Here is a 55693-nt window from a genome sequence, read left to right as displayed (position 1 = left end):
TGGCGGTCGTCGCCACCACCGCCAAGCCGATCTCATCCGCGGCTTCGATCGCCGCCCGGTAGGCGCTGACGCCGGTCTGGCGCATGTGGCGCACGATGTTCTCAATCTCGACGATGGCGTCGTCGACGAGGATGCCGACGACCAGCGACAGCGCCAGCAGGGTGATGTTGTTGAGCGAGATGTCGAAGGCCGCCATCACCGCGAAGGTCGGGATCAGCGACAGCGGCATCGCCACCGCCGACACCAGCGTTGCCCTAATGTCGCGCAGGAACAGCCAGACCACGCCGACGGCGAGCAGCGCGCCCAGCCATAGAGCTTCGAGGGCGGCGTCATAGCTTTCCTGGACGAAGCCGGACGAAGAGGTGACTTCGGTGAATTTCGCCCTCGTGGTCTTGGCGCCCATATCGGCGATCGCGGCGCGGGCGGCCTTGACCACGTCGATCTCGCTCGAGCCTACCGATCTGTAGACATTGAAGGCGACGACCTGCCTGCCGTCGAGATAGGCGGCCTGGCGGGGCTTTTCCCAGCTGTCGACGACGGTGCCGAGGTCGGAGAGCTTGACGTCGCCGGCACCGCCCAGCGCGATGCGGGTATCGGCCAGCGCCTCGACGGTCGGGGCGCTGGCGAGCGTGCGCACCGACTGCTCCTGGCCGCCGATATTGGCGCGGCCGCCGGGCTGGTTGACGTTGTTGGAGGCGAGCGTCTGGCTGACATCGCCGGCGCTGATGCCAAGCGCGGCGAGCCGGTTGGGGTCGAGCTCGACACGGATAACACGGTCGACGCCGCCGGAACGGGTGATCTTGGAGACGCCGTCGACACCGAGCAGGACCTTGGCGACGTCATTGTCGATGTACCAGCTCAGCGCGTCGGGCGACATGGTCGGCGCCTCGACGACGAAGGTCAGCACCGAATTGCCGGTTGCGTTGACCTTCGCCACGACCGGCGTCTGGGCCGCGGCCGGTAGGCTGGACTGCACGCCGGACACCGCGTTGCGGACATCGTTGGTGGCGGTCTCCGGATCGGTGCCGAGGGTGAACTCGACAGTGGTGACGGACGAGCCTTCGCTGATCGAGGTCGAGACGTCGTCGACGCCTTCAAGGGTCGCGACGGCGTTCTCGATGACGCGCGCCACCTGGACTTCCATTTCGCTCGGCGCCGCGCCCGGCTGCGCCACCGTGACGGTGACGGTCGGCAGGTCGATGTCGGGCATGTTGTTGGTGCGCAGCTGCATGAAGCCGTAAACGCCGGCAACGCTGAGCGACAGAAACAGCACGATGGTCGGAACTGGATTGCGGATCGACCAGGAGGAGATGGCGTTCATTGCGCCGGCTCCGCCGTGCTTGCGGCATCGGCAGCCTTCGTCTCGTCGGCGGCGACACGCACGAGGTTGCCGTCGTTGAGGAAGCCGGCGCCGGCGACGACGACGTGGTCGCCTTCCGACAAGCCGCTTTCGATGGCCACCCGGCCGTTCTGGCGCGCGCCGGTCGCAACAGGATGCGCGCTGACCTTGCCTTGACCGTCGACCACGAACACGGCCGGCTTGCCGTCATGCCAGACCAGGGCCATCTCGGCGACGGTGAGCTGCCGGGACGCCGCCGTGTCGATCGTGACGCGAGCGAACATGCCAGGCTTCAGGCCCGAGCCCTCGCCAACGGCGACATAGACGGTGGCGAGCCGGGTGGTCGCGTTGACCGTCTCGGCTACCTGGGAAACGCTGCCAGAGAAGGCGCGGCCGGACGCATCGACGATGTTGGCCGCCTGACCGGCCGAGATTGCCGCCAGGTCTTTTTCAGGGACAAGCACGGCGACCTCCAGCCTGCCGTCGCGGACGATCTTCATCAGCTCGGTGCCGGCCTGGACGATGGAACCCGTCACGGCCGGCTTGCTGGAGACGATGCCGTCGAATGGCGCGCGGATGATCGTCCTGTCGAGTTGGGCCTGCAGCCGTTCGGCCGCGGCTTCGGCCTGATCGACGCCGGCCTTGCCGGTTTTCACCGCGGTCGCTTTTTCCTCGGCGGTCTCCGCGCTGACGGCATTGCTGGCCAGCAGCTTGTCGGCGCGCGCGGCGGCCGACAGCGCGGAGTCGAGCGTCGCCTGCGCCTGGGCGACGGCTGCCTTCTGCTCGGCGAGCTGGGCCTTGAGGAGCGAGTCGTCCAACCGCGCGACGACATCACCGGCTTTCACATGATCGCCCTCGGCCACCAGGACCTCGGTCAGGCGCAGGCCACTTTCTTCCGCGCCGAGCGTCGCTTCCTGCCAGGCGGCGACGGTACCGGTCGCGCTGATCGACGACGTGACCGTTTCGGAGGCGACCTTCTCTACGGAAACCGTAAGTGTCGCCGCCGACGCAGGGATGTGTGTGGCGGGTTCGGTCGAGGCACGGCCATAGGCCTTGAGCGCGGCGACGGCGGCCAACACGACAAGCAAAGCCAGCAGAAGAAAAAGTCGCTTACGCAATTTGGCGGTCATCGTTTTTGACATTGGGCGAGGCGATCGGGAGCGACAGCCGATAGGCTGCGAAGTTCAATCGGATCGCGGCTCCGGTTGGGATGGGCGCAATAGCCGGCTCAGGAGTGCGCCGGCCGACCGGCAAGCCCGGAGCCACAGACACGATGAGGCGCAGCATCATCAGCGCTTCCCACATGGTGCTCTCCATCTCGCGTCGAGCTGCCGGCGGCAGCACGACGCGTCTTTCGGTTGCAAGAAGAGCCGGCCGGCCCTTGAACGGGTGGGTCAGGGGGCCGGCCGGCGCAGCCGGTCAGAGTTGCTCGCCACTCCGCGGTGGGGGTGGAGGGAGCTGTCCGCCGTGATCAGGCAAACTTCCGGGGCCGGCTGCATCCGGCGGATCACCCCATGGACCGGGGGGCGGGCCGTGCGGCCGATCCGCCGAAGCGAGTATTTCGAGCTGCTCGGGCGTCAGCTTGGCCCGCAGCACGGTGATGGCGTCCTTGAGCTTGGCGGCCGAGGCGGCGCGCTTGGTCACCTCGTCGGCCAGCTTTTCCTGGAAGGCGAAGGGATCGCGCTTTGCCTGATCCGGCTTGCCGCCGGCGGCATCGTCCGGCCCGCGGCCGGGCTGGCCGAAATCGGGCCGCGACGGCGGCGCCAGCACCGCCTGCAGCGCGCTGGTGTAGTCGCGCCAGGCGTCGAGCTGTTCGGAGCGGATGCCGATCCGGGTTTCGAGCGCGGCGAGCCGGGCGGCAAGAAATTCCGGCGGCGGACCCATGCGGCGCGGACCGAAGCCCTCGGGGCCGTGCCGCATCGCCCAGCGCTGGCCATGCCACGGCATCGGACCGGGGCCAGTGTCGGGGCCGGGGTCGTCCTGTCGGCCGATTGCCGGCGGCTCGTCCCCGGGTGCTGCGCCAGGTTCTGGTTGCGCGGCGAGCACGGGGTGGATGGCCGCGACCGAGAAGAGGCCAAGCGCCAGAAGTCTGCTTCGCATGACATGATCCTTTCCTGCGTGCTTCGGATGCCGGGAGGATAGGAAGCGTCTTTTGCCGTATTGCTTCGGCGCGTTGCCGAAGGTTTCCGGAAAAGGGAGATTTGTTTCCGAATGTTTCCAGCGGCTTTGCGGAAACGTTCCGTTGCAATTTTCCGTGCCGCTCGGCTGCGCCGCTCCCTATAATCACGAACAAACAGGCAAGCGGGCTAAGTATGCAGGCACAATCCCACATCCTTGTCGTCGACGACGACCGCGAGATCAGGACGCTGCTCGGGCGCTATCTCGACGGGCAGGGATTTCGCGTGTCGGTGGCCGCCGACCGGCGCGAATGCGAGCAGAAGCTCGGCTCAGGCCAGTTCGACCTCATCGTGCTCGACGTCATGCTGCCCGACGGCTCCGGTCTCGACATCTGCCGGAGCCTGCGGGACCGCAAGCCGCATATCCCCGTCATCCTACTGACGGCGCTGAAAGAGGATGTCGACCGCATCATCGGGCTGGAGCTCGGCGCCGACGACTATCTCGGCAAGCCGTTCAATCCGCGCGAGCTTTCGGCCCGCATCCGGGCGGTGCTCAGGCGCTCGGCGCCGGACGAAGCCGCGCCGCCCAAGGTTCGCGTCTATCATTTCGCCGGTTACCGGCTGGAGCCTGACACACGCAAGGTGATGGACGCCGACGGCGCCCTGATCGACCTTACCGGCGCCGAGTTCGACCTGCTGCAGGTCTTTCTCGACCGGCCGGGGCGGCTTTTGTCGCGCGACCAGCTCCTCGATCTGACGCAAGGGCGCGAGCGCGAGCCGCTCGACCGCTCCGTCGACGTGCTGATGAGCCGGCTTCGGCGGAAATTCGCCGAGGCGGGCGAGGAGAACCTGTTCAAAACCGTGCGCAATGGCGGCTATCAACTGACCGCGCGCGTGGAGACGGCGGAGACCGGGACATGACCTCGCTGCGCCGGCGGCTGATCGTCCTTCTGGTCGTATCGATCCTCGGCGTCGTCGGGCTCGCCACTTTCGTCGCGGTCAAGGTGCTCGGCGGTCCGTCGCCGGAACTCATCATGGGGCCGCTCGCCCATCAGATTCAGTACATGGTGCAACTGGCTCCCGGCCACGTGCCGAATTCAGGCGATGCGCCCGTCACCGTGAAGGATCGCCCGGCCGACGGCTTCGAGGACCGCAAGCACACAAAGGTGCTGAACGAGATCCTGCACCATGACGGGCTGAATGTTTCGGCCGTGGTCAGCCGCAATGCCGGCAGGCCGGGAATGGTCGCTTCCGTCGAGCTGCCCGACCGTCGCTGGATGATCGTCGACGTGCCCGATTTCGGCCCGCCGCGCGACGTCTGGTACGGGCTGGCGGGCTGGATGGTGCTGATCGTGCTCGGCGCCACCCCGGTGTCGATCTACTTCACCGGCGTGCTGGTGCGGCCGCTCGAAATGCTCGAGGCCGCCGCCAGCAAGATCGGATCGGACGGCGTGCTGGCGACCTTGCCGGAAAAAGGCTCCGCCGAGGTGAGGGCCACCGCCCATGCGCTCAACGAGCTGTCGGCAAGATTGAGGACGGCGATGGAAAGCCGCATGCGGCTGGTGGCCGCCGCCGGCCACGATCTCAGGACCCCGATGACCAGGATGCGGCTCCGTGCCGAGTTCCTTGAGGAGGATCGCGAGAAATGGCTGAGCGACCTCGACGAGCTCGACCGTATCGCCGACAGCGCCATCCGCCTGGTACGCGAGGAGGTCAATCAAGACGCGGTCGAGCCGGTGGAACTGGACAGGCTGGTTCGCGATATCGAGGTCGAGATGGTCTCGCTCGGCCACGCGGTGACCATCGACCATCTCGATCATGTGTCGATCAAAGCCGGCGCGCTTGGCTTGCGCCGGGCGCTGCGCAACCTGATCGTCAACGCCGCCACGCATGGCAAGAGCTGCACCGTCGCGCTTGCGGGGCGGGGCGGCCGGGCGATCCTCACCATCGCGGACCGCGGCCCCGGCATCCCGCCGGACCTGCTGAACAAGGCCTTCGAGCCGTTCTTCCGGGTCGATCCGGCGCGCACGCAATTCATTCCGGGCGCTGGGCTTGGGCTTGCGATCGCAAAGGAGATCATCGAACGCTACGGCGGAACGATCACGCTGGAGAATCGGCCTGGGGGAGGGCTGCTGCAGACGGTGGTGTTTGCAACGGCCTGACGTCTCACGATGTTCGTCCTCGGGCAATTCCGAGCCCTTGGCGCAGGCTTCAACTGTTCTCTCAAGGCTTCGCTCGCTGCATCGTGACCGCTCCACCGTTGCGGAGCGGCGTCGCCAGATGCGAGTTTGGCGATAGATGTTTTGCGAGGATGCCACCATGCCCATAGGCAAGATTGCGTTTTGCACGGCAGCGATGATCGTTGCCGCCACAAATTTCGCCGATGCGCGGCCCGACACACGCAAGATGACCTGCGCGCAGACCCAGGCGCTGATTCAGAGCCGGCATGCGGTGGTGCTGACCACGGGGGCGAACACATATGAGCGCTATGTCCGCCAGTTCGGCAACGAGTGCGACGCTCCCTACGTGCCGATGGTCGACTATGTCCCGGCCAGTGACGGTCGGTGCATGGTCTATCGGTGCGAAGAGCCGGCGCCGATGGTTCCGGATTGATCGGCGCTCGGCGTTCTGGGGGATGGCGTTGCCTTTTCTGATCGTCAATCCGCGCTGGCTCGAGCAACGGTATGCCGTTCGCCGCGGAGGCGCGCTGCTTCTCACTTGACCTTTTTAATCTCCGGGCCCGTCGGCTGGTTGGTCGCTGGCGCCGGCGTGCAATCCTGCCCCTTGCACTCGAGGGCGGGGTTGTTCCTCGGCGGCAGGCAGTTCTGTCCCTCACAGTGGATGGGCGGCAGCTGTTGCGCCGCGTTGCCGTTCGACTGGACGGGCTGATCCTCGGCGAGGACGGGCTGCGCCCCTGCCAGGCCGGTCATTACCGCGCATAAGAGAGCTGTCCGAAACAGGTCCATTCGTGCCTCCATGGCCGAGACAAAACTCTACACCCTCTGATCGCTGCCAACATCGTCACCCAACAACGCCGTTAATGACGGATTTCGGCCCGGGGAGCGCGAGGTGCCGGATTGGCGACTGTTCTGGGGATAAGTTTGACACGCCCAAAGGGAGTGAAGCGGCGATATCCTCTCCGACAAGAACTCCGAGCATCAACGATCGGCACGATGGCCTTGCTAAAACTGGTGAAGAGGCTGCTGGCAGAGCGCTCACACTCGCGCCGACGTTCCTGATTGTCGCTCCGTGTCTAACATATGTGGCATCGGCGCGCCGTGTCATATGCACATATGATCAAGCTCTCGGTCCTGGCGGGTCCGAGATCGCCACCTTCTAGCCCGCTGGCCCCGGCCAGCGGGCTTTTTTGTCGGTAGCCGCGGTCAGCCTTTTTCTTGCGGGACCCTTGACGATTTTCGCAGTCAGGGGACTTCGGTCGTAGGTATTATGGGACCGTGGGCCGGGAGTGGAACAAATACTCAAAAGTTCTCTTTTCTATCGAGTGAGAACTCGAGAAGGAGAGAAAGTCATGTCCGACGGACCTACAGTCGTAAACTCCGGCGGTGGCGGAACAGTCGTTGCGGTAATCCTTGGTATAATCGCAATTGTTGTTCTGTTGTTCTTGACGGGAGTGATAAATATAAATGGTAGCGGAGGGAAGGATGTGAACGTGAGCGTCAATACCCCCAAGGTTGAGGCGCCGGCCACACCGTCCATCTCCAAGCCCGCTGCTCCGGCCAAACCCGCCCCGGCGCCTGCTAACGGGGGCTAAATCTGACCGGCCATTACGGGCTCCGGCATTTTGCGCCGGAGCCTGCGGCTGCCCTCTCAGCAATCACCGGATCAGGGACGAGGCGGTCACTGGCGCTATCTAAACCACCGCTCGGGCGCTGTGGCGGATTAGACTAGACGTGCGGATTGCGCTGGAGCCCACAGAACCGGCTCAGGTAAGAGACTTCCCGAAGCTGAGCGACGCCAACCTGCGCGCCCGTTCAGCCACGCTGTACGCATTTTGGAAGAAACAAGGCTGGCCCTGGAGCCGCTTCGGTCAAGTCTGGTACGCCCAAGGGGAATCGAACCCCTGTTACCGCCGTGAAAGGGCGGTGTCCTAACCGCTAGACGATGGGCGCGCTCAGACGAAGCGGCTTATAATTGCGTTGTTGGCAACCGGCAACCCATCCCCAGCCACATGCGACAACTTTTTTCACGGCGCCGTGAAACGCCTGGGTTCAGATGAAAAATGCATCGCGCGCGGATGTAGCCGAGGGCAGGCGGGATCAGCCGTCCTCACCGCCGCCGCGCCGGCGGCACCGCCAGTTCCAGTCGCGCTCGGGGCCGACGTCGACATGGACGGATTCGGTGTGGCAGTAGGTGCCGACGCCGCCGCGGCCGGGCATCGAGCGGACATAGTTCGCCAGTTCCCACTTCGACACGCCGGGCACCTGGATGTCGGCGGCGGCGCAGTACATATGCAGCGAGTTCTTGGCGCCGTTGGCGCGACGGTTGCGCGAGGGATCGCGGTAGCCGGAGGTGACGATCATCTTGCGGCCGAAATGGCCCTCGATCGTCTTCAGCACCCGCACCAGCGACGGCTTCAGGCAGGCGACATCGACGCTTTCATTCTGCTTCAAAAGGCCGTTGGGCGCGAGCCTTGCCATGCCGGCGGCCGACGCCACCTGATAGCCGCCGCCCTCATCCTCGTTGAGGTCGACGTCGCTCTCGTCGTCGATGCCGGACTTGCGCTTGATCTCGAACAGCGCGGTCTGGCGCACGCCGGGCAGGGCATCGGCGCCGGTGATGTGATTGGCCGGATTGTCTATCGACGCGAGCTGCACCGGCTTGTCGCCCGGTGTCGCCGAGGCCAGCGTCACGATCGGCTTGGCCGGCGGCGGCGTGGTCTTGACCTGCGTGGCCTGCGCCGTGATCTGGTCGCCGGAGCGTCCGTTGTTGATCAGCGGCGCGGGCGCAGCCGAGGCCGGCGTGGTGCTGAACAGCGAGGCGAAGAAGCTCTTCTTCGGCGCGGCGATCTGCGGCTGCGCCGGCTCGCTCGCGGTTACATAGACGCCGTTGCTCATGGCCTGCGTGGTCGCCTGCGCCTTTGAGGCAATTGCTGCGGCATCGCCGGCGGCGACCTGCTGGGCGACGGTTTGCGTCTGTTCCGCCGTTTGCGCCTGTTGAACCAGCGGTTGCGGCGTGCTGCCGGCAATCGCGGTGGAGCCGGCCGGCACGGCGACGGTCGGGAAGGCCGCGGCTTGCGGCCGTGTCTCCGGCACATAGGCGACCTTCTCGGGCAAAGGCGTATCGCCCTCGCTCATCACGGTCGATCCGGCTGCGGCGGGCGCCGCGGCCTGGAGCGACGAATCGGCCGCGGTCACGGTCTTGGCGCCGGATGTTGCGCTCATTTCGGTGGCGGTTGAATTGAAAGCGGGCGAAACGACCGACATCGTCGGGTCGCCGGTCGAGGTACAGGAGGCCAGAAGCACGGAGAAAAGCGCTGCCGCGATGCTGCGGCTTTCCCCTCGTGCGAGACGCCAACCTGCTGATTTCAAAATAAATTCCCCCTCAGTATCCGGTCGGTTCGTCATCGCCGCGCCACTCCAGCACCGCGCCGCGATAACCCTCCTGTTCCCAACCGGAAACGGGATCTGTGTCGAATCTGCAAGCCTCGGAATTAATCTTCGTCGGAAGGTGATTTGAGGCCGCCGAACGATTGACGCCACCATTTCGCCCTGTTTTGGCGGCCCGTCAACTCACCAGACATTACAGTCCGTTACACACGCACCTTGACATAGGTGCCCGGCGCATCTCCCAAGGTTTTCATACGCTTGCCGGGTTTGCGGGCGGGTACGCGGATGTTGTCCTGGTTCTCGATCCAGTGCTGCCAATGCGTCCACCAGGATCCTTGATGCTCGTGCGCGGCGGCAAGCCACGCGTTGAAGTCACCCACCGGCTTGCCGCCGGTCCAGTACTGGTACTTCTTGGCGGCAGGCGGGTTGACGACGCCGGCGATGTGGCCCGAACCCGCCATCACATATTCGACGTCGCCGCCGAAAAAACGCGATCCCAGGAACACCGAAAGCGCCGGCGCGATGTGGTCCTCTTTCGTGGCCAGGTTGTAGACGGGGATGGTGATGTCGGCCAGCGAAACGGTGCGTCCGGCGAGCTCCATCGTGCCGCGCGAGAGATTGTTCTCGAGATAGCAGTTGCGCAGGTAGAAGGAGTGGTTGGCCGCCGCCATGCGCGTGGAATCGGAATTCCAGTAGAGCAGGTCGAAGGGCAGGGGCTCCTTGCCGCGCATGTAGTTGTTGATGACATAGGGCCAGATCAGGTCGCCCGAGCGCAGCATGTTGAAGGCGGTCGCCATCTTGGTGCCTTCGAGATAGCCCTTTTCGCTCATCGAGCGCTCGACGGCGGCGACCTGGTCCTCGTCGACGAAGACCTTGAGGTCACCGGCATAGGTGAAGTCGACCTGCGTCGCGAAGAGGGTGGCCGATTTGATGCGGTGGTCGCCTTCCTGCGCCAACAGCGCCAGTGCTGCCGCCAGCAGCGTGCCGCCGACGCAATAGCCGATGGCGTTGACCTCTTTCTCGCCGGTCGCCTTCTCCACCATGTCGAGGCCGTATTGCAGGCCTTCGCGGATATAGGCTTCCCAGCCCTTGGCGCCGTGGCGCTCGTCCGGATTGATCCAGGAGATGACGAAGACGGTGTGGCCCTGCTCGATCGCCCAGCGGATGAAGGATTTCTGCGGGTTGAGGTCGAGGATATAGAATTTATTGATCCATGGCGGGCAGATCAGCAGCGGCCGCTTCAGCACCGTCTCCGTCACCGGATCATATTGGATGATCTCGGCGACGTCGCTGCGGCCGATGACCTTGCCGGGCGTGGTGGCGATGTTCTTACCGATTTCGAAGGGCGTGTAGTCGGCCTGGCGCAGCTTCAGGTCGCCGCGGCCGGCGGCGATGTCCTCGGCCAGCATCTTCATGCCGCGCACCAGGTTCTCGCCATTCGAGGCTACCGTTTCGCGGAACAGCTCCGGATTGGTCAGGATGAAGTTCGACGGCGAGATCGCGTTCGACACCTGCTTGACGTAGAAACTCGCCTTGTGGCGGGTGTGCTCGTCCAGGCCCTCGGCATGCTCGACGAGTTCGCTCGCCCAGCGCGAGGTGACCAGATAGGCCTGCTTGAGGAAGTCGAAGAAGGCGTTGCGGCCCCATTCCGGATCCTGGAAGCGCTTGTCGCCGCGCTCGGGCTGAACCGCGTCCTGCGGCGCCTCGGCGTTGGGATTGACCTTCTGGATGGCGTTCGCCCAGACCGTCATATAGCCGGCGAAGAGCCGCGTCTGCGCTTCGAGCGCGCGCTGCGGATCGGCCAGCCAATATTCCGAGAGCTTGGAGAAGGTCTTGACCATGTCGACCACCGGTTCGGCGACATGATCACGCACCTCGCCCTTTTCGCGCGGCTCGGTCCAGGCGGAAGCCGCCTTGCCGGCCTGCTCGATCATGCGGGCCATGTTCAGGGCGAAACGCTCGGGATCCTTCACCAGATATTGCTCGATGGCCGAAGGTCCGCCATTTTCCGCTTTGTCCGAATCGGGAGCTTTGGACATGGTTCGCGGGGTTCCTCCCGGAGCGTTTTCTTGACATAGTACCATGGGACATCTGACCGGGTCCAATTCGCTCTAACCCGGCTGCCAGGAAAACAATATGACGATTGGTGTTGGCGGGACTTTTTTTCTCAGGCCGGGTTCGCTGTGCCGCGTGACGGTTGTGGCGGGGCTGGTTGGCGTGTTGCTGCCCGCCGGCGGCTGCACGAGCACCAGCCACAACAATGCGGCGCCGACGGCCCTGACCGAAGGCCCGAAGGACACCGGCTCCTATCCCAACCTCAACATCCCGCCGCCGGTGGCCGCCAAGCAACTCACCAAGGAGGAGACCGCGGCCAAGCTCGCCCAGCTCAAGGCCGAGCAGCAGGCGCAGCGCGCCAAGGGCGGCAGCGTCAAGGCGCCGACGAATTCCGCGGCGCTCAAGGCGCTTGCCAAAACACACGGCGACGACACGCTGAAGCAGATCGAGGGCAAATGCGACCCGACCCTCGACCCTAACTGCAATTAGGTTTATATCGCGCGCCGAAAGCGCCCCTTCGATCGTCTGGAACTGAAATGGAAGAATTTCACAAGGTCCGCCGGCTTCCGCCTTACGTGTTCGAGCAGGTCAACCGGCTGAAGGCCAGCGCCCGTTCGCGCGGCGCCGACATCATCGACCTTGGCATGGGCAATCCGGACCTGCCGACGCCGAAGGCCATCGTCGACAAATTATGCGAAGTGGTGCGCGACCCGCGCACGCATCGCTATTCCGCGTCGCGCGGCATTCCGGGCCTGCGCCGCGCCCAGGCGAATTACTACCAGCGCCGCTTCGGCGTGAAGCTCAATCCCGACACGCAAGTGGTCGCTACCCTCGGCTCGAAGGAAGGCTTCGCCAATATGGCGCAGGCGATCACCGCGCCCGGCGACGTGATCCTGTGCCCCAATCCGACCTATCCGATCCATGCCTTCGGCTTCATCATGTCGGGCGGCGTCATCCGCTCGCTGCAGGTCGAGCCCGATGACGGCTTCATCCCGGCGGTGGAGCGCGGCATCCGCCATTCGATCCCGAAGCCGCTGGCGCTGATCCTCAACTATCCGTCGAACCCGACGGCGCTGGTCGCCTCGCTCGATTTCTACAAGGACGTGGTCGCCTTCGCGAAGAAGAACGACATCATCATCCTGTCGGATCTCGCCTATTCGGAGATCTATTTTGACGGCAATCCGCCGCCTTCGGTGCTGCAGGTTCCAGGCGCGATCGATGTCTGCGTCGAGTTCACCTCGATGTCGAAGACTTTTTCCATGCCCGGATGGCGCATGGGCTTCGCGGTCGGCAACGAGCGGCTGATTTCGGCGCTGACGCGCGTGAAATCCTACCTCGACTACGGCGCCTTCACGCCGATCCAGGTGGCGGCGGCGCATGCGCTGAACGGCGACGGCGCCGACATCGAGGAGGTGCGCGAGGTCTACCACAAGCGGCGCGACGTGATGGTCGATTCCTTCAGCCGCGCCGGCTGGGTCATTCCGGCGCCCGCCGCCTCCATGTTCGCTTGGGCGCCGATCCCCGAGCAGTTCCGCCACCTCGGCTCGCTCGAATTCTCCAAGCTGCTCATCGAGCATGCCGATGTCGCGGTGGCGCCGGGCATCGGCTTCGGCGAGCATGGCGACGACTATGTGCGCGTCGCCTTGGTCGAGAACGAGCACCGGATTCGCCAGGCGGCGCGCAACATCAAGAAATTCCTCGCGACCACCGCCAAGCAGCCCAACAATGTGGTGCCGCTCGCCGCCCGTCGCTGAATTAGCCGGACATTTATTGAATTTGAGGGGCGTCGCCGGACATGGCTGAAGCGTTGCGTGTTGGAATTGCCGGCCTCGGCACGGTCGGCGCCTCGGTGGCGCGCGTGCTGCGCGACAAGGCGGCCGAGCTCACCCGCCAGTGCGGCCGCGACATCGTCGTGACGGCCGTTTCGGCGCGTGACCCGAAGCGCGACCGCGGCGTCGATCTCAGCGCCGCGACATGGTTTGAGGATTCCGTCAAGCTCGCCGAAAAGGCGGAAATCGATGTCTTCGTCGAGCTGATCGGCGGTGACGAGGGGCCGGCGCGACAGTCGGTGAAGGCGGCGCTCGAAGCGGGCCGCCATGTCGTGACCGCCAACAAGGCGTTGCTTGCCAAGCATGGCGTGGCGCTTGCCGAGATCGCCGAGAAGAAGGGCGTGCTGCTCAATTACGAGGCGGCGGTGGCCGGCGGCATTCCTGTCATCAAGACGATGCGCGAGGCCATGGCCGGCAACGCGGTGACCCGTGTCTTCGGCATCCTCAACGGCACCTGCAACTACATCCTGACGCGCATGGAGGCCGAGGGCATTTCCTTCGACGCCTGCCTGAAGGACGCGCAGCGGCTGGGTTACGCCGAGGCCGATCCGACCTTCGACATCGAAGGCCACGACACAGCGCACAAACTGTCGATCCTCACCAGCCTTGCCTTCGGCACCAGGATCGCCGCCAACGACATTTATATGGAAGGCATCGCCAACATCACGCAGGCCGACATCCGCGCGGCGGCCGATCTCGGCTACCGCATCAAGCTGCTCGGCGTCGCCCAGCGCACCGAGAGCGGCATCGAGCAGCGCGTGCACCCGACCATGGTGCCGACGGCTTCGGTCATCGCGCAGGTGCATGGCGTCACCAACGCGGTGGCGATCGAGACCGATATTCTGGGCGAGCTTCTGCTTTCCGGCCCTGGCGCCGGCGGCAACGCCACCGCGTCGGCGGTGATCGGCGACATTGCCGATATCGCCAAGAGCCGGCCCGGCTTCCAGCACGCGCCGGTGTTCGGCTGGCCGGCGAAGGAACTGAAACCCTATAAGAAGGCGGGGATGCGCAGCCATGCCGGCGGCTATTTCATACGGCTGACCGTGCATGACCGCACCGGCGTGTTCGCGGCCATCGCCAAGCGCATGGCCGACAACGACATCTCGCTGGAATCGATCGTTCAGCAGGCGACCAGCGCGGAAACCCAGGAACAGAAGACAGTGATCCTCGTCACGCACGAGACGACGGAAGCGGCGGTGCGCAAGGCTGTGGAAGGTATCACCAAGGACGGTCATCTGACCGACAAGCCGCAGGTGATCCGCATCGAGCGGGCGGAATAAGTCCAGTCCAATTCCGCCTTCAATCGATTGATTTTGCTGTCATTTCGAAAAATGACGGGCCAAGTCTTGCCGTTGTCATGGAGCTTTGCCAGAAGAAGCCCGCCTCTGGCGGGAGGCGGAGCAATTCCGGTGCTCAACCGTTCTGGGATTGCTCGACGCAAACAAACAACGAGGAACGCCCATCCATGAACATCGCCCAGAACATCGCCGCCGGTCTCGACCGGATCCTTACGATGGAAGTCGTGCGCGTGACCGAACGGGCTGCCGTCGCAGCCGCCAGGCTGCGCGGGCGCGGCGATGAGAAGGCCGCCGACCAGGTGGCGGTGGATGCCATGCGCCAGGAACTCAACCGGCTGGCCATCAAGGGCACGGTGGTGATCGGCGAGGGTGAGCGCGACGAGGCGCCGATGCTCTATATCGGCGAGGAGGTCGGCACGGGCAAAGGTCCGGCCGTCGACATCGCGCTCGATCCGCTCGAGGGCACGACGATCTGCGCCAAGAACCTGCCCAACGCGCTTGCCGTCATCGCGATCGCGGAAAAAGGCAGCCTGCTGTTCGCGCCCGACGTCTATATGGACAAGATAGCCATCGGTCCCGGCTACCCGGAAGGCCTGATCGATATCGACGCCTCGCCGGCGGAAAACCTCGCCAATCTAGCCAAGGCTAAGGGTGTGGCGGTTACCGACATCACAGCCTGCATCCTCGATCGGCCGCGTCATGCCAAGCTGATCGACGCCGTGCGCGCCACAGGCGCCGCGATCCGGCTGATCGGCGACGGCGATGTCGCCGGCGTCATCCACACCACCGATCCGGACGAGACCGGCATCGACATCTATCTCGGGACCGGCGGCGCGCCGGAGGGCGTGCTGGCGGCGGCTGCACTGCGCTGCACCGGCGGGCAGATGCAGGGCCGGCTGATCCTCGACACGCCGGAGAAGGTAGTGCGGGCGGAGAAGATGGGCATTTCCGATCCGAAGCGGATCTACCGCGCCCAGGACATGGCGCGCGGCGACGTGCTCTTCGCGGCGACCGGCGTCACCGACGGCAATTTGCTCGACGGCGTGAAGTTCGGCCGCACCTTCATCACCACCCACACGATCGTGCTGCGCTCGTCCTCGCGCACGGTGCGCGAGATCAAGGCGCGTCACCAGGATCTGGACAAGTTCTGATTTCGCCCCACTTGAGCGTCACGACGGCGTTCCCGGGGAAACCCATCCACACTTTTCCCCGGATTGCCCGCTCTCACCGAATTGCTCCGGCCGTCGCATGTTGATATCTGCGCAAGGATGATGTGCAGACGGCGCGTCGCATGACGGGCGAGAAACGGTTCTTCCTCGATGTCAGGCAGTCGGCGACGGGTGTTTCCTGGGAACACCGGCTGACCGAGCGGCAGGACATGGCCGCGCTCGCGATTGCGCAAGGCCACGGTGTGCCTGACATCGTGGCGCGGGTGCTTGCCGCGCGCGGCGTCAGCGTGGAGCAGACCGGGCGCTTCCTCGATCCGACCATCCGCGAGCTTCTGCCGAATCCGGCATCGCTGACCGATATGGAGAAAGCGGCGGCGAGGCTGGCCGATGCGATCGTCGCGCGTGAGAAAGTCGCGATCTTCGGCGATTATGACGTCGACGGCGCCGCCTCGTCGGCGCTCCTGAAACGCTTTCTCACGCATTTTTCCGTACCGTCCGAAATCTATATCCCGGACCGCATCTTCGAAGGCTACGGGCCCAATCCGGAAGCGATGCGGGAGCTGATCTCGCGCGGCGCGAAGCTGATCGTCACCGTCGACTGCGGCACCAACAGCGCGACCTCGATCGAGGCGGCCAGGGAAGCCGGCGCCGACGTCGTGGTGCTCGACCATCACCAGGTCGGCGGCCCGCTGCCGCCGGCGGAGGCCGTGGTCAATCCCAATCGAGAGGACGACCTGTCGGGGCAGGGACATTTGTGCGCCGCCGGCGTCGTCTTCCTGTGCCTGGTGCAGACGGCCAAGGTGCTGCGCGAGCGGCTGCCGAATGCGGCGCCGGTCGACCTGCTTTCGCTGCTCGATCTCGTTGCGCTGGCGACGGTCTGCGACGTGGTCCTGCTCACCGGTGTCAACCGCGCCTTCGTCGTCAAGGGACTGCAGGTGCTGCGCCAGCAGAAGAACGAGGGGCTGGCGGCGCTGGCACGTGTCTCGCGTATCGGCGAGCCGATCAACACCTTCCATCTTTCCTTCCTGATCGGGCCGCGCATCAATGCCGGCGGCCGCATAGGCGATGCAGCGCTGGGGAGCCGGCTTTTGGCCACCGACGATCCCGTCGAGGCGGCAAGCATCGCCGAGACGCTGGACCGGCTGAACCAGGAACGGCAGCAGATGGAACAGGAGATGCTGGCGCAGGCGCGCGCCGAGGCCGATGCCGAGCTTGCCGGCAGCAACGGTCCCGCCATCATCGTCACGGCCAGCAACAGCTGGCATCCGGGCATCGTCGGGTTGATCGCTTCGCGGCTCAAGGATTATGCGCGCCGGCCGGCCTTTGCCATCGCCTTCAATTCGACCGGCATCGGCACCGGCTCCGGCCGTTCGGTGAACGGCTTCGATCTCGGCCGGCTGGTGCGCGAGGCGGCGGCTGCGGGGCTGATCGTCAAGGGCGGCGGCCACGCGATGGCCGCCGGCATCACTGTCGAGCGCGCGAAGCTCGGCGAATTGCGCGCCTTCTTCGAGGAGCGCGCCGCGGCCGACGTGTTCCGGCTGCAGAACGAGGAGAGCCTGGCGATCGACGGCGCTCTAGCCGCCGAGGGTGCCACGATCGCGCTGCTCGACGCGCTGGAGAAAGCCGGGCCGTTCGGCGCCGGGCATATCGCACCCGTGTTCGTGTTGCCGCGGCACCGGCTGACCGATGCGCGCGCGATCGGCACCAATCACATTCGGGTGGACCTGCAGTCGCAAAGCGGCGGCAATATCCAAGCGATCGCCTTTCGTGCCGTCGATACCACGCTCGGCGAATTCCTTTTCAAAAACAGGGGCAGAACCGTACATGTCGCCGGTTCGCTGTCGGGCAATTACTGGAACGGCAACCGTACGGTGCAGTTTCGCATCAGCGATGCGGCGCTCGCTTAAGGTATGTTGATATTCAGGTGAGGCCGGCCTGCAAATGGCGGCTTCCTGCGCTTCCGGTGCTCACGTACGAAAAGTACGCTCCGCTCCGGTTCTCGGAACCTGCCATTTTCGACTCGGCCTGACCTGAATCTCAACACACCTTAAAGCGGTGCCGTACCGGGGTCACACGAGGACGGATTGCAGCCGGGTCAGTTCGCTGATCTGCGCCTTCGTCGCCTGGTAGCCGATGCTGATCGCCTCATCGGCGCGGTGGAATTCCGTCAGGCCGATATGGCTAAGCTTCGGCTGCAGCGACATATCCGGCGGATCGCCGGCCAGCCTGGCGCGCGAGATCCGGTCTTGGATGATGTTGAAGGCCTCGACCATGACGCCGGTGATGCCCAGGCGTGTCTGATGTGACTGGGAATTGACCTGACCGGGGCGCGGCGCGTCGTTCTCGACGAGCAGCTCGCCGGCGCTGTGCTTGATGACGGCTGCACGCCCGAACAGATCGTAATGCAGGTTGACCGCCACGACGAGCGGCTGCTCATAGGCGCGGCAGACGGAGACCGGCACCGGATTGACCAGCGCGCCGTCGACCAGCACGCGGCCGTTGCACGCCACCGGCTCGAAGACGCCCGGCAGCGCATAGGAGGCGCGCATGGCGGTGACGAGCAAGCCGCTCGACAGCCAGATTTCATGGCCGGTGCGGATTTCGGACGCGACGGCGACGAAGGGTTTCGACAGGTCCTCGAAGCGGGCGCCGTCGAGGTGCTCGCGCAGGCGCTGGTCGAGCTTCATGCCGCCGAACAGGCCGCTGCCGCGCAGATTGAAGTCGAGAAGGCCGAAGATGCGCCTTTTGGTCAGGCTTCTGGCAAACTCTTCTAGTTCGTCGAGCTTGCCGGCAAGGTAGCAGCCGCCGACCAGCGCGCCGATCGAGGTGCCGGCGATCATCGATACTTCGATGCCGGCCTCGTCAAGCGCGCGCAGCACGCCGATATGGGCCCAGCCGCGCGCGCATCCGCCCCCGAGCGCCAGCGAGATGCCGGTTTTCTCGCCGGGCTTCGGATCGGGCAGGCCGCCGGACGATGCGGGACCATTGGCCTCCTGAACGTCAGGTCTGCTGCGCAATGACGCCCATTCGAGCATCATGATCTCCCTTGTCCCATATCCCCTCTATCACCAGGATATTTGAGAATAGTGAATCTGAGTGGTTTGTGAATATTGAATGGTTCACACCGGCTTCCGATACGTCTTATCCGCATCGAACAGCGGCCTGCTACCGTCGTCGGCAAGCGTCGCCTTGCCGTCGTTCAGCCCCACCGTCCGATAAAAGCAGGAACGCCGTCCGGTGTGACAGGTTGCGTCGTGGCCCAACACTTTGACGCGCAACCATATCGCGTCTTGGTCACAATCCGTGCGCATCTCGACGACGTGCTGGAAATTGCCCGAGGTTTCGCCCTTCTTCCACAACGCGTTGCGCGAGCGCGACCAGTAATGGGCGATGCCGGTCTCCAGCGTCAGCGCCAGCGCTTCGGCATTCATATACGCGACCATCAGCAGCATGCCGTCGGCAGCGTCCGTCACGACGACCGTGACGAGACCCGCGGCGTCGAAGCGCGGAGAAAGGAGCGAGCCTTCCTCCAGCGCTTTCTTGTCTGACGGAGCTTTTGGAAATTCGACTGCCGACATCGCCGGTCCATCTTCTTGTTTGACCATGATCTTATCCGAAAACCGGTCTCCACCTTTCGCTGACGCGGTCCTTCGGTTCGAGATCATGGTCTGATGGGCCGGGCGAGGGCCGGCAAATCAGCCGCCTGCGCGTACCATCGTGACGAAACGGACCTGTTCCTCGGGCGTGTCCTTGAAGACGCCGGTGAAGGTCGAGGTCAGCGTGTTCGAGCCCTGCTTGCGGATGCCGCGCATGGCCATGCACATATGCTCGGCCTCGAGCATGACGGCGACGCCGCGCGGGTTGAGCACGTCCTGGATGACGCCGGCGATCTGCGCGGTCATCGCTTCCTGCGTCTGCAGGCGATGCGCGAAGATGTCGACGACACGGGCGATCTTCGACAGGCCGACGACCTTGCCGTCCGGCAAATAGCCGACATGCGCCTTGCCGATGATCGGCACCATATGGTGCTCGCAATGCGAATGGAACTTTATGTCCTTGACGATGACGAGGTCGTCATAGCCGGCCACTTCCTCGAAAGTGCGGCCAAGCTCGTCGGCCGGGCACATGTCGTAGCCGTTGAACATTTCGCGGAAGGCCTTGGTGACACGCTTAGGCGTATCGACCAGGCCTTCGCGGTCCGGATTGTCGCCAGTCCAGCGCAACAGCGTGCGCACGGCGGCCTCGACCTCGGCTTCGCTCGGCCGGTCAGTGACGGGCTTCTCCAGATATTCGGAGGGAGGCATGATTTTCTTGATGACGGCATCCATAAAGGCGTCTCCCGTAGTCCCACTCAAAGGTGGGACGAGTTGAACGGACCACGACCTTTTGGGTGAAAATCGCCCATTTCCATCCCGAAAGCGGCGTGAACAGATGAGCAAAGGACAACGGCTTCTCATCGCCTTGTCGATGCCCGACTGCCACCATTATATATGGTTACGGCAAAGCGAAAGGAAGACGCGAGAGCGGCAAAGCCTGTTCGCTGGGCGGCGACGGATTGGAAAAATATGATCGACGACGTCTACAATGCGAAAATTCTCGGCTTCGCCGGAAACATCGGACGTATCGGCCGTCTTGATCACCCCGACGCGACCGCCAGGGCGCATTCCAAATTGTGCGGCTCGACCGTCACCGTCGACCTCAAGATGGATGGCGATGTGGTGACCGATTTCGCCCATGACGTGAAGGCCTGCGCGCTCGGCCAGGCCTCATCCTCGATCATGGCCCGGCACGTGGTCGGCGCCAGCGCGGACGAATTGCGCGCCGTGCGCGAAACCATGCTGAAGATGCTGAAGGAGAACGGCGCGCCGCCTGAAGGCCGCTTCGCCGACCTCAAATATCTGGAACCGGTGCGCGACTATAAAGCTCGCCATGCCTCGACGATGCTGACCTTCGATGCGGTGGTCGACGCGATCGGCCAGATCGAGAAGAAGCGCGCCGATCAGGCGGCCTGAGATAGGGCTTAGGCCGCTCCCCTGGTCACGGCGAATTCGCTTCGGATCCAGTCGGCGAATGCTTTGGCCGGTTCCGGCAGATCCGACAAGCTCCTGGCCACCAGCCAGTAGGCGCCCGAAGCGACATCGATATCGAACGGCTTGATCAAAGTGCCCGACGCGAGCTCTTCGCCGACCTGCAGGAGGTCGCCGAGCGCCACGCCGTGTCCAAGCAGCGCAGCCTGTTTCGAAAGCGAGACATCGGCCAGCATCGGGCCGCGCGCGGGCACGGCATCGGCGGGCACGCCGGCTGCCTGGAACCAGCGCGCCCAACCCTGGCGGTTTTCCTCATGCAGCAGCGTGTAATGGCGAAGGTCGACCGGCTTTTCCAGGGGAGGGCCGGAGGCGAGCAGCGCCGGCGACAGGACCGGTGAATCGACGGTCGAGGCCAAGCGCTCGGCCTCGCTGCGCGGCCATGAGGTGGCGTGCGCGCTGAAACGCAAGGCGAGCTCGGGCTGATCGCTGCGGAACTCGATCGGCCGCGGATCGACTTCGAGTGACACATCGATGTCGGGCCGCAATTGGCGAAAGCGATTGAGCCGCGGTACCAGCCATACGGCGGCAAGCGATGGCTCGACGCTGACGCGGACCACGGCTTGCGCCGGCGAGGCCGTGAGTTCCGAAAGCACGCGGTCGATGTCGTCGAAGCTCCTGACCAATCGGTCGAGCAGCCGGTGTCCTGCATCCGTCAGCTCGACGCGGCGATGGAGGCGCACAAACAGCGGCCTTCCCAAAAAGGTCTCGAGCTCACGTATCTGCCGGCTGATCGCGGCCTGCGAGACGTAAAGCTCCTCTGCCGCCCGGCTGAAGCTCAAATGCCGGCCGGCCGTCTCGAAACTCCTGAGCGCCGTCAGCGGCAGCCGGCCACGCTTCATATCGCATAACCTCAAGTTATTCGAAGCGGAAATTATACTCGTTTGAGAGGGAAGGCCAGCGGCGGTCTAATCCGTTTCAAAGGAGACCTGCCATGAACGAGTTCCTGGCCATTTTCAGCGACACGATACGGATAGCGACCTTCCAATGGCACGGCGAAGTCGCGCGCGGGCGACGTCACCATGACTGTCGCGATCTTTTCCATCACCATCGCCCATGGACCGGCAGCCATCGCGTCCGGCGCTCCGGGTCTTGAGGGCAAAAGCATTGCGTTTCAACGCCGAAGCCCACATCTATCGCGCAGTGAAACAGCCTGCGGAGCGATGGGCGACCATCACAGTCATATGCATGGCGTCCGGCCGGTGCAGCGCGGGCGCAACTGGCCGGGGCCTTGGCGCAAGACGCCCGGGCGCGTGCTCGGCACATCGCTCGTGCGCCTCTATCAGCTGACGCTCTCAGGCTTCGTCGGCAATAGCTGCCGACACATGCCGACCTGCTCCGAATATGCGCATGAGGCGATCGCTCGCCATGGCCTCTGGGCCGGCGGCTGGATGGGGCTGTTCCGGGTGTTGCGCTGCGGACCGTTCGGAACGCATGGCATCGACCGCGTGCCGGAGACGCTTGCGGCCCGCTATGTCTGGTTCATGCCCTGGCGCTATTGGGGGATCGGCAAAAGGCGCAACGAACCCGAAATCTGATTGCTTCGGCGTTGGCGCGACCCGGATTTAACGATCCGGTAGGGTTAACGCGAAGCTGCACAAACACTGCGAATTTGAGACAAAATCGAGACAAGTCGCCCCGCTAAGCCGCTCCCGCAATCTCATATCGGAGTGACTTCGCCATGCGCCAGATGGACCGCTATCCTTTCATTTTCGCCATCGTCCTTTTCCTTCTGGCCTGGATGCTGGGCTTGCCGGTGCGGGCGCAATCGGCGCCGCTCAGCGACATCCACTGCACGCTGATCCAGGATGCGCAAAGCGGTGCCACGCTCCACCAGGACGGCGTCTGCGACCAGCGCGTCAGCCCGGCTTCGACGTTCAAGGTGCCGCTCGCGATGATCGGCTACGATGCAGGCATCCTGAGCGATCAGCACACGCCAAGGTGGGACTACAAGCCGGAATTCAAGGCGGCGAAGCGCGACCAGAAGACCGCCGATCCGACGATCTGGGAGCGCGATTCCATCGTCTGGTATTCGCGCGAGATCACGCGGCGCCTCGGCGCCGAGAAGTTCGCCGGCTACGTGTCGAAATTCGGCTATGGCAACAAGGACGTCTCGGGCGATGCCGGTAAGGACAATGGGCTCACGCAATCCTGGATCAATTCCTCGCTCGAAATATCGCCGGTTGAGCAGACGGCTTTCCTGCGCGAACTGCTCGCGGGCAAGATGCCAGTGTCGGCGAAGGCGCATGAGATGACCCAGGCGATCCTGCCCACCTTCACGGCAGGAGACTGGACGGTGCAAGGCAAAACGGGCAGCACCAGGCTCGGCCAGGACGGCAAGCGTTCGCTCGGCTGGTTCATCGGCTGGGCGGACAAGGGTGGCCGGCGCATCGTCTTTGCCAGGTTGGTCGTCGATGCAAAGCGTACCGACAAGCCGAAGGGCCTCGCGACGCGGGCGGCTTTCCTGAACGACTTACCTGGCCTCATCAAATAGAAAGGCCTCACGACTTTACGGCGGCGGAATCTGCCTCTAAAACCGCGCCGCTGCCGGACGCCTCCGGCTAACCCTCCGCAGCCGCAACGCATCCTGCGGCTGCGTTTCACCACCCGCGCTCGTTTGCGGGACTGGATAGGAGAACCCTGATGCCGAATTCCGTTTCCCTGACATTTCCCGATGGTTCCGTCCGAGAGTACGACGCGGCGCTGACTGGTGCTGCCCTTGCCGAATCGATTTCCAAGTCGCTGGCGAAGAAGGCTGTGGCCTACAGCCTCGACGGCACCGTGCGCGATCTTTCCGATCCGCTCGGCGCGTCCGGCAAGGTCGAGATCATCACCCGTGAGGATCCGCGCGCGCTTGAGCTCATCCGCCACGATACGGCGCATGTGCTGGCCGAGGCCGTGCAGGAATTGTGGCCGGGAACGCAGGTGACCATCGGGCCGGTGATCGAGAATGGGTTCTATTACGACTTTGCGCGCAACGAGCCGTTCACGCCGGACGATTTCCCGGTGATCGAAAAGAAGATGCGCGAGATCATCCAGCGCAACAAGCCGTTCACCAAGGAAGTCTGGTCGCGCGAGAAGGCGAAGAAGGTGTTCGCCGAGAAAGGCGAGCGCTACAAGGTCGAGCTGATCGACGCCATCCCCGAGGATCAGGACATCAAGATCTACGCGCAGGGCGACTGGTTCGATCTCTGCCGAGGTCCGCACATGGCTTCGACCGGGCAGATCGGCAATGCCTTCAAGCTGATGAAGGTGGCCGGCGCCTATTGGCGCGGGGACTCGAACAATCCGATGCTGACGCGCATCTACGGCACCGCCTGGGCCGACCAGGCGCAGCTCGACGCGTATCAGACGCTGCTCGAGGAGGCCGAGAAGCGCGATCACCGCAAGCTCGGCCGCGAGATGGACCTGTTCCATTTCCAGGAAGAGGGGCCGGGCGTCGTCTTCTGGCACGCGAAGGGCTGGAAGATGGTGCAGAACCTGATCAACTACATGCGCCGCCGCCTCGACGAGCACGGCTATCAGGAAGTCAACGCGCCCCAGGTTCTGGATAAGAGCCTGTGGGAGACGTCGGGACACTGGGGCTGGTATCGCGACGCGATGTTCAAGGTCACCGTCGCCGGCGACGACACAGACGACGACCGCGTCTTCGCGCTGAAGCCGATGAACTGTCCCGGCCATGTGCAGATCTTCAAGCATGGGTTGAAGTCTTACCGCGAACTGCCCGTCAAGCTTGCGGAGTTCGGCAATGTGCATCGCTACGAGCCATCGGGCGCGCTGCACGGGCTGATGCGCGTGCGCGGCTTCACGCAGGACGACGCGCATATCTTCTGCACCGAGGAGCAACTGGCAGCCGAGTGCCTGCGCATCAACGACCTGATCCTGTCGACCTATGCCGATTTCGGCTTCGACGAGGTCAGCGTGAAGCTGTCGACCCGGCCGGACAAGCGCGTCGGCACCGACGAGGCCTGGGACCATGCCGAGGCGATCATGAGCAATGTGCTGGAGACGATCCGCACGCGCTCCGGCAACCGCATCAAGACTTCGATCAATCCGGGCGAGGGCGCTTTCTACGGGCCGAAATTCGAGTATGTGCTGAAGGACGCCATCGGCCGCGAATGGCAATGCGGCACCACGCAGGTCGACTTCAACCTGCCGGAGCGCTTCGGCGCCTTCTATATCGGCTCGGATTCGGAGAAGAAGCAGCCGGTGATGGTGCATCGCGCCGTTTGCGGTTCGATGGAGCGGTTCCTCGGAATCCTGATCGAGAACTATTCCGGCCATTTCCCGCTGTGGTTCGCGCCGCTGCAGGTGGTGGTGGCGACGATCACCTCGGATGCGGATGAATACGCCATCAAGGTGGTCGAGCGGCTGAAGGCGGCCGGGTTGCTTGCCGAAACGGACCTGCGCAACGAGAAGATCAATTACAAGGTGCGCGAACATTCGCTGGCCAAGGTGCCGGTCATACTCGTCTGCGGCAAGCGCGAAGCGGAAGAGAAGACGGTCAATGTCCGCCGGCTGGGCTCCCGCGACCAGGAATCACTGAAGCTCGAGGACGCGGTGAAGGCTCTCGCCGACGAGGCGGTCTCGCCCGACCGCAAACGCCGCGCCGCCTGAGCATACCAGCACTCCTGAAATGGCGGTGGCCGGTCCACCGCCATTTTCATATGCCTGTCACGCCAGCCCTGTAACGAGCCGCCATGCTCAAATTGAAACTGCGGGAAAGACGTTTTCCCGAGCTCTCCTATGCCAATTCGCATCAACCGGTGCTGACGCGCTGGTTCATCCATTCCGTCGAGGGCCTGTCGGGCCGCGACCGTTTCGCCGTGCTTTATGATTTCTGGCGCCGCCAAGTGGTGCCGACCGGCGACCGCGTGTTCAGCCGCATGCTGGAGTTGATCGACGTCAAGGTCCGCAACGCCGTGCAATGGCCGCCGGCGGCGCTGCCGGACACGCCGCTGGTCATCGTCGCCAACCATCCCTTCGGCATCGGCGACGGCATCGCGGTGCTGTCGCTGGCCGAGCAGCTCGGCCGGCCGTTCCGGGTGATGATCCACAAGGACCTGCTCAGGATCCGCGAGATGGAGCCCTATTCGCTGCCGATCGATTTTTCCGAGACCAAGGAAGCGCTGAAGAACAACATGGCGGTGCGCCACGAAGCGGTGCGGCTGTTGAAGGAAGGCGTCACCATCGTCGTCTTTCCCGCCGGCGGCGTCGCGACGGCGCCCAAGGGTTTTGGCCGCGCGATCGACCTGCCGTGGAAGATGTTCCCGGCCAAGCTCATTCAGGACGCCAAGGCTTCGGTCATCCCGATGCATTTCTCCGGCCAGAACGGCCGTCTGTTCCATCTCGTCAGCGGTCCGATGAACATGGCCGAGCGTGACAATCGCGTGGCGAAGTTCATTGGCAAGGCATCGCTGACATTGCGCACCTCCTTGCTCATCCGCGAGTTCGCCCGCCTGTCGGGCAAGACGATCGAGGTGCGCATCGGCGATGTGCTGAGATGGAGCGACCTTGAGCCGCTGCGGGATCGCAAGGCGCTGCTCGATCGCCTCTATCGCGCTGTCTTCGACCTCGCGGCGCCTTCTGCGCAGCGTGGCCGCGTGCCGTTCCTGGCGAAGCGGATGCGTAAGGCTGCCTGAATAAAAGCGATTAGTCCGCGCCTTCCTCGGGGTCGATGGCGGACTGTTCATTGGCCACCACCTCGATTTCCTGGTTCTGGCCGGCAACCACCGTGAAATCCTTCTGATAGATGCGATCACGGTTCTTGGCGATGATGGTGTACTGGCCCTCGGCCAGCACCATCGAGGCGAAGGCGCCGACCGCCTCCTTGATCGGATCGCCGCTCTCGTTGAGCAGCGACCAGGACGTGTCGGCGATGGCCTCGCCGCCAGGCTCGCGCACCAGCTTCATCGTCATCTCGGCGGCGCGGTGCTCGACGGTCGCCTCCGTCAGCTTGCCGGCCTCGACGCGGATGTCGGAGCGGATCACCGCGTTGACCGCGCCATAGGTGGAGACGACATGGTAGGTGCCGGCGTTCAGCCGCACCACGGTGTTCGGCGCGACATCGGGGGCGATCAGCGGCCGATCGCCATTGGCCGCGGCCTGGCCTTCATAGATCGAGAAGCGCAGTTTCTTCGGCGGGATGGGCGCGCCGCCCGACGTCACCGCGTCGAGCTTCAGGCCGCCGGCGTCGAGCACGAGGCTTTCGCGCCTGGCGTCCTTGCCGACCGTGATGCGCTTGGTGGCGCCGGCGCGTCCGTAGGAGGCATGGACAAGGTAGCTGCCGGGGTCGAGCTGGAACACGGCCGTGCCGCCATGGGCGGATGCCACCATCGGCAACTTGCCGTCGCTGGCGGGCTGCGGCTTGAAGACTCGCCAGACAATACCGCGGGTGATGTCGGCGCCCTTGTCGGTCAACTGCGCCGAGAGCGTGATGGCGCCGCCGCTGCCGAGCGCCAGCGGTCCCTCCGTCTTCGGTGTCGCATAGCTCGAAATGCCTGGAAGCTTGATGTCGCTGACATCGTTGGCGTTCTGGGCCAGGGCGAAAGAAACCGGCACCGCGAACAACGCAGCGACGAGTGCGATCACGAAAAGGCGCAGGGTCCCCTCAAACATGCCTTGCGTTGAAGCCCAAGGCGGTGGCAATTTCAAGGCCTAGGAGTGCGCTGCTTTCCCTCAGCGGCTTCTTATCCGGCGCAAAACGCCATCGCCCGAGCCGCCCGACCTCCCGATGGCGTGCTTCAGCTCAAAATTGAATGTCTTCAGGAGACTTGCGCCCATGGCGTCGCCGATCATCGACTTCCTGCTCACCCGCAATTCCGCGCCGATCCCCGACCTGAAGGAGCCGGCGCCGAGCGATGCCGAGATCGCGACGATGATCGCGGCGGCTTCGCGCGTTCCCGACCATGGGCGGCTCGAGCCCTGGCGCTTCATTCTTTATCGCGGCGAGGCGCGCATCGAAATCGGCAAGAAACTGGCGGCACTTGCCGAACAGCGAGAGGGGCCGCTGCCGGAAGGCCGGCGCAACCAGGAATTGGCGCGCTTCTCGCGCGCGCCGCTGGTGATCGGCGTCGTCTCGGTACCTAAGGAGAACCCGAAGATCCCGCAATGGGAGATGTTCCTGTCGGGCGGCATGGCGGCGATGAACCTGATGATCGCGGCCAACGCGCTGGGCTATGGCACCAACATGATCAGCAACTGGTATTCCGATGTCGCGGAGGGCAGGGCGATCCTCGGCCTCTCGCCGCAGGAGCGCGTCATCGGCTTCGTCCATATCGGGTCCTATCAAGGGCCGGCGCCGGAGCGGCCACGGCCCGACCCGGCGAAGCTCTATGCCGATTACACCGGTCCCTGGGCCGGTTAGGACCTTTTGCGGATTTTTGGAGGAACGGCCGCGGAAGCGGCAGGACCGGCACGTCGTGCGGTCATGACGGCGCGCACATAGCCCGGCTCGCCGATGCGTATGCTGCCGTCGGGGAGCCCGAGAATACGATCGAGCGCGATCTCGTAGAGCTTCACGCGGTTCTCCAGCGCTTCTATGGCCATATCCATGTCCGCATCGCTGCCGCCGACAATGGCTTTGGCGACAACGTCATGGGTGGCCATGCCGAACTGCATGACGATGTCGGCGACGCCTTCAGGATCGAAGGTGCGGAAGGTACCGTCCGCCACGCCTTGCTTGATGATTTCGACCAGCAAGGGCGAAAAGGCCGCGCTGGCCGCCAGGTTGATGCGGTGGAACAGCACCAGGTTTTCCGGCCGGAACATTGTCTCGAACAGCGCCCAGGCCTCCGCCGCGGTTTCCACCTTGGCCTGCCGTGATTTCGCGAGCAGGGCGTTGAGACGTCCAAGCGGATCGAGCGCCGGATCGCCGAGTACATCCTGGACGCCGGCCAGCGCCTGTCTGGCGAAACGCTCCGCCAATGCCTCCAGCAGGGCCTCCTTGGAGGCGAAGTAGTGATAGAAGGCGCCCTTCGAGATGCCGGCGGCGGCGATGACATCGTTGAGGCTCGCTTTGTCGTAGCCATGCATCAGGAACAGCGCCTGGGCATGGTCCAGCAGCTCTTCGCGCCTGAGTTCCGGGTGCTTGATGATGCGAGGCATGATGAAATCTTCTGCACGCGGCGGCCGTTCCCGTCCAGATGCCTGACGTCGATTGCGCTTGAGAATAGACCGTCGGTCGGTATAATAGACCACCGGTCGGATTCGACAACTGTGGCGGGGGGTCACGGAAGGTTGGTCATGGTCTCGAGATTGGTTGTCCAGACATTCGTATGGTTCGGCATCATGGGCGTGCTGCTGTTTCTGTCGGCAGGTACGCTGCACTGGACGGGAGCCTGGGTGTACATAGTCGTGATGGTCGGACTGAGCCTTACCATGGGCGTGGCGCTCGCCCGGCGCGATCCAGGCCTGATGAATGAGCGCCTCCGCCCGCCGATCCAGAAGACCCAGACCGCGGCCGACAAGATAGTGCTCAGCATATTGCTGCTCGGTATTGTCGCCTGGCTGGTCCTGATGGGGCTCGATATCCGTTTCGGCTGGTCGGCAGCTCCCGTCTGGGTGCAAGTGGTCGGCGTGCTGGTCCTGCTCGCCGGCATCTGGATCTGCTATCTCACTATGCTGGAAAACAGCTTCGCGGCGCCTGTCGTGAAGATCCAGGACGAACGTGGACAAAAGGTGATCACCACCGGTCCGTATAGCTATGTCCGCCACCCTATGTATGCGGGCGCCATACTTTATTTCGCCGGCACGGCATTGCTGCTCGGCTCTTGGTGGGGACTGGCAGCGGTCCTCGCCTTCATCCTCCTGCTCGCCATCCGCACCTTCATCGAGGAAAAGACGTTGCGGGCCGGCCTGCAGGGCTATGACGATTATGCCGCGCGCGTCCGCTACAAGCTGATCCCGATGGTCTGGTAAACCTCAGGCAAGACTGCTCGCCGCTCTCGAGCATTTCACCGTTCCACGGAAACGGTGAAATGCTCCATCTCCTTGTTTGTATCGCAATTCCGGACGGAAGACCGCTTCACACTTTTCCTGGAATTGCTCTGGCGCGAGCCAGCAAACGCTCGGCCAGGCGCAAATGCGGCCTGTCGTACATCTTGCCGTCAATGCCGACGACGCCAGGATTTCCCGCCGCCGCGAAGGCATCGACGATCACCCGCGATCGCGCGACCGCTTCGGCCGACGGCGTGAAGGCGGCGTTGATGGCCGGCACCTGCGCCGGATGGATCGCCATCTTGCCGGTGAAGCCGTCGCGCTCGGCCTCTCGGCATTCAGCCTCGAAGGTGGCCATGTCACGGAAGTCGGGAAAAACGGTGTCGATGGCGGCGACTTCGGCAGCGCCCGCCGCCAGAATGGTCATGGTGCGCGCCAGGCGAAACACATCGGTGTAACGGCCGCTCTCGTCGCGGGCCGAGCGCGCGCCGATCGCCGCGGACAAGTCCTCCGCGCCCCAGGTCAGGCCGGCAAGCCGCGCGCTCGCGCCGGCATAGCTTGCCGCCGCCAGCACGCCTGCCGCCGTCTCGGTGATGATCGGCAGGATACTTATGGCGCCGTCCGGCAGTCCGTTTTCGGCCTCCTGCACGCGCAGCTTCGCCGCCAGTTGCTGAACGTCCTGCCCGCTGTTCGACTTCGGCAGCATGATGCCGTCGGGCTTCGCCGGGACAAGAGCCGCAAGGTCCTCGTCCGTCAGGCCGGTAGAGAGGTCGTTGACCCGCACATAGATGGCCGAATCCGTGCGGTGCTTTTGGCTGGAGATGAAACCGGCCGCGGTCGCGCGCGCCGCCGCCTTGTTGGCGGCGGCAACGGAGTCCTCAAGGTCGACGATGACCACGTCGGCGCCGGCCTCGAATCCCTTTTCCAGCTTGCGCTCGGAATCGCCGGGCACGAACAGCAGCGAGCGCATCAGGCCGCTTTCCTCAGCATCATCGCCTGCCTAGTGCATTTGGCGACAAGAACGTCGTTCTGATTGTAGGCGCGGTGCTCGAACTCGACGATGCCACGATCGGGCTTCGACTTGGAGTCGCGTACGGAGACGACCGTCGTCTCGACCCGGATGGTGTCGCCGTGAAAGACGGGGTGCGGAAACACCGTTTCCTTCATGCCGAGATTGGCGACCGTAGTGCCGACGGTGATGTCGTTCACCGAAATGCCGATCATCAGGCCGAGCGTGAACAGCGAATTCACCAGCGGCTTGCCCCATTCGGTTTTGGCGGCGAAGTCGAAATCGATGTGCAGAGGCTGCGGGTTGAGCGTCATCACCGAAAACAGCATGTTGTCGCTCTCGGTCACGGTCTTGCGCAGCGTGTGGCGGAAGACATGGCCGACGACAAACTCTTCCAGATAAAGCCCGGCCATCGTTCGATCTCCTCCAATGTTCTTGCTTGATAGGCGCTGGCTGGGCCTCCATCAAGCCGGTTAAGAAACATGGTGAACCGTTCGTAAACCATTTCCAGCCTACCGTTCGCGACGGGGCCGGGATCTTTCCGGCAGGGGCGCAGCTGGTCGGTATGGTTGTTTCGCACTTTCTAAAATGGATTGATACGGCAAGGGTTTCCGAGCGCGCGGCCGCCGCGAGCGCGCTGGCGCGCGCCTATATCAATTCCGATCTGCCATTCGAGGATCGCTGCGCCGCCGAGGCGGCGCTCACGCTGCTTCTGGACGACGCTTCCTCCAAGGTGCGCCTGGCGCTCGCCGAGGCGCTGTCGATGAGCCATCACGCGCCGCCGCAGGTGATCAGCGCTCTGGCCGCCGACCAGCCGGAAGTGGCGGCGCTGGTGCTGGCGCGTTCGCCGCTGCTTACCGATGCCGACCTGGTCGAGCGCGTCGCCAGCGGTCAGAAGGCGACGCAGAAGCTGATCGCCAACCGTCCGGTCGTCTCGATGTCGCTCGCGGCGGCAATCGCCGAGATCGGCGAACCGGAAGCCTGCGCCGTGCTGATCGGCAACAGCGGCGCCGAGATTGCTTCGCTCAGCTTCCGCCGCATGGCCGAGCGGCATGGCCACCTGCCGCTGGTGCGCGAGGCGCTGATCGCCGATCGGCGCCTGCCGGCCGACTGCCGGCACATGCTGCTGGTCAAGCTCGGCGAGACCCTGAAAGGATCGCCGCTGGTGCTGGCGATGATGGGTGCGGCGCGCGCCGATCGCGTCATGCGCGATGCCTGCGTGAAGGCCTCGGTGACGCTGATCGAGCGAACGCGCATGGAAGAGCATGCGGCGCTGATCGAGCATCTGCGGCTGCGCGGCGACCTGACCGCCAGCTTCATCATCCGCACCGTCGCGCATGGCAAGGTGGATTTCTTCGGGTCGACGCTGGTGGCGCTTGCCCGACAATCCGAGCAGCGGGTGACCGCGCTTCTCGCCGGCGGCCACGACCTCGCGCTGCAGGCGCTGTTCCGCAGCGCCGGGCTTGCGCCGGCCACGCACGGCATCATCTTGCGCGCGCTCAAAATCTGGCGCGAGGTGGCCAATGGCCGGCGTGTTGCCGGCGTGCAGGAAGTGAGCTGGCTGATGCTGAAGGAGCTGGGCGGCCAATCGGCCGAAGGCGATCTTGCCGGGCTGGTGAAGTCGATCCATCTTGACGCGCTGCGCGAAAACGCGCGCGGGCATGCGCTGGCGATTGCCGCGGCTTAGGGACACATATCAGGTCTCAGCCGAGTTCCTGGGCGAGGCCGATCAGAAGCCCCTCAGGCCCGCGTATGTAACAGAGCCGATACGCGTCCTTATACCGGACCACTTCACCGACGAGCTCGGCGCCGCGCTTGCGGAGCCTCTCCAGCGTCTCGTCGATGTCGTCCACGGCGAACATGACGCGGAGATAGCCCAGGGCGTTCACCGGGGCATTGCGGTGATCCGACACCACGCGTGGCCTGAGAAAGCGGGACAGCTCGAGCCGGCCGTGGCTGTCCGGCGTGCGCATCATGGCAATCTCGACATGCTGATCGCCCAGCCCGGTGACACGCCCGGCCCATTCTCCTTCGATCGTGGCACGCCCTTCGAGCTCGAGGCCGAGCTCGCGAAAGAAATCGACCGTCGCGTCGAGGTCGTCGACAACAATTCCGACGTTGTCCATCCGTTTGAGCGCCATGCGTCCAACCTAGAAGGCAGCGACCGGTCCGGCAAGGAACTATTCCCGAAACTGTCGGACCGGGCAATGCGACATGCCCCCGAATTATTCAAGTACGACCCTTCGCAAAGAAGTCCGGATAATCTTCCATTGCCGCGGCGATGATGCGCAGCGAGGCGGCGATCTGCAGCATTTCGAACCGATCGCTGCGTTGGGCGATGCTGGCCGCATATTGCCTGGCCACCGCGACGGTGGCGGTCCGCTCGCCCGGCCGCCGAAACAGCAATTCTCGCGCCAAGCCGCGCAGGAAATTGCCGATGGACTCGACCGTTTCGTGCGGGACGGCGGAGTTCAGTTGGGCCTGACGCAGCCGCAACACCTCCAGCCCGACAGTGACCGCGGCGATGCTTCCGCCAAGAATAGGGTCGCCCTTGCGGCCCGTCTGCTGCACCTGCGGCATCAACTGGTTGATCCGGTCATAGGCGAGGCTTTCGAAGGCCGAGCGCCGGGGAATGCGTTCATGCAGGCAAAGCCGCGCCAGGTCCTCGCGCATCGCCTGCGAGATGCGCTCCACGGTCACCCAGGGGTCGGCCGGCAGCACGACGATGAAGACGCCGATGGCGATCAGGATGCCGACCAGGATCGAGGCCGAGCCGGCGAAGAACGGCCCGGGATCGTAGATCATCTGCTGATGCGGGCTGAGGAAGGCGAGGAAGTTGATGGCGAAAGCGGTGGCGACGCCGACATGGCGGGGATTTGCCATGCCGAGCGCCGCGGGCACCAGGATCGGCACGACGAAGAGCGTGAACCAGCCGAAGCCCGGTAGCGCCGGCAGCGCGACCTGGCCGACCAGAAAGGCAAAAGGCAACGCGATCAGCGTTCCGGTGAAGAAGCCCCAGGCGGACTGCACGGGATCGGGGCGCGATGCGAACAGGCTGGAGACGACGGCGACGAGGATGACGGTGCCGGCCGCTTCCGACCATTTGGTCGTCAGCCAGAAGATCGCCACGAGCAAGGTCGCCAGCGCGGCGCGTGCAGCGTTGCGCCAGGCGGCCCGGTAATCGCGGTGGACGACCAGCGCCGGCTGGCCTCGCTCGTTCGACTTGCGGGAGACGGGCGAGCGAAGCGCCTCCAGCCCGCGCATCACCTGCTTCAGCGCCTCGGCGAAATCGCCGGCGATGGTCAGGCGGGTGATGGTGCCGACCTTGCCTTCGCCCTTATCGTTGGGGCCGTCATCGTTGGGGCCGGTATCTTTGGGAAGTTCGGGCATCTCCCTGGCCTTGCCCGCGATCGCCTCGAGCCGCGCCACCCAGGGGGCGGTGTCGTCGAGCGCGCCGGGCGTTGCCGCCAGTTCGCCGACGAAGGCCTTCAGTTCGCTGCGCATGGGAATGAGCGCCGCGTTCTTCGGCCTGCGGTGGCTGTGCAGCGCGCGCGCCGCCGAAAGCGCCCATAGAAGCTGACCGATCGTGCGCCGCACCGGGTGGGCGCGGGTGGCGAAGCTCGGCGCCTCCAGCCGCGCATAGGTGCGCATTTCCGCGAGCGTCTGGGCATCGGCGATCAGCTTGCGCTGGAGCGCGGCAAGGCTTGCCGGATCGCCGTCGGAAAAGGCGCCCGACGCATATTCCGCGAGGTCGAGGATGCTGCGCTTCAGCCTGGAGATGATGGCGTCGGCCGCGAGCTTCGGCAGGATCAGCCGGCTGGTGACGCCGGCGCAGACGATGCCAAGCACGATCTCGGCGCATCGTGCGATGGCGAGGTCAACGACGACATGCGGCTGTCCAAGCGCCGGCAGGCCGATGATCATGGCCGTATAGCCGGCAAGGGCTGCGCCATAGGCTTCCGGGTTGCGCAGCAGCGACGAGACGAGCGTGCAGACGCCGATCCACAGCGCCAGCACGGTGACCAGGAGCCAGGGATTGGCGCCGAACAGCGATGTGATGCCGATGGCCGCCAGGCCGCCGGCCAGCGTGCCGAGCAGCCGGTAGAAGCCCTTCGCCAGCACCATGCCGGCGACCGGCTGCGCGACGATGAACACCGTCATCATCGCCCATTGCGGATGGTCGAGCTTCAGCGCATAGGCGGCAAGGAGCGCGATCAGCCCTGCCGAAACCGTGCGCAGGGCGAAAATCCAATCCGAACGGGTCGGCTGTGTCAGGCCGCTGAGCGGCGTCTCGGCAAGCTCCTTCAGCCGCGTCCAGGTCACATGCCCGTCTCCATATCGGAGCCTGTTATGGACCGGACGGCGCTCAGATATCCAGCACGTCTGTCTCGGCGAATTCGGCGCGCTCCTGGATGAAGCGGAAACGCGCTTCGGGCTTGGTGCCCATCAGCGCGTCGACGGCATCCTTGGTGGCCTGCTCGGCATCGATCACATCGACCCTCAGAAGCGTGCGCTTCTTCGGATCCATCGTCGTCTCCTTGAGCTGCGAGGCCATCATCTCGCCCAGGCCCTTGAAGCGGCCGATCTCGACCTTGCCGCGTCCGGTGAATTCGGTGCGCAGCAACTCGTCCTTGTGCGCGTCGTCGCGGGCATAGGCGACCTTGCCGCCCTGCCGGATCGAATAAAGCGGCGGCACGGCCATGTAGAGATGGCCGCCGCGGATCAGGTTCGGCATTTCCTGGTAAAAGAAGGTGATCAGCAGCGAGGCGATATGCGCGCCGTCGACATCGGCGTCGGTCATGATGATCACGCGGTCGTAGCGCAGATCCTCGTCGCGGTATTTCGAGCGCGTGCCGCAGCCGAGCGCCTGGATCAGGTCGGAAATCTGCTGGTTGGCGGCAAGTTTGTCGTTGCCGGCGCTGGCGACATTGAGAATCTTGCCGCGCAGTGGCAGTACCGCCTGGCTGGCGCGGTCGCGCGCCTGCTTAGCCGAGCCGCCGGCCGAGTCGCCCTCGACGATGAAGATCTCGGCGCCGGCGGCGGCATTCTGCGTGCAATCGGCGAGCTTGCCCGGAAGGCGGAGCTTGCGCACGGCGCTCTTGCGCGAGACTTCCTTCTCCTGGCGGCGCCGCACGCGCTCGTCGGCGCGCGCGATCACCCAATCGAGAAGCTTCGAGGCTTCCTGCGGATTGTCGGCCAGCCAATGGTCGAACGGGTCGCGGATAGCGTTTTCGACGATGCGCATCGCCTCGATCGTCGCCAGCCTGTCCTTGGTCTGGCCCACGAATTCGGGCTCGCGGATGAACACCGACAACATGCCCGCGGCCGAGATCATCACGTCGTCGGTGGTGATGATCGAGGCGCGCTTGTTGCCGATAAGGTCGGCGTAGGCGCGCAGTCCGCGCGTCAGCACGTTGCGGAAGCCGGCCTCATGCGTGCCGCCCTCGGGGGTCGGAATGGTGTTGCAGTAGGAGTTGAGGAAACCGTCGCCGCCGAACCAGGTGACAGCCCATTCCAGCGAACCGTGGCCGCCCTGCTTGTCGCTCTTGCCGGCGAAAACCTCGCGCGTGACCTGGAATTCGTCACCGAGCGTCGCCTTGAGATAGTCTTTCAGGCCTCCGGGGAAATGGAACTCGGCCTTGGCCGGGGTCTGGTCCTTGTCCTTGATCAGCGACGGATCGCAGGTCCAGCGGATCTCGACGCCGCCGAACAGATAGGCCTTCGAGCGAGTCATGCGGTAAAGCCGCGCCGGTTCGAAGGCGGCGCCCTTGCCGAAAATCTGCTCGTCCGGATGGAAGCGGGTCCTGGTGCCGCGACGGTTGTGGACCTCGCCGAGATGCTCCAGACCGCTGACCGGAACGCCGCGGGAGAATCTTTGCCGGTAAAGTTGGCGACCGCGCGCCACTTCGACCTCGAGGTGGTCGGACAGCGCGTTGACGACCGAAACGCCGACACCGTGCAAGCCACCGGAGGTCTCGTAGACCTTGGAGTCGAACTTGCCGCCCGAATGCAGCGTCGTCATGATGACTTCGAGCGCCGGCTTCTTGAACTTCGGATGCGGGTCGACCGGAATGCCGCGGCCATTGTCGGTGACGGTCACGAAGCCGTCGGCGGAAAGCTCGACGTCGATGAAGGTGGCGTGGCCGGCCACCGCTTCGTCCATCGAATTGTCGATGACCTCGGCGAACAGGTGATGCATCGCCTTGTCGTCGGTGCCGCCGATATACATGCCCGGACGGCGCCGAACCGGCTCCAGCCCTTCCAGCACCTCGATGTCGGCGGCGCTGTAGCTTTCGCTGCCGTCGCGGGCGGCGGTCGAACGCTTCGCGGCCTGCACCAGCGGATCGGCGGGGCGCGAGGGCGCGCGCACTTGCTGCGGCTGCTTTTCCGGGTTGCCAAAAAGATCGCTGGTGTCGTCCATGCTAGCCATTAAGTCCGGTACTGCGAATCACTACTCGATACTGCCACGCTTTTGGCGGGCGAACGAGGTTCCTGTTCCGTTCAGGGATCAAACTGTCTCTTATTCCAAAACCATTCGATAACCAAGCCGGCCGAAATAGGGCGGCCAGGGGGTCGCGGGATTCCCGATTCTTTAACATTAACGCCTAGCGTGAGGCCCAACCAACAAAAGACCACGGGCGTCAGGGGTTTCGTTGTGAGGGGCAGGGCCATAACCATGATCGGCATCGCCGCCGTTTTCGGCGCGATCTCGATCTTTGCGGCGGATTTCTGGGTCAAGAGCCAGGCGAAGGCTCAGTCCGAGGTCAAGGTCGTCACGGTTGAAGCTCCGCAGCAGCCCAAGGTCGAGTTTAAGACCATCGTGGTGGCTCAAGCGCCGTTGCGCTACGGCATGGAGCTGGCACGGCCGCAGCTCGCCGAGATCCCGTGGCCGCAGGATTCCCTGCCGCAAGGCGCTTTTCCGACGATCGACAAACTGCTCGCCGACGGCAGCCGGGTCGTGCTGTCGCCGATCGAGGTCAACGAACCGGTGCTGCTCACCAAGCTATCGGGACCGAACGGGCGCGCCACCCTTTCCAACATATTGTCGCCGGGGATGCGGGCCGTCACCATCCGCACCGACGAGATCGCCGGCGTCGGCGGTTTCATCACGCCCGGAGACCGCGTCGACGTCGTGCTGACACGTGACGCGGGAGACATCCAGGAAGTATCCAAAAACGCGCAGGGCGCAGCCGGCTCGACGGTGACGTCCGAAGTCGTCGTCGCGGACGCCAAGGTGCTTTCGGTCGGGCAGGGCGCGGACGAGCGCAAGACCGAGCCGCAGGTCGCCAATTCGGTGACCATCGAGGTGACCAACGAAGGGGCGCAGAAAGTGGCGCTGGCCCGCACCGTCGGCACCTTGTCGCTGTCGTTGCGGTCCGCGGCCGATGCCAGCGCCAGCAATGGCGGGCTTACCACCATCTCGTCCTTCGGCGGTTCGGTCGCCGCAAAGGCGCAGGCGAGCGCCGCCTCGCTCGCCAGCGCGGTGACGAAGGAATCCGACGAGCCGAAATTCAAGACGGTGATCGTGACGCGGGGCGAGAAGGTCGAGGAATACAAGGTTCCTTCACGGGAACCGCCGCAGGAACTGCAGCAATAGCCGGTGGGGACCGGCGGGGAACGGGGCAAGATGTTCGGGTTTGATGCATTTCGGACGACCGGGGGATGGCGTCTTCTCGGCGCGATCGCGCTGGCGGCGGCAATGCTTGGCGCCGCCGCGCCGGCAAGGGCCGGCAACGACGTCGTCTATGTCTCGGCGAACAGGAACGCCTCGATCAAAGTCGCCAAGGGCAAGCCGAAGACGATCATGACGAGCGCCGCCTTCTACCAGATCGTCATCGGCGATCCGGAGATCGCGAACGTCAATCCGCTGACCGACAAGTCCTTCTATGTGCTGGGCAACAATCTGGGGACCACGGGCATCGCCTTGTTCGACCAGAACAAGCAGCTTGTCGGCACCATCGACATCGAGGTGACGCTGGATACCGACCAACTGGCCAGCACCATCCGCGCCAGCGTGCCCGACGCAAAGATCAAGGTCGGTTCGGCGAACGGCCGCGTCGTGCTGTCGGGCGAGGCCGACGATGCGGTCGCCGCCGAAAAGGCAAGTAAGATCGCGTCGCGCTTTTCCGGCAACGAGGAAGTCATCAACTCGGTCAACATCTCGTCCTCGCAGCAGGTGCAGCTCAATGTCCGCTTCGTCGAGATCAATCGCCAGGCCGGTCAGGATCTCGGCGCCAAATACGGGGCCAACTTTGCCTTCGGCGTCGGCGGTCGCGACGTCATCATCGACCCGGGCACCGTGCCGACCGCTGGCACCGGCGAGATCATCGGCCGGTTGCTCTCCAATGGGATTTCGATCGACATCGCCATCAAGGCGCTGGAGGAGCGCGGATTGGCGCGGCGGCTGGCGGAGCCGAACCTGATTGCGCGTTCGGGCCAAACGGCGAGCTTCCTTGCCGGCGGCGAGTTCCCGATCCCGGTTTCCGAAGACAATGGCAAGATCAGCGTCACCTACAAGAAGTACGGCGTCGGCCTGGATTTCACGCCGACGGTGCTGAAAGATGGGCTGGTGAGCCTCGATATCGCGCCGGAAGTGTCCTCGATCGACCCATCCGCTTCCATCCAGGTGAGCAACGGCATTTCCATTCCGGCCTTCATCGTGCGCCGCGCCAGGACATCCGTCGACCTCAAGAACGGCCAGAGCTTCATGATCGCCGGTCTCCTGCAGTCGCAGAACGACATCACGACGTCGCGGGTGCCGGGGATCGGCAAGCTGCCGGTGCTCGGTCCGCTGTTCTCCTCGAAGTCCTATCAGCGGCGCGAGACCGATCTCGTGATCATCGTGACGCCTTACCTGGTCAAGCCGGTCGATCCGTCGAGGAAGATGGTCGAGCCGACCGACGGCACCCAGGCGGCAAGTCCCGCCGATTATTTCCTCAACAACACCGAGGAAGTGGACGCCTCGGCGCCGAAGCGCCCGGTGGCGCTGGCGGACGGCAGCGCCGCCCGCCCGGTGGCTGCCACCACGTCCGGCCACTTCCTCGATCTGCCGAAGGACTAAGGCCATGCGCAGCGCCCTTTGGATTGCTCTGTTTCTGGCCGGGTTCGTGAGCGGCTGCACTAGCGACGACTATGTGCGCACCGAAGGCGTAACGCCGGGAGTCGGCAACGCGCAGGCGTCCAACACCGCCATGCAGATGGTCGACCCATGGAAATACGGCGTTCAGAACACCAGGCTTCTGGTGCCGGCCCAGCGTCCAGGTTCGGAGAGCGCCGCCGTCGGCGCGAAAGCCGGCTCCGGGTCGTCATCGACCACATCATCATCGACCACATCGAATTGATGGGCTGACGCCGATGGCATCTGGCACCAAGACAAAGAAGATCCTGCTCGTCTCGACGGACAGGACGTTTTTGCAGGACACGCGGACCGCTTTCGCGGCCTCCGAGATCATCGAGCTTCTGACGCTGGAAAAGAGCGTCAACGAGCTGCGCGGCGAGATCCTCGAAGCGGACTACGGCACGGTCATCGTCGATATGGACGCAGCCAAACTCGAGGAGATCGAGTCGCTGCAGCGGGTCATGCGGCGGCTGGAAGGCAGGGTTCCGGTGGTCGTCGTCACCCAGGAATTCAACGCGGCGGCGGTGCGCATCCTGGTGCAGCTCAAGGTCGCCGATTTCCTGGTCAAGCCGATCACCACGGCCGACCTCGTGCGTTCCGTCATCCGTGCGCTGCAAGGACCGGGCCGGGAAGAGAACACCGAATCGCACGTCTACACGTTCATGCCGGCCGCCGGCGGCGTCGGCACCACGACGCTTGCACTGCAGACGGCCTTCCAGCTGCATCATTCGGTGACCCGCGGCGCCTCGACATGCGTCGTCGATCTCAATTTCCAGCAAGGCGCCTGCGCCGAATATCTCGACCTCGAACCGCGCTTCGACATCACGGAAATCGAGAACCAGCCGGAGCGGCTCGACCGGCAGTTGCTTGACGTGATGCTGTCCAAACATGCGAGCGGGCTGTGCGTGCTTGCCGCTCCCACGCGCCCGTCGGACATGCGCTCGTTCAAGACCGATGTCGTGGTGCGCATGCTCGACCTCGTGGCGGCTTATTTCGACAATGTCGTAATCGACATGCCGCGCACCTGGTTCCCCTGGACCGAGACGGTGCTGCTCGGGTCGAACAAGCTTTATATCGTCGCCGAGATGACGGTGCCCTGCCTGCGCCATACGCAGCGTCTCATCCAGGCCGTCTATGAGACGGCCGGCAAGGAAGTGAAGCCCAATGTCATTGTCAACCGCTTCGAGCAGAAGATGTTCGACAGCGGCATCAAGCAGGCCGACGTTCAGGAGATACTGGGCGAGCATTTCGTCGGCGGCATCTCCAACAATTACCGGCTGGTGCGCGAGGCGGTCGACCGCGGCGTGCCGCTGCACGCCATCGACCCCAACGCCAATGTCGTCAACGACCTGAAGAAGATCATCCTGCCGGAGGAGGCCGTCCAGACCACGGTCAAGTCGAAGTCGCTGTTCGGCCTGGGCAAGGGTTTGCTGAAGAGGAAGGCAGGATGACCAGCCGCTTTTCCAACCTGCAGAGCCGCGACGTCCGTCCGCAGCGGGCGCCGGAGCCCGCGCCCGTCACGCACAATGCGGTCGTCATCCCGACGACCCGCAAGCCGGCGCCGCCGAGGCCTGAAGCCGCACCCGCAAAGAGCGCCAACAAGGTGCTGGACGCACGCGTGCGCATCCATCGCATGCTGCTCGAAGAGATCAACCTCGTGGCGCTGGAGCGGCTGCCCCGGGATGAAATGCGCCGGCAGGTGCATGAATTCGTCTCGGAAAAGACGCGCGAGGAGCGGATGGCGATCAACATCGCCGAGCTCGACTCGCTGGTCGACGACATCGTCGACGAAATGGTCGGCCTCGGCCCGCTGGAGCCGCTGCTCAAGGATCCCGAGATCAACGATATCCTTATCAACGGCCACCAGAACTGCTTCGTCGAAAGGCGCGGCAAGCTGCAGCAGGTCCACATCCCGTTCAAGGATGAGGCGCATCTGCTTCGAATCATTAACAAAATCGTCGCGGCGGTTGGCCGTCGCGTCGATGAATCACAGCCGATGGTCGACGCCCGCATGCTGGACGGTTCGCGCTTCAATGCGGCGATCCGCCCGGTCGGCGTCGACGGACCGCTGGTGTCGATCCGCAAGTTTTCCAAAAACAAGCTCGGCCTGCACAAACTGGTCGAATTCGGCGCCATCACCCAGAACATGGCCGAGGTGCTGGCGGCGGCGGTGCATGCCCGCAAGACCACGATCATCTCCGGCGGCACCGGCACGGGCAAGACGACGATGCTCAACGCCTTGTCGGCCTTCATTCCGGAAGACGAGCGCCTGATCACCATCGAGGACGCGGCCGAGCTGCAATTGCAGCAGCCGCATGTCGCGCGCATGGAAACGCGCCCCGCCAATATCGAGGGCCACGGCGAATTGAAGCAGCGCGACCTGGTCAAGAACGCGCTGCGCATGCGCCCCGACCGCGTCATCCTCGGCGAGTGCCGCGGCGAGGAAGCCTTCGACATGCTGCAGGCGATGAACACCGGCCATGAAGGCTCGATGGCCACCATCCATGCCAACACACCGCGCGACGCCATCTCGCGCCTGGAACAGATGCTCGGCATGACCGGCATGCCGATGACGGTGCAGTCGATCCGCAGCCAGATCGCCAGCGCCATCGACATCATCGTCCAGCTGACGCGCCTTTCCGACGGCAAGCGCAAGGTGACCAGCGTCGCCGAAGTGACCGGCATGGAAGGCGACGTCATCCAGATGCAGGAGATTTTCCGCTTCGTGCGCACCGGCATGGAAGCGGACGGAAAGATCCTCGGCCACTTCGAAGCCACCGGCATCCGCCCACGCTTCCTCGAGGACCTGCGCAACATGGGCATCGAATTCCCGGGCAAGTATTTCGAACCCGGCCGGCCGCAGGACTAGGCCGGTGTTCGAGGGATTCAACCCGGTCTACGTCGTTTACGCCGCGGCGGCGCTCACCGGCATCATGATCGCCGAGGGCCTTTATCTGCTTTATGCCGGGCGCAGCGACAAACGCACGGCCATCAACCGCCGCATGAAGCTCGCGGAGAACAAGATCAGCCAGGAGCAGGTGCTGATCCAACTGCGCAAGGAGCGCGGGATCGATGGCGGCAGCTCCATCTTTTCCCTCGACCGCTTCCATGCCCTGCGCACGCAGTCCGGCATGACCACGCCGCTGCCGAAGTTCCTGATGATCACATCGGGGATCGCCTTGGCGCTGGCACTTTTAGGCATCTGGAAGGGCCTGCCGCCCTTGTTCGGCCTCATCCTGTTTGTCGTGCTGACGCCGGTGCTCCCGGTGATGGCCATGCGCTCCATGCGCAAGCGACGGCACAAGCGGTTCGGCATGCAATTGCCCGAGGCGCTGGAGCTCATCACGCGCGGCCTGAAAGCCGGCCATCCGGTGCCGGTGGCGATTGCCATGGTGGCACGCGAAATGGCCGATCCGATCGGCACCGAGTTCGGCGTCGTCGCCGACGAGGTGACCTACGGATCCGACCTGGTCTCAGCGCTGAACAATCTCTTCGACCGGGTGGGCCATGAGGATCTGCCGCTGTTCGTCACGGCGGTGTCGATCCAGAGCAGTTCGGGCGGCAATCTGCGCGAGATCCTCGACGGACTGTCGGCGACGATCCGCGACCGCGGCAAGCTGCGCCGCAAGGTGCGCGCCATTTCGACGGAAGGACGCATGTCGGCTTACATCCTGACCGCGGTGCCGGTGCTTCTGTTCACTGCCATCATGGTGCTGATGCCGCAGTTCTACCAGGATGTCTGGGACGTGCCGAAGACCTGGTACATGCTGGGCGGCTCCATCATCTGGCTGCTGCTCGGCAACGCCATCATGTTCAAGATGTCGAATTTCAGGTTCTGAGATGGAAGACGTCATCCGCTTCCTCGCCTCGCTCGCGCCGACCTCGCTGATGCCGGTCGCCGTGCTTCTGCTTGTGCTGGGCGGCGGTGCCGTCGCCTGGCCGCTGGTGCTTGCCAAGGGCGATCGGGGCGAGGTCAAGCGCCGGCTGAAGATAGAGGTAACACAGCCGGCCGAGCAGGCCGATCCCGCGCCCAAGAGAAACGCCACTGCCGTACGCGAGAAGGCGGTGAAGCGGGCGCAGGAGTTCTATGCCAAGAGCGACCCGGAAAATGTCGCGCGGCTGCGCATGAAACTCATCCAGGCTGGCTATATGGAGCCGCGCGCCGTCGGCATGTTCTTCCTCATCCGTTTCCTCACGTTGGTCGGGGCGGCGCTCGGCGCTTTCCTGATCAATCACTGGGCGGCCAGCGCCGAGTCGACCATGACCAGCCGCTGGACCTTCATCATCCTGTCGGCAGCAGGCGGCTATTTCCTGCCGGGCCTGGTGCTGACGCAGAAGGTTCGGGAGAAGATGCGCGAATACCGCAACGGCTTTCCCGATTTCATGGACCTGATGATCGTCTGCTCCGATGCCGGCATGAGCATGGAGGCCGGCATCGAGCGGGTCTCCAAGGAGCTTGCCAGGACCTATCCGTCGCTCAGCCAGAACCTGATCCTGGTGTCGCTGGAATTGCGGGCCGGGCGCAGCCTCGACGACGCGCTGAAGGCGCTTGCCGACCGCCTCAGCCTTGACGAGGTGCGCTCCTTCGCCACGCTCTTGCAGCAGTCCAAGGAACTCGGCACCAGCCTGTCGGGTTCGCTGCGCGTCTTTTCCGATGAAATGCGGCACAAGCGCATGTCCATGGCCGAGGAGAAGGCGCACGCCCTGCCGGCCAAGATGTCGGTTCCGGTGACGGTCTGCATCCTCCCGGTGGTGCTGATGATCGCCATTATTCCGATTATCGTGAAGCTGACCGCCCACCACTGAGGTACGTTGAGATTCAGGTGAGGCCGGCCTGCGAATGGCAGCTTCCTGCGCTTCCGGTGCTCACGTACTTCAAGTACGCTCCGCTCCGGTTCTCGGAACCCACCATTCTCGGCTCGGCCTGACCTGAATCTCAACGCACCTCAGCCACCTCAATGGTCGCTGGGCGCTGGTTAACGCATCCTTTGCGAGCAACCGAAATTTAGCTGCATTTCGGCACCGAAGCTTAATCGCTGTCCTGTAAGGTTTTTTCCTGAAGAACGACCCGGCAAATCGGGCGATGGGGCAGGGGCATGCGTCAGAGACTTCCCAGGGCAGCGGCGGCGTTGGCAGCCGTCTTGATAATCACCGGCTGCACAACGAACAACAATGTCGACGCGACCAAGACCACGGCGATCCAGCCGGTGGCCAAGGATGTCAGCGCCAACGACCTTGTCGAGGGCAAGGCGCAGTTCCGCGAGGCGAATTTCGGCCTTGCCGAACAGCATTTCCGCAAGGCGGTCGAACTCAAATCCGACAATGCCGAGGCCTGGATGGGGCTCGCCGCATCCTATGACGAGCTCGGCCGCTTCGACTTCGCCGATCGCGCTTACGCGCAGCTGTTGAAGGTTGCCGGGCGCAAGCCGCAGATCGTCAACAATATGGGTTATTCGCAGCTTCTGCGCGGCAACAAGAGAAAGGCGCGCGCGCTGCTGCTCGAAGCCAAGGCCGGCATGGCCGACCAGACCGTGGTCAATGCCAATCTTGCGCTGCTCGACAGGAGCTGATCCGTCTTCACTCCTGCCGCCTCCAAGGGCCGGCGCCGCCATTTCGCCCGGCATGTCGACGCTTTGTAAACCCTGTGCCGAGGTAGCGGCGGGCGCCGGCCGAAAACGGTTTGCGCAGGCCGCCGGCAATCTACATTGAGAAGCGACGAGACTCCCCGAGAGGCAGTTCTTCACCGATGTTGGATTTCAGCTCGCTCCTGCTCGCGGCGGCGCTGTCGGGCGCATGCCTCAGCATCACCCTGTTCGCGATCTGGTTCACCGCGCCCCAGGCCCGGTTCATGCCCACGGTCGCTTGCGGCATGCTCGTGCTGGTTGCGCATGTCGTCCTGTTCTGGCGCTACACCAAGGACGCCAGCCCCTGGCTTTGCCAGATCGTGCTTGCGCTGCTCAGCTTCGGCTTCCTCCTCATCTGCCTGTCGGCCATGCAGTATCTCGGCTTTCGCGCCTACCGCCGCGCCGTCCTGCCGACACTTGCGGCCATGGCCGTCTGCGCCGCTTTCACATATCTCGGTTTCGACGGTGTCGGCTTCCAGATCACCTACGCGGTGGTGACGGCGCTGCTCGCCGCGATCGGTGCGATGTTCTGGGTGAAGGGCGATCACGACCGGCGGATCCTGCTTGTCGTCTCGTTCCTGAGCGGCGCCTGCGGCGTGTCCTTCGCGCTGTGCGGCCTGATACTGCTCGCCCATGGGCAATGGGCCCTTGGCGCGGCGCCCGACAACTGGGCCGAGCGGCTGAACTCCGTCGTCGCGGTCGCCTGCATGACCGGCCTCGGCGCGCTCACGCTTTCGCTGCACCATCTGCAGGCGCAGATCGAGCTCAAGGCCGAGACGATGACCGATCCCTTGACCGGCCTGATGAACCGCAGGGCGCTGGGTGCGCTTTACGGCGACCGCAGCTTCGGCCCGTTCATGGCGATCGCGATGTTCGATCTCGACCATTTCAAGACGACCAACGACCTCTTCGGTCACCCCGTGGGCGACCAGGTGCTGTGCCGTTTCGCGGCGGTGATCAGGAAATACGGCAGGACGGGCGTCGACGCCTTCCGGCTGGGAGGCGAGGAATTCGCGCTCGTCATGTCGCGCGTAACTCAGGAAAAGGCGCATGACATGGCAAGCCGGATCGGCGTCGCTTTCGGCACCGAAATCGTTGCGACCCATCGCGGCCCGCTGCGCAGCAGCGTGAGCGGAGGCATGGGTTTCGGCGCCGCCGAGGGCCGGACACTGGACGAGGTGCTGGCCGAGGCCGATGCCGCGCTCTACGCGGCCAAGCGCGCTGGGCGCAACCGCGTCATCGCCCAGAGCAGAGCGGGCCAGCCCGAAGCCGGGCCGGCCCTGAAAACCGCCTGAACAGAACCTCGGCGGCTACTCCGCGGCGCCGAGATATTCCGACAGCGGTGGGCAGGAGCAGACCAGGTTGCGGTCGCCGGCGACATTGTCGATGCGCGACACCGGCGGCCAGTATTTCGCGGCCAGATCGGCGTCGCCCGCCGGATAGGCCGCCTCCAGCCGCGAATAGGGATGCTTCCACTCTCCGGCAAGCGCTTCCGCCGCGGTGTGGGGGGCGTTGACCAGCGGGTTGTCGTTGGACGGCCACTCGCCCTTTGCCACTTTCGCCGCCTCGCCGGCGATAGCGATCATCGCCTCGCAGAAGCGGTCGAGCTCACGCTTGGGCTCGGACTCGGTCGGCTCGACCATCAGCGTGCCGGCAACCGGGAACGACATGGTCGGCGCATGGAAGCCGTAGTCGATCAGGCGCTTGGCGATATCGTCGACGCTGATGCCGGCGCTCTCCTTGAGCACACGGGTGTCGAGGATGCACTCATGCGCGATGCGGTCGCTCCGACCCTTGTAAAGCAGCGGGTAATACGGTGCGAGCCGCGTCGCCACATAGTTGGCCGAAACGATCGCCGTCTCGGTCGCCTGCTTCAGGCCTGAGCCGCCCATCATGCGGATATACATCCAGGTGATCGGCAGGATGGAAGCGCTGCCGAAAGGCGCGGCGGCCACGGCATGCGCCGAAGCCCCGGTGACGTGGCCCGGCAGATAGGGTTTCAGATGCGCCCTGACGCCGATCGGGCCGACGCCCGGGCCGCCACCGCCATGCGGAATGCAGAAGGTCTTATGCAGGTTCATATGGCAGACGTCGGCGCCGATGTCGCCGGGGCGAGCGAGGCCGACCAGGGCGTTCAGGTTGGCGCCGTCGAAATAGACCTGGCCGCCATGCTCGTGGATCAGGGCGCAGAGATGCCTGGCGCCTTCCTCGTAGACGCCGTGCGTCGAAGGATAGGTGAACATCAGCGCCGCAAGGTTCTTGGAATGCTCATTGGCCTTGGCGCGCAGGTCGTCCATGTCGATGCTGCCGTCCTCGGCGCAGCTCACGACGACGACGTTCATTCCCGCCATCGCCGCGCTTGCCGGATTGGTGCCGTGCGCGGAAGACGGGATCAGGCAAACCGTGCGGTGGCCTTCGCCGCGCGCGCGGTGATAGGCGCGGATGGCGAGCAGGCCGGCATATTCGCCCTGGCTGCCGGCGTTGGGCTGCAGGCTGACCGCGTCGAAGCCGGTGATCTCCGACAGCCAGACCTCCAGATCGGCGGCCATCTTGCGATAGCCCGCCGAATGGCCGGCCGGCGCGAAGGGATGCAGGTTCGCGACGCTCGGCCAGCTCACCGGCATCATCTCGGCGGCGGCATTGAGCTTCATGGTGCATGAGCCGAGCGGGATCATGGCGCGGTCGAGCGCCAGATCCTTGTCGGCCAGCCGGCGCAGGAAGCGCATCATCTCGGTTTCGGAATGGTTGTCGTGGAAGACTGGCTGGGTGAGGAATTCCTTGCCGCGCGGCTTGCCGGGCATCGAGCCGCCTTCCGCACCGGGCTTGGCGCCGAAGAGGCCGGCGATCGCCTCGAGATCGGCTTCCGTCGAGGTCTCGTCGAAAGCGATACTGACGCGGTCGGCATCTATGACGCGCAACAGCCTGCCGGTCTTCTCGGCGGCGGCGGCTATTGCCGCGGCCTTGCCCTTCACTTCGGCCGTCACCGTGTCGAAGCGGCTCGTGCCGAGCACCGATAAGCCGGCGGCCTTCAAACCCGAGGCGAGGCGGTCGGCCAACCCATGGATCTGCCGGGCAATCGCCTGCAGGCCGGTCGGACCGTGCCAGATCGCATAAGCTGTCGCCATGTTGGCGAGCAGCGCCTGCGCCGTGCAGATGTTGGAGGTGGCCTTGTCGCGGCGGATGTGCTGCTCGCGCGTCTGCAGCGCCAGCCGGTAGCCGGGGCGGCCCTTGGTGTCGGTCGACTGGCCGACGAGACGGCCGGGCATGAGACGGGTCAGCCTGTCGGACACGGCGCAATAGGCGGCATGCGGGCCGCCAAAGCCCATCGGCACGCCGAAGCGCTGCATCGAACCGACGGCGATGTCGGCGCCGAGCTTCGCCGGGGCGTCCGTCAGCGTGAGCGCCAGCGGATCGGCGATGAAAACGACCAGCGCGCCGGCGGCGCGGGCCTTCTCGATCGCCGCCTTGTGATCGCCATAGACACCGAAGGTGTCCGGCCAGGAGACGAGCAGGGCGGCGGTGTTGTCGTCGATGGTCTCCCCGTCGACCTCGGTGCCGAGAGGCTCGGCGCGGGTGCGCACGACATCCAGCGTCTGCGGATGCGGCACACCCGCAAGCGCCACCTTGGTGCGCTTCTCGCGATGGTGGCGCAGCGCAATGCCGACGGCTTCGGCGACGGCTGTGGCTTCATCGAGGAGCGAGGCGGACGCCACCGGCAGGCCGGTGAGCTCGGTGACCAGGGTCTGGAAGTTGAACAGCATTTCCAGCCGGCCCTGGCTGATCTCGGCCTGGTAGGGCGTGTAGGCCGTGTACCAGGCCGGGTTCTCGAACATGTTGCGCTGGATGACCGGCGGCACGAAGACGCCATGATAGCCGGCGCCGATGAAGCTCTTCAGCACCGTGTTGTTCGCCATGATCGCAGACAGTTCGGCCAGCGCTTCCGCTTCGCTCGCCGGAGCGGGCAGGTTGAGCGGTTGGTCGAGGCGGATCGATCTCGGCACGGCTTGGCTGATCAGCGTTTCGACGGACGGAACGCCGAGCACGGCAAGCATGGCTCTGACATCGTTGACGCCCGGGCCGATATGGCGGGCCGAGAAGGGAGTAAGCGCTGCGGTCATGTCTTTATGTCCTGATATCAGCCGATATGGGCTTTGTAGGCGGCCTCATCCATGAGGCTGTCGAGCTGGCTTTCGTCGGAAAGCTTCATCTTCCAGAGCCAACCGTCACCGGTCGCGGCCGAATTGACCAGCGAGGGGTCTGCCGACAGCGAAGCGTTGGCCTCGGTGATCTCGCCGTCGACCGGCGCGTAGACGTCCGACGCCGCCTTGACGGATTCGACGACCACGGCCGTATCGCCCTTGGCGAGCTTGCGGCCGATCTCCGGCAGCTCGACGAAAACGAGGTCGCCGAGCTGTTCCTGCGCGTAGTCGGTGATACCGACTGTGGCGACGCCGCCGTCGACGCGGAGCCATTCATGGTCTTCAGTGAAATAGGTCTTTGCCATCTGAAAATCATCCTTTGCGGTAGCGGTGTGGAGTGAAGGGCAGGGACGTGACGTCGATCGGGATTTTCGTCCCGCGGACATCGGCGAAGAGTTTCGTGCCGGCCTTGGCCAGCACGGCGTTGACGTAACCCATGGCGACCGGGTGTCCCGTCGAAGGGCCGAAGCCGCCGGAGGTGACATGGCCGGCCGGATTGCCGTCGGCGTCGACCAGCGCCGCACCGGCGCGAACCGGCTGGCGGCCGTCGGGCTTCAGGCCGACGCGTTTCTGCGACGGGCCGCGCTCCAGGATCGAGCGCAGCGCATCGGCGCCGATGAAACCGCCCGCGGCGCGAACCTCCTTGGGAATCGCCCACATCAATCCGGCGCTTGCCGGGTCGATTTCGGGCGTCAGGTCCTGGCCATGCAGGCAAAGACCGGCCTCGAGCCGCAGGCTGTCGCGGGCGGCAAGGCCGATCCACTGCACGCGCTCGTCTTCCAGGAGTTTGGCAACGAGATCACGCGCGTCCTTCTCCGGCAGGCCGAGCTCGAAACCGTCCTCGCCGGTGTAGCCGGAGCGGCTCATGAACCAATTTTGCCGCGGCTCGATCCCATGCATGAAGAGCAGCGAGCCGGTTTCGATGCCGGCCCGCGCCAAAGCTGCCCAGGCGTCCGGTCCCTGGATCGCCAGGAAGATGCGGTCGAGCGGCTCGACCCTGGTATCGAAATCGGCGGCGCGCAGATGCTTCTCGTCCTCCACCGCGTTGCCGGCATTGGCCACAACCATGAACCGGTCATCGCCGAGGCGTGTCACGATCAGGTCGTCGATGATGCCTGCCGCCTCGTTGAGGAAGAAGGTATATTTGGACTGCGAGATGTCCAGCGCGCCGGCATCGAGCGGGCAGGCGCGGTTCAACAATGTGGTGGCTCCCGGACCGGCGACCTCGAACAGCTTCATATGCGAGATGTCGAACAGGCCGGCGTGCTCGCGCGTGTGAAGATGCTCCTTCATCACGCCGGGCGGGTAGGTCAGCGGCATCGACCACCCGGCGAAGGCGCCGAAACGCGCGCCGGCGGCCTGGTGCAAATCCTCAAGGGGTAGATGCTTGGTGTCTTCGCCTGTCATGTCTTCTCCAGAGTCGCACGGCAATCGACCGCCACGGGCGGCCTAGTCGTGCCCCTCTGTCTGAAGCCTGAGAGACTCGCGCCCCGTAGCTCTGTCGGCAGCGCTTACACCTTCGGCGCGGGAAGATTCCCGACTTTCCAGAGTTGTCTTTCCCGTCCACGGTTCTTTTGCCTGAGAGATTTCGGGCGATTTCCCCTTCGGCGACAGCGTGCGCTGCTCTCTCCCGCAAACAGGTGGGACTCAGTCGCCTGAGCCCCCGACGCGCCATCCATAGCCCGTCGGCGACACCTTGTCACCTCCCAGCGACATCTAAAGCGCGCGGAGTTGATCGACGACAACGAGACCGAATGGCTGGCCGAGCGCGTGGGCGGCAGGCTGCGGTCGTTGCGCGATAACGAGCGCGCGCTGCTGACGCTGATCAGGCAGGCTTCGCCGGAAATCCATCCGGCGCTGAAACCTCTGCTGGAGAAGGTTGCTTAGGCGGCGACAGTCCTGCAGAGAATGATGTTGGAATGGCCTTCGGGCCATCCGGTCAATTCGGCCATACGTTCGAAGCCGGCCTTTTCGTACAAGCCCGGCGCCTGGAAGTCGTGGGTCGAAACCCATATCCGCAGCGAGCCGCGCGCGGTGGCCTCCGCGACGAAGGCGTCGAGCAGCTTCCTGCCGTGGCCAAAGCCGCGATAGGCCTCGTCGACCCACATCAGCGTGAGCTCGGCAATGCCTGCCCAGGAATAACCGGAGGCAATCCCGACGGCGTGCCCTTGCTCATCCCGCAGGGCAAAGATGAGGGCACGGTCGTCGTCGCGGCCGGTCAGACGCCGGTTGTCGTTGTCGAGGCGCTCCTCGATGGCATCAAGCTCGGCTGACGACAGATCGTGCTCCGCCTGCAGGCGAGGGGCCATCAAATCCCGCCATACCAGTCGTAGCCATTGTCTTCCCAATAGCCGCCGCGGCCGCCGCCGACATTGGCGAAACTGTCGACCAGCTCGATCTTGTAGAGGTATTTCGGCATCTTGTACCCGAGCTGGCGCTCGACCCTGACGCGCAGCGGCGCGCCGTTCTCCACTGGCAGCGGCTTGCCGTTGAGGCCATAGGCCAGGATCGTCTGGGGATGGCGTGCATCGATCAGGTCGATGGAGCCATAATATTTGATGTCGCCCGACAGGCTGTGCTCGATCGTGTCGAGGCAATGGAACATGACGTAGCGGGCCTTAGGCTTCACCACCGCCTGGTCGAGCACCAGCGACAGCGGCGTACCGGTCCATTTCGCAATGCAGCTCCAACCTTCGACGCAGTCGTGGCGGGTGATCTGGGTGCGGCTCGGCATGTTCTGGAGCTGCTCGCGGGTCAGCGACAGCGGCTTCTCAACAAGGCCGGTGACCTCCAGGCGCCAGTCGGCGAAATTGTTCGCCAGAAGACCCTTGTAGGTGTCGTCGTCGGGCGCGGTGATGCCGTTCGGCCGCTGCGGCTGGCGGATGTCCGCCTCGGTGAACTCCGGCGCCAGCGCGTCCCGGCCGGCGAGCAGGCGCTGCGCGCGCCAGGTCAGGCCATTGGCATTCTCGAGAAAGCTGCGCAGCCCATCGCCGACGCCCAGACCGCTGTCGAAGGCGTCGCAGCCCGACAACATGATGCCTGACAGGCCAAGGCTGGCGGAGGTGAGAAATTTTCGCCGACTGATCTGGAATTTTGCCATGTCAGACGCTCCTCTCGGTCGGCTGGTTGTGTCTTGCGGGCGGGTCGGTGCGGTACCAGCCGGTGATGATCGAGCGCAGCTCGTTGATCGGGCCGGCGGCAAGGATCATCAGGATGTGGACGATGAAGAAAAAAACGAGCAGCACCATGACGCCGAAGTGAATTGTACGCGCCGTCTGCCTGCCGCCGAGGATGTCGTTCAGCCAGGGCAGCACCGAATTCATGCTCGGCGACATTGCGAGGCCGGTGATGATCATCAGCGGCAGCAGCACGAAGAGCACGCCGCCATAAGCCATTTTCTGCAGCGTGTTGTATTCCCTCGTGTGATGGAATTTCAGCTTCGCGTGGTCGACGATGTCGCGCGGCAGCTTGCGCAGGTCCGACATGCGAGGCGCGAGGTCGCGGCGGATATGGCCGTTGATCAGGCCGGCGATCAGCCAGACGAGCAGCGTCGTGGTCAGGATCCAGGCGAAGAAGAAGTGCACGACGCGGGCCGTGCCGAGATCGTAATAGGACGGGATCGTCGCCCAGGATGGAAAGGCGCGGGCCGTTTCTCGTCCCGGCGGACCCGACCAGCCGAGCACGCCGGTGGTGTCGAAGCGATGACCGAAGATTTCAGTGAAGCCGCGCGGACCGTTGGCGGTGTTTTCGGCGCCGATCTGGAGGATCGTGTTGTTGAATTCGAAGCCGGATTGCTTGCCGACGTAGAGCTGCGGTCGCGCGTTGAAGATCTGCAGGCCGGAAAGCAGCATGAAGAACAGCGAGAAAGCCCAGATCCAGTGCGTCAACCGCGTCCAGCGCGATTGCCGATAGATGAGGGTCATGTCCTTGCCATCCGCCTCGGCGGCGGATTCCTTGTTGGGAACAGTGTCCATCTTGCCTCCGGCCGCACCGGGAGCGGCTCCTCAGGTCATTGTCTTCCCCTCAATACGTCGCCGCACAAGCCAATGTTTCACGCGATCACGGATTTATTACGGAGAGCCCAGGCTGACCGCGAGATTGACCGCCGCCGCGACGATCACCGTGTTGAAGAAAAAGGTCAGGATCGAATGAACGAGCACGACCATGCGCATGTGGGAGGTCGTGATCGCGGTGTCGGCGGTCTGGGCCGTCATGCCAACCACCGTCGCGAAATAGAGGAAGTCCCAGCCTTCCGGCCTTTTGCCTCCGGGAAAATCGAGCCCGCCGATCGGCACCTTCTTCTGGGTTTTCGTGTCGATCTCGTCGCCATCTTGCCAATAGACGTGCGCATAGTGCAGCGATGCCATGGCGTGGATGGTGAACCAGCCGAGTGGGATCGACAGCATCGCGAAGACAAGCTGCATCGGATGCGCGGCATCCTTCCGGTTGATGAGCAGAAACAGCGAAACGATGGCCGCGCCGACGACAAAGAGCGTGACGGCAAAGATCGCCAGCACAGGCAGGTCGGTCGCGCGCGCATTCTTGCTGAGATAGCGGCCGGTAAGGCTCGGCATCCGGGCCAGCACGAGGGCGATGTAGCTGGCGAAGAACACGTTGGCGCCGATAGAATAGGGCAGAGGCCAGCGCAGCAGCAAGGCAAGCAGTAGCGCGACGATGCCGATGGCCGCGGCGAGGGCGAACTGCATGTGCCGATGCATCGGCGTCTTGAGATCGTCACCCATGGCCCGAGGCCCCTGAAGACGTTGGATCAGTCCGGTGTGACGGATTTGACCGCACGCCGCAAGATGCGGTCGAGCTCGCCGAGAAACTGCGACCTGTCCTTCTGCGTGAAGGAGGCGTTGAAGCCCCGGCTTTCGCCGGTCTCGCGCAGATGCTGCTTCAAATCGCGCATCGCCACCGCCATGCCGATGGTCTCCGGCGTGAAGGGACGGCCTGTGGGTCCCAGCACATGTGCGCCCAGCGCCACCGTGCGCGCCGCCAGCGGGATGTCGGCCGTCACCACGATGTCGTTGCGTCTTGCGTTCTCGACGATCCAGTCGTCCGCGGCATCCGCGCCCTTGGAGACGACGACGTTGCGGATCATCGGATCGCGCGACGGACGCAGGCCGCCATTGGAGACAAAGGTGACCATGACGCCGTGGCGTTCCGCGACCTTCTCGACCTCGGCCTTGACCGGACAGGCATCGGCGTCGACGTAGATAACGGGTGCGGGCATCGTTGCTTCCAAATGAATATGGGGCCGGCGTGTCAGCCAGCCCCATGGCAGAAATCGCGGGATTTGTCAGGCCGGAAGCGCTCCCGACTTCTTGGCGGTCCAGGTGGCGATATAGTCCATCAGGCCGGGGCTGAGGCAGTCATAGGGTTCCAGCCCGATCGACTTCAGCTGGCCGCGTATGCCGTCCATGCGGCTCGGGTCGACGCCGGATTCGATGATCGAGGAGACGAAGGCGGCAAAGCCCGGCGGCGACCAGCCGTCCTCCTCGAAGCGCTCGGGATGGATGAAGGACAGGCCCTTGAAGGGATGGTCGCGCTCGACGGGGCCGTACATATGGACGCCGCAGCTCGTGCAGGCATGGCGCTGGATCAGCGCCGAGGGATCGACCACCTTGAGCTTGTCGCCATTCTCGGTGACGGTGACGTCGCCGGTGCCGGCGACGGCCACGACCGAGAAGATGGCGCCTTCCGGTTTCCAGCACTTGGTGCAGCCGCAGGCATGGTTGTGGGCGATCTGGCCCTTGACCTTCACCTTCACCGGATTGCTGGTGCACAGGCAAACCAGCGTGCCGCCGGAGAAGCTCGCGCTCTCCTTCGGCAAGCCGTTGTCGATCGAGTGATGCAGTTTTTCTGCCATTCCATTCCTCCCATGTTTTCCGGTCAGGTCGACCCAGTGTCGATGACCACCTCACTTTCCATGAAGTGCACCTTCAGCAGTTGGCGCACCTCGCTCAAGCTCCTCCTCAAGAACCTGCCATGCACGAGATAGGTGATTTCTTCTTTCGCGCGGTCGATCTCCTCCAGGTCGATTTCAACGTGCTTGTCGTCCCGAAAACACCGCCACAGATCCTCGCCGAAGTTCCGTATCCGATGGATCGTCGACTTCTCGTGGTCGATGAAGCGAATTCGAACTACCTTCACCTAGTAAACCACGACACTCCTGATCGACTTGCCCTCATGCATCAGGTCGAAACCCTTGTTGATGTCCTCCAGCTTCAGCGTGTGGGTGATCATCGGGTCGATCTCAATCTTTTTGTCCATGTACCAGTCGACGATCCGCGGCACATCGGTGCGGCCGCGCGCGCCGCCGAAGGCGGTGCCCATCCAGGTGCG

Annotated in this window: 54 protein-coding genes, 1 tRNA gene, 1 pseudogene and 1 riboswitch (1 of these 57 cut by a window edge); of the genes and pseudogenes, 26 read left to right on the top strand and 30 right to left on the bottom strand. The window is 64.4% G+C overall.

The window, feature by feature from the left end:
* The 4 genes from P9273_RS04570 to P9273_RS04555 all read right to left on the bottom strand — a co-directional run.
* Nucleotides 1–1321, bottom strand: partial view of an efflux RND transporter permease subunit gene (locus P9273_RS04570; protein ID WP_278047843.1) — the 5' end (the start) only. 1826 nt of this gene lie to the left of the window's left edge; the window shows 1321 of its 3147 coding nt (coding positions 1–1321); it begins with the start codon at nt 1319–1321; its stop codon lies off the left edge, out of view.
* Complete coding sequence (locus P9273_RS04565; protein ID WP_278047842.1) at nt 1318–2457, bottom strand: efflux RND transporter periplasmic adaptor subunit; 1140 nt, start codon at nt 2455–2457, stop codon at nt 1318–1320. Before P9273_RS04565 ends, P9273_RS04570 begins: the two co-directional genes overlap by 4 nt.
* Nucleotides 2450–2644 (bottom strand): hypothetical protein, encoded by a 195-nt coding sequence (locus P9273_RS04560; protein ID WP_041004223.1) that lies wholly within the window; start codon nt 2642–2644, stop codon nt 2450–2452. Before P9273_RS04560 ends, P9273_RS04565 begins: the two co-directional genes overlap by 8 nt.
* Before the next feature lie 114 nt (nt 2645–2758).
* Complete coding sequence (locus P9273_RS04555) at nt 2759–3439, bottom strand: hypothetical protein (RefSeq protein WP_278047841.1); 681 nt, start codon at nt 3437–3439, stop codon at nt 2759–2761.
* Nucleotides 3440–3651: 212 nt separating this feature from the next.
* Here P9273_RS04555 and P9273_RS04550 point away from each other — a divergent pair, with 212 nt between their 5' ends.
* The 3 genes from P9273_RS04550 (at nt 3652) to P9273_RS04540 (ending at nt 6069) form a co-directional block, all read left to right on the top strand.
* Entirely contained in the window at nt 3652–4377 is a 726-nt protein-coding gene (locus P9273_RS04550; protein ID WP_278047840.1) for a response regulator, read from the top strand.
* Nucleotides 4374–5618, top strand: coding sequence for an ATP-binding protein (locus P9273_RS04545; protein ID WP_278047839.1), 1245 nt, complete (start codon nt 4374–4376; stop codon nt 5616–5618). The genes P9273_RS04550 and P9273_RS04545 overlap by 4 nt, the downstream gene beginning before the upstream one ends.
* Before the next feature lie 157 nt (nt 5619–5775).
* Complete coding sequence (locus P9273_RS04540) at nt 5776–6069, top strand: hypothetical protein (protein WP_278047838.1); 294 nt, start codon at nt 5776–5778, stop codon at nt 6067–6069.
* A gap of 101 nt (nt 6070–6170) precedes the next feature.
* Here P9273_RS04540 and P9273_RS04535 read toward each other — a convergent pair whose 3' ends face one another.
* The 4 genes from P9273_RS04535 to phaC form a co-directional block, all read right to left on the bottom strand.
* On the bottom strand, nt 6171–6422 hold the full coding sequence (locus P9273_RS04535; protein ID WP_278047837.1) for a hypothetical protein: 252 nt from the start codon (nt 6420–6422) through the stop codon (nt 6171–6173).
* Nucleotides 6423–7511: 1089 nt separating this feature from the next.
* Nucleotides 7512–7586, bottom strand: a tRNA-Glu gene (locus P9273_RS04530).
* Between the two features lie 147 nt (nt 7587–7733).
* Entirely contained in the window at nt 7734–8900 is a 1167-nt protein-coding gene (locus P9273_RS04525; protein WP_278048378.1) for a YcbK family protein, read from the bottom strand.
* 326 nt (nt 8901–9226) lie between these two features.
* Complete coding sequence (gene phaC, locus P9273_RS04520) at nt 9227–11062, bottom strand: class I poly(R)-hydroxyalkanoic acid synthase (protein ID WP_278047836.1); 1836 nt, start codon at nt 11060–11062, stop codon at nt 9227–9229.
* 97 nt (nt 11063–11159) lie between these two features.
* Here phaC and P9273_RS04515 point away from each other — a divergent pair, with 97 nt between their 5' ends.
* The 5 genes from P9273_RS04515 (at nt 11160) to recJ (ending at nt 17281) form a co-directional block, all read left to right on the top strand.
* Nucleotides 11160–11567 (top strand): hypothetical protein, encoded by a 408-nt coding sequence (locus P9273_RS04515; RefSeq protein WP_278047835.1) that lies wholly within the window; start codon nt 11160–11162, stop codon nt 11565–11567.
* A gap of 47 nt (nt 11568–11614) precedes the next feature.
* The gene (locus tag P9273_RS04510; RefSeq protein WP_041004237.1) at nt 11615–12832 is read left to right on the top strand and encodes an LL-diaminopimelate aminotransferase; all 1218 of its coding nucleotides are present in this window, start codon (nt 11615–11617) and stop codon (nt 12830–12832) included.
* A gap of 41 nt (nt 12833–12873) precedes the next feature.
* Nucleotides 12874–14187: a homoserine dehydrogenase gene (locus tag P9273_RS04505; RefSeq protein ID WP_278047834.1), complete on the top strand. Its 1314-nt coding sequence runs from the start codon at nt 12874–12876 to the stop codon at nt 14185–14187.
* A 185-nt stretch (nt 14188–14372) separates the two neighbouring features.
* Nucleotides 14373–15356, top strand: a complete 984-nt coding sequence (gene glpX, locus P9273_RS04500) for a class II fructose-bisphosphatase (protein ID WP_041004241.1) — start codon at nt 14373–14375, stop codon at nt 15354–15356.
* 140 nt (nt 15357–15496) lie between these two features.
* A complete protein-coding gene (recJ, locus tag P9273_RS04495; RefSeq protein WP_041004244.1) occupies nt 15497–17281 on the top strand; it encodes a single-stranded-DNA-specific exonuclease RecJ in 1785 nt (594 codons plus the stop codon).
* 162 nt (nt 17282–17443) lie between these two features.
* On the opposite strand, the gene P9273_RS04490 is transcribed toward recJ, so the two are convergent.
* The 3 genes from P9273_RS04490 to folE form a co-directional block, all read right to left on the bottom strand.
* A complete protein-coding gene (locus tag P9273_RS04490) occupies nt 17444–18409 on the bottom strand; it encodes a patatin family protein (RefSeq protein ID WP_278047833.1) in 966 nt (321 codons plus the stop codon).
* Nucleotides 18410–18493: 84 nt separating this feature from the next.
* On the bottom strand, nt 18494–18952 hold the full coding sequence (hisI, locus tag P9273_RS04485; RefSeq protein ID WP_278048377.1) for a phosphoribosyl-AMP cyclohydrolase: 459 nt from the start codon (nt 18950–18952) through the stop codon (nt 18494–18496).
* 117 nt (nt 18953–19069) lie between these two features.
* Nucleotides 19070–19702, bottom strand: a complete 633-nt coding sequence (folE, locus tag P9273_RS04480) for a GTP cyclohydrolase I FolE (protein ID WP_041004245.1) — start codon at nt 19700–19702, stop codon at nt 19070–19072.
* Between the two features lie 237 nt (nt 19703–19939).
* Between folE and P9273_RS04475 the strand changes: the two genes are divergently transcribed.
* On the top strand, nt 19940–20386 hold the full coding sequence (locus P9273_RS04475) for an iron-sulfur cluster assembly scaffold protein (protein WP_278047832.1): 447 nt from the start codon (nt 19940–19942) through the stop codon (nt 20384–20386).
* An 8-nt stretch (nt 20387–20394) separates the two neighbouring features.
* Here the strand turns inward: P9273_RS04475 and P9273_RS04470 are convergent, their stop codons facing one another.
* Nucleotides 20395–21300 (bottom strand): LysR substrate-binding domain-containing protein, encoded by a 906-nt coding sequence (locus P9273_RS04470; protein WP_041004247.1) that lies wholly within the window; start codon nt 21298–21300, stop codon nt 20395–20397.
* Between the two features lie 321 nt (nt 21301–21621).
* Between P9273_RS04470 and yidD the strand changes: the two genes are divergently transcribed.
* From yidD to P9273_RS04450, 4 genes are all read left to right on the top strand, one after another.
* Nucleotides 21622–21996, top strand: a complete 375-nt coding sequence (gene yidD, locus P9273_RS04465) for a membrane protein insertion efficiency factor YidD (protein WP_278047831.1) — start codon at nt 21622–21624, stop codon at nt 21994–21996.
* Nucleotides 21997–22139: 143 nt separating this feature from the next.
* Nucleotides 22140–22952, top strand: coding sequence for a class D beta-lactamase (gene blaOXA, locus P9273_RS04460; protein WP_278047830.1), 813 nt, complete (start codon nt 22140–22142; stop codon nt 22950–22952).
* A gap of 149 nt (nt 22953–23101) precedes the next feature.
* Nucleotides 23102–25075, top strand: a complete 1974-nt coding sequence (thrS, locus tag P9273_RS04455; RefSeq protein ID WP_278047829.1) for a threonine--tRNA ligase — start codon at nt 23102–23104, stop codon at nt 25073–25075.
* Nucleotides 25076–25158: 83 nt separating this feature from the next.
* Complete coding sequence (locus tag P9273_RS04450; RefSeq protein ID WP_278047828.1) at nt 25159–26100, top strand: lysophospholipid acyltransferase family protein; 942 nt, start codon at nt 25159–25161, stop codon at nt 26098–26100.
* Nucleotides 26101–26110: 10 nt separating this feature from the next.
* On the opposite strand, the gene P9273_RS04445 is transcribed toward P9273_RS04450, so the two are convergent.
* Entirely contained in the window at nt 26111–27076 is a 966-nt protein-coding gene (locus P9273_RS04445; protein WP_278047827.1) for a hypothetical protein, read from the bottom strand.
* 163 nt (nt 27077–27239) lie between these two features.
* Between P9273_RS04445 and P9273_RS04440 the strand changes: the two genes are divergently transcribed.
* On the top strand, nt 27240–27824 hold the full coding sequence (locus P9273_RS04440; protein ID WP_041004260.1) for a nitroreductase family protein: 585 nt from the start codon (nt 27240–27242) through the stop codon (nt 27822–27824).
* Here P9273_RS04440 and P9273_RS04435 read toward each other — a convergent pair.
* Nucleotides 27821–28564 carry a TetR/AcrR family transcriptional regulator gene (locus tag P9273_RS04435; protein ID WP_278047826.1) on the bottom strand — a complete coding sequence of 248 codons (744 nt, stop codon included), beginning with the start codon at nt 28562–28564 and terminating at the stop codon, nt 27821–27823. The genes P9273_RS04440 and P9273_RS04435 overlap by 4 nt on opposite strands.
* Before the next feature lie 138 nt (nt 28565–28702).
* Between P9273_RS04435 and P9273_RS04430 the strand changes: the two genes are divergently transcribed.
* On the top strand, nt 28703–29377 hold the full coding sequence (locus P9273_RS04430; protein WP_278047825.1) for a methyltransferase family protein: 675 nt from the start codon (nt 28703–28705) through the stop codon (nt 29375–29377).
* Between the two features lie 106 nt (nt 29378–29483).
* Here P9273_RS04430 and P9273_RS04425 read toward each other — a convergent pair whose 3' ends face one another.
* Together P9273_RS04425 and P9273_RS04420 are read right to left on the bottom strand one after the other, a co-directional pair.
* Nucleotides 29484–30365 (bottom strand): HpcH/HpaI aldolase/citrate lyase family protein, encoded by an 882-nt coding sequence (locus P9273_RS04425; RefSeq protein ID WP_278047824.1) that lies wholly within the window; start codon nt 30363–30365, stop codon nt 29484–29486.
* Complete coding sequence (locus P9273_RS04420; protein ID WP_041011475.1) at nt 30365–30817, bottom strand: MaoC family dehydratase; 453 nt, start codon at nt 30815–30817, stop codon at nt 30365–30367. The genes P9273_RS04425 and P9273_RS04420 overlap by 1 nt, the downstream gene beginning before the upstream one ends.
* A gap of 152 nt (nt 30818–30969) precedes the next feature.
* Here P9273_RS04420 and P9273_RS04415 point away from each other — a divergent pair, with 152 nt between their 5' ends.
* Nucleotides 30970–32091 (top strand): DUF2336 domain-containing protein, encoded by a 1122-nt coding sequence (locus P9273_RS04415; RefSeq protein ID WP_278047823.1) that lies wholly within the window; start codon nt 30970–30972, stop codon nt 32089–32091.
* A 16-nt stretch (nt 32092–32107) separates the two neighbouring features.
* Here the strand turns inward: P9273_RS04415 and P9273_RS04410 are convergent, their stop codons facing one another.
* The 3 genes from P9273_RS04410 to parE all read right to left on the bottom strand — a co-directional run bounded on the left by P9273_RS04410 (nt 32108) and on the right by parE (nt 36825).
* Nucleotides 32108–32545: a VOC family protein gene (locus P9273_RS04410; protein ID WP_278047822.1), complete on the bottom strand. Its 438-nt coding sequence runs from the start codon at nt 32543–32545 to the stop codon at nt 32108–32110.
* A gap of 88 nt (nt 32546–32633) precedes the next feature.
* Nucleotides 32634–34727: an FUSC family protein gene (locus P9273_RS04405; protein WP_278047821.1), complete on the bottom strand. Its 2094-nt coding sequence runs from the start codon at nt 34725–34727 to the stop codon at nt 32634–32636.
* Nucleotides 34728–34770: 43 nt separating this feature from the next.
* Nucleotides 34771–36825 carry a DNA topoisomerase IV subunit B gene (gene parE / locus P9273_RS04400; protein WP_278047820.1) on the bottom strand — a complete coding sequence of 685 codons (2055 nt, stop codon included), beginning with the start codon at nt 36823–36825 and terminating at the stop codon, nt 34771–34773.
* Between the two features lie 255 nt (nt 36826–37080).
* Between parE and cpaB the strand changes: the two genes are divergently transcribed.
* The 9 genes from cpaB (at nt 37081) to P9273_RS04355 (ending at nt 46441) form a co-directional block, all read left to right on the top strand.
* The gene (cpaB, locus tag P9273_RS04395; protein WP_278047819.1) at nt 37081–38001 is read left to right on the top strand and encodes a Flp pilus assembly protein CpaB; all 921 of its coding nucleotides are present in this window, start codon (nt 37081–37083) and stop codon (nt 37999–38001) included.
* Between the two features lie 30 nt (nt 38002–38031).
* Nucleotides 38032–39465: a type II and III secretion system protein family protein gene (locus P9273_RS04390; RefSeq protein ID WP_442920189.1), complete on the top strand. Its 1434-nt coding sequence runs from the start codon at nt 38032–38034 to the stop codon at nt 39463–39465.
* Nucleotides 39466–39469: 4 nt separating this feature from the next.
* Nucleotides 39470–39745 carry a hypothetical protein gene (locus tag P9273_RS04385; RefSeq protein ID WP_041004276.1) on the top strand — a complete coding sequence of 92 codons (276 nt, stop codon included), beginning with the start codon at nt 39470–39472 and terminating at the stop codon, nt 39743–39745.
* Between the two features lie 13 nt (nt 39746–39758).
* Nucleotides 39759–40973 carry an AAA family ATPase gene (locus P9273_RS04380; protein WP_278047818.1) on the top strand — a complete coding sequence of 405 codons (1215 nt, stop codon included), beginning with the start codon at nt 39759–39761 and terminating at the stop codon, nt 40971–40973.
* On the top strand, nt 40970–42391 hold the full coding sequence (locus P9273_RS04375) for a CpaF family protein (protein ID WP_278047817.1): 1422 nt from the start codon (nt 40970–40972) through the stop codon (nt 42389–42391). The genes P9273_RS04380 and P9273_RS04375 overlap by 4 nt, the downstream gene beginning before the upstream one ends.
* 4 nt (nt 42392–42395) lie before the next feature.
* The gene (locus tag P9273_RS04370; protein ID WP_278047816.1) at nt 42396–43361 is read left to right on the top strand and encodes a type II secretion system F family protein; all 966 of its coding nucleotides are present in this window, start codon (nt 42396–42398) and stop codon (nt 43359–43361) included.
* 1 nt (nt 43362) lies between these two features.
* Entirely contained in the window at nt 43363–44328 is a 966-nt protein-coding gene (locus tag P9273_RS04365) for a type II secretion system F family protein (RefSeq protein WP_278047815.1), read from the top strand.
* 290 nt (nt 44329–44618) lie between these two features.
* Nucleotides 44619–45092 (top strand): tetratricopeptide repeat protein, encoded by a 474-nt coding sequence (locus P9273_RS04360; RefSeq protein ID WP_278047814.1) that lies wholly within the window; start codon nt 44619–44621, stop codon nt 45090–45092.
* Nucleotides 45093–45268: 176 nt separating this feature from the next.
* Complete coding sequence (locus P9273_RS04355; RefSeq protein ID WP_278047813.1) at nt 45269–46441, top strand: GGDEF domain-containing protein; 1173 nt, start codon at nt 45269–45271, stop codon at nt 46439–46441.
* A gap of 15 nt (nt 46442–46456) precedes the next feature.
* Here the strand turns inward: P9273_RS04355 and gcvP are convergent, their stop codons facing one another.
* From gcvP to gcvT, 3 genes are read right to left on the bottom strand one after another with little or no spacing between them, the layout of a single operon-like run.
* Nucleotides 46457–49264 (bottom strand): aminomethyl-transferring glycine dehydrogenase, encoded by a 2808-nt coding sequence (gcvP, locus tag P9273_RS04350; protein WP_278047812.1) that lies wholly within the window; start codon nt 49262–49264, stop codon nt 46457–46459.
* Nucleotides 49265–49281: 17 nt separating this feature from the next.
* The gene (gene gcvH / locus P9273_RS04345; RefSeq protein ID WP_041004292.1) at nt 49282–49650 is read right to left on the bottom strand and encodes a glycine cleavage system protein GcvH; all 369 of its coding nucleotides are present in this window, start codon (nt 49648–49650) and stop codon (nt 49282–49284) included.
* A gap of 7 nt (nt 49651–49657) precedes the next feature.
* The gene (gene gcvT / locus P9273_RS04340; protein ID WP_278047811.1) at nt 49658–50752 is read right to left on the bottom strand and encodes a glycine cleavage system aminomethyltransferase GcvT; all 1095 of its coding nucleotides are present in this window, start codon (nt 50750–50752) and stop codon (nt 49658–49660) included.
* A gap of 149 nt (nt 50753–50901) precedes the next feature.
* Nucleotides 50902–50988: riboswitch (glycine riboswitch) on the bottom strand.
* Between the two features lie 88 nt (nt 50989–51076).
* On the opposite strand from gcvT, the gene P9273_RS04335 reads away from it, so the two are divergent.
* Nucleotides 51077–51232 (top strand): hypothetical protein, encoded by a 156-nt coding sequence (locus P9273_RS04335; protein ID WP_278047810.1) that lies wholly within the window; start codon nt 51077–51079, stop codon nt 51230–51232.
* Here the strand turns inward: P9273_RS04335 and P9273_RS04330 are convergent.
* From P9273_RS04330 to P9273_RS04295, 8 genes and pseudogenes are all read right to left on the bottom strand, one after another.
* Nucleotides 51229–51654 carry a GNAT family N-acetyltransferase gene (locus P9273_RS04330; RefSeq protein ID WP_278047809.1) on the bottom strand — a complete coding sequence of 142 codons (426 nt, stop codon included), beginning with the start codon at nt 51652–51654 and terminating at the stop codon, nt 51229–51231. The genes P9273_RS04335 and P9273_RS04330 overlap by 4 nt on opposite strands.
* Nucleotides 51654–52445 (bottom strand): molybdopterin-binding protein, encoded by a 792-nt coding sequence (locus P9273_RS04325; RefSeq protein WP_278047808.1) that lies wholly within the window; start codon nt 52443–52445, stop codon nt 51654–51656. The genes P9273_RS04330 and P9273_RS04325 overlap by 1 nt, the downstream gene beginning before the upstream one ends.
* 1 nt (nt 52446) lies before the next feature.
* Nucleotides 52447–53319: a cytochrome b/b6 domain-containing protein gene (locus tag P9273_RS04320; protein WP_278047807.1), complete on the bottom strand. Its 873-nt coding sequence runs from the start codon at nt 53317–53319 to the stop codon at nt 52447–52449.
* Between the two features lie 96 nt (nt 53320–53415).
* On the bottom strand, nt 53416–54087 hold the full coding sequence (locus P9273_RS04315; protein WP_278047806.1) for a DUF1345 domain-containing protein: 672 nt from the start codon (nt 54085–54087) through the stop codon (nt 53416–53418).
* Between the two features lie 26 nt (nt 54088–54113).
* The gene (locus P9273_RS04310; RefSeq protein WP_278047805.1) at nt 54114–54581 is read right to left on the bottom strand and encodes a YaiI/YqxD family protein; all 468 of its coding nucleotides are present in this window, start codon (nt 54579–54581) and stop codon (nt 54114–54116) included.
* Between the two features lie 66 nt (nt 54582–54647).
* Nucleotides 54648–55217: an S-(hydroxymethyl)glutathione synthase gene (gene gfa, locus P9273_RS04305; RefSeq protein WP_278047804.1), complete on the bottom strand. Its 570-nt coding sequence runs from the start codon at nt 55215–55217 to the stop codon at nt 54648–54650.
* Nucleotides 55218–55240: 23 nt separating this feature from the next.
* Complete coding sequence (locus P9273_RS04300; protein ID WP_041004306.1) at nt 55241–55501, bottom strand: hypothetical protein; 261 nt, start codon at nt 55499–55501, stop codon at nt 55241–55243.
* Nucleotides 55502–55693 (bottom strand): annotated as a pseudogene (locus P9273_RS04295) (S-(hydroxymethyl)glutathione dehydrogenase); the annotation flags it as partial.

It is taken from the genome of Mesorhizobium sp. WSM4935 (assembly GCF_029625735.1).
Classification (GTDB): Bacteria; Pseudomonadota; Alphaproteobacteria; order Rhizobiales; family Rhizobiaceae; genus Mesorhizobium.
The sequence above is the reverse complement of the archived record's forward strand: the minus strand, read 5'-3'. Positions and strand labels throughout refer to the sequence as shown.

What these genes read in the sequence shown, in the direction of transcription:
- P9273_RS04560 (WP_041004223.1), bottom strand. Translation starts at nt 2,644, where the DNA reads ATGTGGGAAGCGCTGATGATGCTGCGCCTCATCGTGTCTGTGGCTCCG.
- P9273_RS04555 (WP_278047841.1), bottom strand. Translation starts at nt 3,439, where the DNA reads ATGCGAAGCAGACTTCTGGCGCTTGGCCTCTTCTCGGTCGCGGCCATC.
- P9273_RS04550 (WP_278047840.1), top strand. Translation starts at nt 3,652, where the DNA reads ATGCAGGCACAATCCCACATCCTTGTCGTCGACGACGACCGCGAGATC.
- P9273_RS04545 (WP_278047839.1), top strand. Translation starts at nt 4,374, where the DNA reads ATGACCTCGCTGCGCCGGCGGCTGATCGTCCTTCTGGTCGTATCGATC.
- P9273_RS04540 (WP_278047838.1), top strand. Translation starts at nt 5,776, where the DNA reads ATGCCCATAGGCAAGATTGCGTTTTGCACGGCAGCGATGATCGTTGCC.
- P9273_RS04535 (WP_278047837.1), bottom strand. Translation starts at nt 6,422, where the DNA reads ATGGACCTGTTTCGGACAGCTCTCTTATGCGCGGTAATGACCGGCCTG.
- P9273_RS04525 (WP_278048378.1), bottom strand. Translation starts at nt 8,900, where the DNA reads ATGTCGGTCGTTTCGCCCGCTTTCAATTCAACCGCCACCGAAATGAGC.
- phaC (WP_278047836.1), bottom strand. Translation starts at nt 11,062, where the DNA reads ATGTCCAAAGCTCCCGATTCGGACAAAGCGGAAAATGGCGGACCTTCG.
- P9273_RS04515 (WP_278047835.1), top strand. Translation starts at nt 11,160, where the DNA reads ATGACGATTGGTGTTGGCGGGACTTTTTTTCTCAGGCCGGGTTCGCTG.
- P9273_RS04510 (WP_041004237.1), top strand. Translation starts at nt 11,615, where the DNA reads ATGGAAGAATTTCACAAGGTCCGCCGGCTTCCGCCTTACGTGTTCGAG.
- P9273_RS04505 (WP_278047834.1), top strand. Translation starts at nt 12,874, where the DNA reads ATGGCTGAAGCGTTGCGTGTTGGAATTGCCGGCCTCGGCACGGTCGGC.
- glpX (WP_041004241.1), top strand. Translation starts at nt 14,373, where the DNA reads ATGAACATCGCCCAGAACATCGCCGCCGGTCTCGACCGGATCCTTACG.
- recJ (WP_041004244.1), top strand. Translation starts at nt 15,497, where the DNA reads ATGACGGGCGAGAAACGGTTCTTCCTCGATGTCAGGCAGTCGGCGACG.
- P9273_RS04490 (WP_278047833.1), bottom strand. Translation starts at nt 18,409, where the DNA reads ATGCTCGAATGGGCGTCATTGCGCAGCAGACCTGACGTTCAGGAGGCC.
- hisI (WP_278048377.1), bottom strand. Translation starts at nt 18,952, where the DNA reads ATGTCGGCAGTCGAATTTCCAAAAGCTCCGTCAGACAAGAAAGCGCTG.
- folE (WP_041004245.1), bottom strand. Translation starts at nt 19,702, where the DNA reads ATGGATGCCGTCATCAAGAAAATCATGCCTCCCTCCGAATATCTGGAG.
- P9273_RS04475 (WP_278047832.1), top strand. Translation starts at nt 19,940, where the DNA reads ATGATCGACGACGTCTACAATGCGAAAATTCTCGGCTTCGCCGGAAAC.
- P9273_RS04470 (WP_041004247.1), bottom strand. Translation starts at nt 21,300, where the DNA reads ATGAAGCGTGGCCGGCTGCCGCTGACGGCGCTCAGGAGTTTCGAGACG.
- yidD (WP_278047831.1), top strand. Translation starts at nt 21,622, where the DNA reads ATGGGCGACCATCACAGTCATATGCATGGCGTCCGGCCGGTGCAGCGC.
- blaOXA (WP_278047830.1), top strand. Translation starts at nt 22,140, where the DNA reads ATGCGCCAGATGGACCGCTATCCTTTCATTTTCGCCATCGTCCTTTTC.
- thrS (WP_278047829.1), top strand. Translation starts at nt 23,102, where the DNA reads ATGCCGAATTCCGTTTCCCTGACATTTCCCGATGGTTCCGTCCGAGAG.
- P9273_RS04450 (WP_278047828.1), top strand. Translation starts at nt 25,159, where the DNA reads ATGCTCAAATTGAAACTGCGGGAAAGACGTTTTCCCGAGCTCTCCTAT.
- P9273_RS04445 (WP_278047827.1), bottom strand. Translation starts at nt 27,076, where the DNA reads ATGTTTGAGGGGACCCTGCGCCTTTTCGTGATCGCACTCGTCGCTGCG.
- P9273_RS04440 (WP_041004260.1), top strand. Translation starts at nt 27,240, where the DNA reads ATGGCGTCGCCGATCATCGACTTCCTGCTCACCCGCAATTCCGCGCCG.
- P9273_RS04435 (WP_278047826.1), bottom strand. Translation starts at nt 28,564, where the DNA reads ATGCCTCGCATCATCAAGCACCCGGAACTCAGGCGCGAAGAGCTGCTG.
- P9273_RS04430 (WP_278047825.1), top strand. Translation starts at nt 28,703, where the DNA reads ATGGTCTCGAGATTGGTTGTCCAGACATTCGTATGGTTCGGCATCATG.
- P9273_RS04425 (WP_278047824.1), bottom strand. Translation starts at nt 30,365, where the DNA reads ATGCGCTCGCTGCTGTTCGTGCCCGGCGATTCCGAGCGCAAGCTGGAA.
- P9273_RS04420 (WP_041011475.1), bottom strand. Translation starts at nt 30,817, where the DNA reads ATGGCCGGGCTTTATCTGGAAGAGTTTGTCGTCGGCCATGTCTTCCGC.
- P9273_RS04415 (WP_278047823.1), top strand. Translation starts at nt 30,970, where the DNA reads ATGGTTGTTTCGCACTTTCTAAAATGGATTGATACGGCAAGGGTTTCC.
- P9273_RS04410 (WP_278047822.1), bottom strand. Translation starts at nt 32,545, where the DNA reads ATGGCGCTCAAACGGATGGACAACGTCGGAATTGTTGTCGACGACCTC.
- parE (WP_278047820.1), bottom strand. Translation starts at nt 36,825, where the DNA reads ATGGACGACACCAGCGATCTTTTTGGCAACCCGGAAAAGCAGCCGCAG.
- cpaB (WP_278047819.1), top strand. Translation starts at nt 37,081, where the DNA reads ATGATCGGCATCGCCGCCGTTTTCGGCGCGATCTCGATCTTTGCGGCG.
- P9273_RS04390 (WP_442920189.1), top strand. Translation starts at nt 38,032, where the DNA reads ATGTTCGGGTTTGATGCATTTCGGACGACCGGGGGATGGCGTCTTCTC.
- P9273_RS04385 (WP_041004276.1), top strand. Translation starts at nt 39,470, where the DNA reads ATGCGCAGCGCCCTTTGGATTGCTCTGTTTCTGGCCGGGTTCGTGAGC.
- P9273_RS04380 (WP_278047818.1), top strand. Translation starts at nt 39,759, where the DNA reads ATGGCATCTGGCACCAAGACAAAGAAGATCCTGCTCGTCTCGACGGAC.
- P9273_RS04375 (WP_278047817.1), top strand. Translation starts at nt 40,970, where the DNA reads ATGACCAGCCGCTTTTCCAACCTGCAGAGCCGCGACGTCCGTCCGCAG.
- P9273_RS04365 (WP_278047815.1), top strand. Translation starts at nt 43,363, where the DNA reads ATGGAAGACGTCATCCGCTTCCTCGCCTCGCTCGCGCCGACCTCGCTG.
- P9273_RS04360 (WP_278047814.1), top strand. Translation starts at nt 44,619, where the DNA reads ATGCGTCAGAGACTTCCCAGGGCAGCGGCGGCGTTGGCAGCCGTCTTG.
- P9273_RS04355 (WP_278047813.1), top strand. Translation starts at nt 45,269, where the DNA reads ATGTTGGATTTCAGCTCGCTCCTGCTCGCGGCGGCGCTGTCGGGCGCA.
- gcvP (WP_278047812.1), bottom strand. Translation starts at nt 49,264, where the DNA reads ATGACCGCAGCGCTTACTCCCTTCTCGGCCCGCCATATCGGCCCGGGC.
- gcvH (WP_041004292.1), bottom strand. Translation starts at nt 49,650, where the DNA reads ATGGCAAAGACCTATTTCACTGAAGACCATGAATGGCTCCGCGTCGAC.
- gcvT (WP_278047811.1), bottom strand. Translation starts at nt 50,752, where the DNA reads ATGACAGGCGAAGACACCAAGCATCTACCCCTTGAGGATTTGCACCAG.
- P9273_RS04330 (WP_278047809.1), bottom strand. Translation starts at nt 51,654, where the DNA reads ATGGCCCCTCGCCTGCAGGCGGAGCACGATCTGTCGTCAGCCGAGCTT.
- P9273_RS04325 (WP_278047808.1), bottom strand. Translation starts at nt 52,445, where the DNA reads ATGGCAAAATTCCAGATCAGTCGGCGAAAATTTCTCACCTCCGCCAGC.
- P9273_RS04320 (WP_278047807.1), bottom strand. Translation starts at nt 53,319, where the DNA reads ATGGACACTGTTCCCAACAAGGAATCCGCCGCCGAGGCGGATGGCAAG.
- P9273_RS04315 (WP_278047806.1), bottom strand. Translation starts at nt 54,087, where the DNA reads ATGGGTGACGATCTCAAGACGCCGATGCATCGGCACATGCAGTTCGCC.
- P9273_RS04310 (WP_278047805.1), bottom strand. Translation starts at nt 54,581, where the DNA reads ATGCCCGCACCCGTTATCTACGTCGACGCCGATGCCTGTCCGGTCAAG.
- gfa (WP_278047804.1), bottom strand. Translation starts at nt 55,217, where the DNA reads ATGGCAGAAAAACTGCATCACTCGATCGACAACGGCTTGCCGAAGGAG.